Here is a 49066-nt window from a genome sequence, read left to right as displayed (position 1 = left end):
CCGCCCGCCGCCCGCCGCCCGCCGCCCGCCGCCCGCCGCCCGCCGCCCGCCGCCCGCCGCCCGCCGCCCGCCGCCCGCCGCCCGCCGCCCGCCGCCCGCTCTTCGTGTCCGATGCCGCCCGCATGTCCGATTCGATTGCTTCGCGGGGCCACCGCCGATTGGTGGGCGGCGTGGGAATGCGTTAGGTTGTGGGGGATCCACCACTTGGCGCGCGCCGTTTCACGGCGCTGGATCCGCGTCATGTGAACGGTCACTTTTTCCTTCGACCATCCCCCCCGAGGAGGCCGCAATGACTGGCAGCGACAACGATGCCGTTGCTATCGGGATCGACTTCGGCACCCTGTCGGGCCGCGTCGTCGTCGCGTCCGTAGCCGACGGGCGCGAGCTCGCCAGCGCCGAGCACGTCTACACCCACGGCGCGATCGAGGAGGCGCTCCCCGGCTCGGGGGTGCGCCTGCCGCGCAGCTGGGCGCTCCAGTCCCCCCAGGACTGGGTCGACGTGCTCCGCAACGCCGTGCCCGCCGCGCTGGCCGCGGCCGGTGTGAGCGCAGGCCAGGTGGTCGGCATCGCGACCGACTTCACCGCCTGCACGATCCTGCCGACGACCGCCGACGGCACGCCGCTGTGCGAGCTCGACGATCTCGCCGACCGCCCCCACGCCTGGCCGAAGCTGTGGAAGCACCACGCCGCGCAGAGCCAGGCCGACCGCATCAACGCCGTGGCCGCCGAGCGCGGCGAGTCGTGGCTGCCGCGCTACGGCGGCCGGATCTCCTCGGAGTGGGCCTACGCCAAGGGCCTCCAGCTCCTGGAGGAGGACCCGGAGGTCTACGCGCGGGCCGAGCGCTGGATCGAGGCCGCGGACTGGATCGTGTGGCAGCTGTGCGGCGAGGAGACCCGCAACGTCTGCACCGCCGGTTACAAGGGCATCGTGCAGGACGGCGAGCGGCCCTCCCGCGAGTACCTGGCCGCACTGAACCCCGATTTCGCGGACTTCAACGCGAAGATGGAGCACCCGCTGTCGGCGCTGGGCGACAAGGCGGGCGCGATCACCGCGCAGGCCGCGGCATGGACGGGCCTGAACGTGGGCACTGTGGTCGCGGTCGGGAACGTCGACGCGCACGTCACGGCCGCTTCGGCGAAGGCCGTCGGCCCCGGGCAGCTGGTGGCGATCATGGGCACGAGCACGTGCCATGTGGTCAACGGCGAGAACCTGACCGAGGCCCCGGGCATGTGCGGCGTGGTCCGCGACGGGATCACCCCGGGCCTGTGGGGCTACGAGGCCGGGCAGTCCGGGGTGGGCGACATCTTCGCGTGGTTCACCAAGAACGGCGTACCCGCCGCGTACACCGACGAGGCCGAGCGGCGCGGCGTCTCGATCCACGAGTACTTGACCGAACTGGCCGCGGCGCAGGCGGTCGGGCAGCACGGCCTGGTCGCTTTGGACTGGCATTCGGGGAACCGCTCGGTGCTGGTCGACCACGACCTGCACGGCGTGATCCTGGGCCTGGGGCTCCAGACCAAGCCTGAGGAGATCTACCGGGCGCTGGTGGAGGCCACCGCGTTCGGGACCCGCATGATCGTGGAGACCCTGTCGGGTTCGGGCGTCCCGATCGAGGAGTTCGTGGCCGCGGGCGGGCTGCTGAAGAACAAGTGGCTCATGCAGACCTACGCCGACGTGCTGCGCATGCCGATCACGGTGCTGACCTCCGAGCAGGGCCCGGCGCTCGGTTCGGCGATCCACGCGGCCGTCGCGGCCGGGGCCTACCCGGACATCTACGCGGCGTCGGAGGCGATGGGCTCGGTCGAGCGGCACGCGTACGTGCCCGACCAGGCCCGCGCGGACGCCTACGACGAGCTGTACGCCGTCTACGCCGAGCTGCACGACCACTTCGGGCGCGGCGGTTCGCGCGCCCTCCACACCCTGCACCGGATCGCGACGGAGGCGGCCAAGTGAGTTTCGAGATCACCCCCGAAGTCGCCCAGATGCGCGAGCGCGTGTGCGCGCTGCACGCCGAACTGTTGCGCTGGGGCCTGGTGACGTGGACGAGCGGGAACGTCTCGGGTCGCGTACCGGGCACCGACCTGATCGTCATCAAGCCCTCCGGCGTCTCCTACGACGACCTCACGCCCGAACTGATGGTCGTGACCGACCTCGAAGGCAAGGTCCTCGCGGGCGATCTGGCGCCGTCGTCGGACGCCGAGAGCCACAACGAGGTCTACCGGCGGATGCCCGAGGTCGGCGGGGTGGTGCACACGCATAGCCCGTACGCGACGGCGTGGGCCGCGCGCGGTGAGGCGATCCCGTGCGTGCTCACGGCGATGGCCGACGAGTTCGGCGGGGAGATCCCGCTGGGCCCGTTCGCGCTGATCGGCTCGGACGCGATCGGCAAGGGCATCGTGGACACCCTCGCGGGGCACCGCTCCCCGGCGGTGATCATGCGAAACCACGGAGTGTTCACGATCGGGAAGGACCCGAAGTCCGCGGTGAAGGCCGCGGTGATGGCCGAGGACGTGGCGCGCACGGTGCACCTCGCACGTCAGCTCGGCGAGCCGGTCCCGATCGCTCAGGAGCATGTGGACCAGCTCTACGACCGCTATCAGAACGTCTACGGCCAGCAGCCGTCCCCCAAGGAGCAGTAATGGAAACCAAAGAGCTGTGGTTCGTCACCGGCAGCCAGCACCTGTACGGGCCCGAGGCCATCGACCAGGTGGCGCGGAACTCGGCCGACATCGTGGCCGGGCTCGACGGCGCGAGTGCGATCCCGGTGAAGGTGGTCGCGAAGCCGGTCCTGACCACGCCCGAGGAGATCAAGCGAGTCCTGTTGGAGGCCAACGCTTCCGAGGCGTGCATCGGGGTGATCGCCTGGATGCACACGTTCTCGCCGTCGAAGATGTGGATCGCCGGGCTCGGGGTGCTCCAGAAGCCGTTGCTGCACTTGCACACCCAGCACAACCGCGACCTGCCGTGGGCCGACATCGACATGGACTTCATGAACCTGAACCAGGCCGCGCACGGCGACCGCGAGTTCGGGTACATGCTGACGCGGATGCGGCACCGCCGCAAGACCGTGGTGGGCCACTGGGGCGACCCGGCGGTGCAGGAGCGGGTCGGGAACTGGGCGCGGGCCGCGCTGGGCTGGAACGAGGTCCAGAACCTCAAGCTGGTGCGGTTCGGCGACAACATGCGCTATGTGGGCGTGACCGAGGGCGACAAGGTCGAGGCGCAGATCCGCCTGGGCGTCGAGGTGAACACGTACGGCGTGAACGAGCTGGCCGAGCGGGTCGCCGAGGTCGAGGACGGGGCGATCGAGGCGCTGGTGGCCGAGTACGAGGCCGCGTACGACGTGGTGCCGGAGCTTCGGGCGGGCGGCGCGCGGCACGAGTCGCTGCGCGACGCGGCCCGGATCGAGCTGGGGCTGCGGTCGATCCTGGAGGAGCACGGCGCGAAGGCGTTCACCGACACGTTCGAGGACCTGGGGGCGCTCAAACAGTTGCCGGGGATCGCGGTGCAGCGCTTGATGGCCGAGGGGTACGGGTTCGGCGGCGAGGGCGACTGGAAGACCGCGGTGCTGGTGCGGCTCATGAAGGTCATGGCGACGGGCCTGGACGGCGGGACGTCGTTCATGGAGGACTACACGTACAACCTGGGCGCGGAGTCGCCGCAGATCCTGGGCGCGCACATGTTGGAGGTGTGCCCGACGATCGCGGCCGAGAAGCCGACGGCGGAGATCCACCCGCTGGGGATCGGCGGCAAGGAGGACCCGGTGCGCCTGGTCTTCACCGCGCCGCCCGGCCCGGCGCTGATGGTCGGGATGCTCGACCTGGGGACCCGGCTTCGCCTGGTGGCCAACGAGGTCGACGCGGTCGAGCCTGAGGAGGACCTGCCGAACCTGCCGGTGGCGCGCGCGGTGTGGGAGCCCCGCCCCGACCTCCAGACCTCGGCCGAGGCCTGGCTGACCGCGGGCGGTCCGCACCACACGTCGTTCACGCAGGCGTTCGGCCGCGAGGTCATGGAGGACTTCGCCGAGATCGCGGGCATCGAACTCGCGGTCATCGGCGGGGCCACGACCGCCCGCGAGTTCAAGCAGGAACTGCGCTGGAACCAGGTCTACTTCCACCTGGAGGGCGGCCTGTAGGCGGCGGGTTTCGTTCGAGCCGGGCTTCCCCGGCGGGGGCGGCCTGTAGGCGGCGGGTTTCGTTCGAGCCGGGCCTCCCCGGCGGGCGGCCTGTGGGCGGCGGGTCTCGTTCGAGTCGGGCTTCCCCCGCGCCGGGGGCGGCTTGTAGGCGAGACGTGAAGGGCGGGCCGGGATCGGGCCCGCCCTTTTCACGTTCGTTCACTCGTTCGGGTGGACTGTCGGCGCTGGAGCCGATTTCGGCCCGATTCTTGTCGGACCCCTCGGCGAGGATCGGGAGCGTCCTTCCCCTCTAGTGGTGGGTGGGGGTTTGGGATGGTAATAGGGGGCGGGCGAATTCGCGCGGGGCCTACAAGCGCTCTCGCAGCCACGTCTCGGTCAGGATCGTGTCCCACCCCGCCTCTGCCGCTCCGGTCAGCGGGGCCTGTTCTCCCACCGTTCCCGCGATGATCTGCGGCGGAGTATTGCGGCGGAAGGCCATGAGGCCCTCGGCGCACGCCGCTTCGATCGCGTCCCTTCGCAATCGGAGCAGGTCGATTCCCAAGCCCGACAGGCTAATCGCCTCCGGGTCGAGCGCGTTCGCCAGCGCCCCCAGGCCGCGACCGAGTGCCGCTGCGTTCGCGTCGATCGCCGCACCGGCCTCCGCGTCACCGTCTTCGGCCCGGCGCAGGATCTGTTGGGCCAGTTCGCGTCCGGTCCCGTACCCGGGCTTCCCGCCCAAGTGGCGCACCAGCGCGTTCGACCCCACGTCGAGGCTCCAGCAGCCCCGCGCCCCGCACATGCACTCCAGACCGGACCCGGTCAGCGGCATGTGGCCGAACTCCCCGGCGATGCGGTGCGCGCCGCGCTGCGCGTCGCCGTCGAGGAGCAGCGTCCCGCCGATGTCGAAGTCGATGTGGAAGTGCAGCGCGCACCCCGCGCCGTGCAGGACCCCCCTGCGGGCCTCGGCGAGCCCCGCGAGGCGCGCGTCGTTGTCGACCACCGTCCGCGGCCAGTCGCGGCCGAGATGATCGTCCAGGTCGACCTCGTCCCACCCCAGGTGCGCGATGTGCAGCAGACGCCCGTCCCGGATCGGCCCGGCGATCGCCATCCCGACCGCCGCGAGCCGCCCGGTCCGGTGCCGCTCCACGGCCGCCCCGATCTCGGCGAATACCCCCGGTGTCCGGTCGTGCCCGCCCGACTCCAGGACCTCCCTCGCCCCGCCGAGCTCGGCCCGCGCGAGCGTCCACGAGTCCTCGCGCACATCGAGCGCGAACACGAGTGGCCCACTGGGGTGGGGGAGCAGTAGTGTGGTCGGGCGTCCGCGGCCCGCGGTCTCGGCCGGGACCTCGTGCACCAGGTGCGCCCGCTCCAGCTCCCCGACGAGCGCGGCGGCGGTGTTGCGCCCGATGCCGAGCAGCCGCGCCGCCCCGGCCCTGGTGAGCGGCGCTTCCGCGTCGTGGACGGCGCGCAGCAGGCGGACCTGGTTGTGGACGCGGAGGTCGGCGCTGGTCATCGACATGCACGGATTATGCCAGCCGCCCGCTTTTGTGTTAGCCACGAACAAAACCCTTGACGACCCGCCCCGCCCTTGTTATGTTCTCAACGAGAACATAAGCGGTTCCCCCGCACCCTGACCACACGAGGACACCCATGACCGACCCGCTCCCGTTGCGCCGCGCCCGCATCGGCCTCCACGGCGCGTTCGCGACCTCCGGCTTCGTCATGGGCGCCTGGGCCGCCGCCCTCCCGGCCGTCGACGCCCGACTCGACCTCGGCGAAGCCCGCCTCGGCTCGGTCCTGCTGCTCATCCAGCTCGTGGGCCTGGGCACGATGGTCCTGGCCGGACGCATCGCCGACCGCATCACCACCCGCCGCCTCCTGCTGTGGACCGCCCCGGCCTCCCAGCTCGCCCTCCTCGCGCCCGCGCTGGCCCCCAGCTACACGACCCTGCTCGCGGGCGCGGCCCTCTACGGGGTCGGCGTCGGGTTCGTCGAAGTCGGCATGAACGCCAACTCCGTGGAGCTCGAACGCCGTTTCGGGCGCCCGATCATCTCCGCGTTCCACGGCCTGTGGAGCCTCGGCGGCGCGATCGCCGGCATCGGGACCTCCCTGGCACTCGGCGTCGGCCTCGACAGCCAGGCCGTGCTCGTGGCCGCCGCTGTGATCAGCGCGTTCGTCATGGTCTGGTGCTGCCGCCCGCTCCTGCCCCCGCCCGCCTCCGTCAGCGCCGATGGCACACCCGTGAACGCCCCTGGGATCGGCGTGCTGCTGCTGTCCGCGCTGTTCCTCCTCGGCCTCGGCGCGACCTTGGTCGAGTCCGGCGCGATGGATTGGGCGAACCTCCACGCCGCCAACGTCCTCGACGCCGACAAGGCTCTCGCGCCCCTGTCCTTCACCGTGTTCGCCGTCGCCATGACCGTCTTCCGCCTCCTGGGCGACCCGATCCGCGCGGGCCTCGGCCCCGGCCGCACCATGCTCTGGGCCGGGACCGCGGCCGTGGCCGGGTACGCGCTCGTGCTGGTCTCGGCCGCCGCGGGTGGCCTGCCGCTCGCGTGGGCCGGGTGGATCCTCGCCGGGGCCGGCATCGCCGTGATGGTCCCGGTGGTCTTCAGCGCCATCGGCGAGGCGAACGGCTCGCCCTCGGACGTCGCGGTCGCCTCCATGTCCGGCTCGGTCGGTCTCCTGCTCGGGCCCGCCGCCATCGGCCTGGTCGCCGAAGGCACGAACCTGACGGTCGGCCTCCTCGTCCCCGCCGCGTTCTGCGCGCTCATCGCCTTCTCCAGCCCCGCGGTCATGCGGGCCCTGTTCAACCGCCCCACCGAGGCGAAGGCCCCCGCGCTGGTCGACTGACGCGGCCAGGCTCACCTCCCGCGCCTCTCGCGACAGCGCCCGGGCCTCGCGTAAGCTTGGGCCCGCAGAAGGGGAGTAGCTCCCAACGCTGCGGTCGACACACTGGCCCCCGGGCCCGGCCGCACGGCCTCGATACCGAGGCGAGCGAGACCTTCGACCAAGGCCGTACGGCCGGGTCGAGGTTCGCACTGCCCTCCTCCCGGTCACAGAACTGGGAGGAACACCCGCAATGGAAGTCTTCTTCGTCGCCGCCGCGATCGCCTTCGGGGCGATCTTCGTGGGCGAGCTCGGCGACAAGAGCCAGCTCATGGCGCTCACGTTCGCCACGAAGTACAAGCTGCGCACCGTCATCCTCGGCCTGGTGATCGCCATTGGCGCGCTCATCGGCCTCTCGGTGGGCGTCGGGGCCGCGATCGGCAACCTCCTGCCCACCGACTGGATCCGCCTCGCCGCCGCATGTCTGTTCATCGGCTTCGGCCTCTGGGGCCTGCGCCCCGCGAAGGACGAGGACGAGGACGACGGCCCGGTCAAGGAACGCCGCTCAGGGCTGCTCACCATCGTCGCCGCGATGTTCCTGGCCGAGTTCGGCGACAAGACCATGATCATCGCGATGGGCATGGGGTCGAGCTACAACCCGTGGGGCGTGTGGATCGGCGGCACCGCCGGGATGCTCGCCGCCGACCTGCTCGCCGTGTTCGCCGGCGCCTGGGTCGCCCGCAAGATCCCCGAGAAGGTCGTCCGCTACGTCTCCTCGGGCCTGTTCCTCGTCATCGGCGCGCTGCTGGGCGTCGAGGCCGTCACCGCCCTCGCCGGATAAACTGTCGTTCATGCCGAAACCGGACGACACCGCGGACACCGCCGTCATCTACACCGACGGGGCCTGCTCCGGCAACCCCGGCCCGGGCGGGTGGGGCGTGTACCTGCGCTGGGGCGACCACGAGAAGGACCTCTACGGCGCCGAGAAGGCGACCACGAACAACCGCATGGAGCTCATGGCCGCCATCCAGGCCCTCGAAGCGCTCAAGCGGCCCACGAAAGTGGTCCTGTACACCGATTCCTCCTACGTGCGCAACGGGATCATGACCTGGATGCACGGCTGGAAGCGCAACGGCTGGATCAACTCCAAGAAGGAACCGGTCAAGAACGCCGACTTGTGGCGGCGACTCGACGAGGCCGCCGCCGTCCACCAGGTCGACTGGCGCTGGGTCAAGGGCCACGCGGGCGACCCCGGCAACGAACGCGCCGACAAGCTCGCCGGGCAGGGCCGCGACGAGGCCGCCGGACGCCGCTGAACACTCCCGCACCGGGGGCCGGGCAGCCCACACCGCGCCCGGCCCCCGGCCCGCGCCGCCGACGAGAATGGAACAATCACCACCATGAGCGACCAGGTACCGTCACGATTCTCCGGAGGCGTCGACCTCAGCACCCTCGCCGCCGCCGCGCAGCAGCAGGCCGCCGGGGCCCACTCGCACGGCGCGCCGAGCGCAGGCGTCGGCTCGATCGACGTCACCGACGAGACCGTCCAGACCGAAGTCCTCGAACGCTCCCTCGACGCGCTCGTGGTCGTGGTGTTCTGGGCCGACCAGGTCCCCGAGAGCCTCCCGGTGCGCGACCTCCTCCAAGGCCTCGCCGCCGAGGCGGGCGGCGCGTGGGTCCTCGCCAAGGCCGACGTCCTCCAGAACCAGCAGCTCGCCGCCGCGCTCCAGCTCCAGGCGCTCCCGGCCGTCGTGGCCCTCTCCCAGGGCCGCCCGCTGGACCTGCTCCAGGGCCCGCAGAGCGACCAGGCCCTGCGCCAGTGGATCGCCCGTGTCACCCAGGCCGCCGGACTCGACGTCCCCCAGCCGGTCGACCCCGAGCTCGCCGCCGCCGAGAACCTCATGGTCGAAGGCGACCTCGACGCCGCCGAAGCCGCCTACGACAAGTACCTCAAGAACCACCCCGCCTCCGGCGAGGCCGAGGCCGGGATCGCGCAAGTGCGCATGCTCCGCCGCGTCGGCGCGCTGCCCGACAACGCCGTCGCCATCAGCGACGCGAACCCGGACGACATCGACGCCGCCCTGGCCGCGGCCGACCTCCAGCTCCTGTCGGGCCAGGCCGAGGCCGCCTATGAGCGCCTCATCGCCTTGGTGGCCAAGAACTTCGGCGACGAGCGCGAGCGGGTGCGCAAGCGCCTGGTCGAACTGTTCACCGTCGCCGGGGTCGACGACCCGGCCGTCGCGAAGGCCCGCCGCCGCCTCGGCGCCGTCCTCTTCTAGCAGAACCGAACGGCCACAACGCATCCGAACCTCCGCGCCACCCGGGTGGCGCGGAGGTTCGCCCGTTCGGGCGATGTGAGATCCACTCTCCTCGCCTGGTGCGGCGCGGTCCGCTGTGACAAGCTAACGAAACAGGTCCAGAGGTGGGGAGGTGCATGCGAGTGCCGGCGACTCGATCGAGACGCGTCGCGGTCCTCGACGCGCCCTCGAACCTGGGCCTGCGCCCCCCGACCCCCAGCACCGTCCCCGGCTGCGCCAAAGCCCCTGGGGCACTGCGCGACCACCGGCTCCTCTCGCGCCTCAACGCCGTCGACGCCGGGTGCCTCACGCCGCCCCGCTTCGACGCCTCCTCCTGGCGGCCCGGTGACGGCGTCGGCCAGGCCAAGGCCATCGCCGAGTACACCCGCCGCCTCGCCGACCGCGTCGAACGCCTCTGGGCCGAACGGCGCTTCCCCCTCGTCCTCGGCGGCGACTGCTCGATCCTCCTGGGCTCGGCGCTGGCGGCCCGCCGCCGCACCGAACGCGACCGCAAGAGCCGCGGCCTGGTCTTCATCGACGCGCACTCCGACTTCCGCCACCCGGGCAACTCCCAATACGTGGGGGCGGCCGCGGCCGAGGAGCTCGCGCTCATCACCGGGCGCGGCCAGCCCGACCTCACCGACATCGGAGGCCTGCGGCCCTATGTGGACACCGATCATCTGGTGATGCTGGGCCTGCGGGCCGACGACCCGCACCGCGTCGAGCTCGAGGCCACGGGCGTGGCGATCCGCACGGTCCCGGCCCTGCGCGCCGGCGGGGTCGGCCGCAGCGCCGAATGGGCCCTGGAGGCGCTGGGCGAGGTGACCACGTTCTGGCTCCACGTCGACGCCGACGTGCTCGACCCCTCGGTCATGCCCGCCGTCGACGGCCCCGCCCCCGGCGGCATCTCCTTGGGCGAGCTGAGCCAGATCATCACCACCTGCGCCGCCGACGACCGCTGCATCGGCATGGACCTCACCGTCTTCGACCCTGACTACGACCCCGACGGCGAATACGCGAAAGCCCTGGCCGACATGCTGGTCGAAGCCCTCCAGTAACCGCGCCGTGGCGTTCGACGCGCGGGAAATGGGATTTCGGATGCAGGGGCGGGCACGTAGGGTGCGGGCATGGAGTTGTTCTCGGAGTTCGCCGGATTGACGCATCGCGAGGTGGCCGGGCGGCTGCTCGGGGCAGGGTGGGACGTGTGCGGGGTCGGGGATTGGGCCGTGGTGTGGCGGTCCCCGGATGGGTCGCAGGTGGCTCGGGTGTGCGCGTTCGAGCCCGCGTACGGCGTGTTCGTGGGGTTGTGCCGGGCGCTTTCGGGGCATCCGATGCTGCCGCGGGTCGACTTCGACGCGGCACTGGCCGGAGGCGGGCGGGTCACGGTGATGGAGTTCCTGCTTCCCGCCGAACCCGAAGCGGCCGAAGCGGTTCGGGGGCGTTGGAACACCGCGGGCGAGGACGACCCGATCAGCGCGGTGCGACGCGAGGCCGAGCGGGCGAACGCCCGGGCCGAGGTCGACGTCCCGTTCTGGGGCGGGCTGGACACCAACCCGGCCAACGTGATGCGCCGCGCGGACGGGTCGCCGGTGCTGGTCGACCTGTTCTACGCCGACGGGCCCGTGATCTACCGCCACCTCGCGCAGGACCCCGCCCGGGTCGCGGCCGCTTTCGCGCCCGAGCAGCGGGCGTTCATCGACGAGATCGCGGCAGTGACCCGCTATTCGTCCACGGAGGAGATCGCCGCGATGCGCTCCGCGGCGGCGTCGATCGCGCCGTAAGGTTCGCCCGCGCTGCCCGACGCCGCGTCCATCGCCTCTTGAGGTTTCCCCGTGATGTTCGCCGCGGTCGCTTTGAGGCGCGCCCGAGGCCCGGATCGCGGCCGGGTCTGTTCGCCCCGCGCGCCGCGGCTTCCGCGTTCGCGCGTTACGACGCGGTGATCAGCGGCAGCACGATCTGGTCGAGGAACTCCTCGATCACCGCGTCGTCGGCCGGGGCGCCCCGGGTCAGGAAGTAGTGGGTCAGCAGGGTCGGCGCGAGGTTGACCACGCGAGGCCTGAGCGCCTCGGGCCTGACGGTGCCCCGCGCGATGCCGTCCTCGTAGATCTTCGCGAAGACCCTGATGCGCGGGGTCTCGATGCGGGCGCGCAGGTCCTCGACCTCGGCGTCGCGCTCGTCGGCGCGCAGTTCGCCGATCCAGCCGCGGATGGCCTCGCCGAACGGCGTGCCCTGGTATTCGGCGATGTACCGCATGACCTTGCGCAGGTCGCCGCGCAGGTCCCCGCTGGGCTCGAACTCGGTGTCGACCTCGGTGGCCTTGTAGCGCGCCGCGGCCTGGATCAGGCGCGCGCGGTCGGGCCAGCGCTTGTACAGCGAGGCCTTGCCCGCCTTGGCGCGGGCGGCGACGGCCTCCATGCGGAGGTTCGCGTAGCCGACCTCGGCGAGTTCGGCCAGGGCGGCCTCGAAGATGGCGCGTTCGAGGTCGTCGCCGCGTCGGCGTCCGGCTGTGGACTCGGTCACCAGGTTCCCTTCAATAGTGAACGATGCGTTCACTAAATGCTAGCTTGGTATACGAGACGCGCCGTTCACTATCTCCGCGTCCGTACACCACCACGATCCAGGCCGCCGGCCACGCGCCCCCGGCCCTCCTTCCGCAACACCCTAGGAGGCCGTCCCTTGACCGCCGTAACCGACGCCGCGCCCACACCGGCGATGAGCCACCGCGAAGTCCTGCGCGCCCTCTCAGGCCTGCTCATGGTCCTCTTCGCCGCCATGGTCTCCTCCACCGTGGTCTCCGTGGCCCTCCCGCAGATCGTCGGCGACCTCGGCGGCACCCAGTCCCAGTACACCTGGGTCGTCACCGCCACCCTCCTCGCCAGCACCGCCTCCACCCCCATCTGGGGCAAGCTCGCCGACCTCTACGACAAGAAGCGCCTGCTCCAGATCGCCATCACGATCTTCGCGCTCGCCTCACTCGCGTGCGGCCTGGTCGAGAGCACCGGCCAGCTCATCGCCCTGCGCGCCGTCCAAGGCCTCGGCATGGGCGCCCTCCAGGTCCTCGTCCAGGTCATCATCGGCGCGATGGTCAGCCCCAAGGAACGCGGACGCTACAACGGCTACCTCGGCGGCGTCATGGCCGTCTCCACCGTCGGCGGCCCCCTCCTCGGCGGCGCCATCACCGACACCAGCTGGCTCGGCTGGGAATGGTGCTTCTTCCTCGCCGTCCCCATCTGCGTCATCGCCTTCCTCATGCTCTCGCGCACCCTCCACCTCGCCGAGACCAAACGCACCGACGTCAAGGTCGACTACCTCGGCGCGACCCTCATCGCCGCCGGCGTCAGCCTCCTGCTGCTGTGGGTCACCTTCGTGGGCAACGAGTTCGACTGGATCTCCTGGCAGACCGCCCTCATGGTCGCCGGGTCGGTCGCCCTCCTCGGCGCCGCCACCGTCGTCGAGACCAAGGTCAAGGAACCGGTCGTCCCCCTCCACGTCATCAAGCGCCGCGACCCGGCGCTGGCGGTCGTGGCGAGCCTGGCGGTCGGCATGGCGATGTTCGGCGGCGCGGTGTTCCTGGGCCAGTACTTCCAGGTCTCGCGCGGGTTCTCGCCCACCGAGGCGGGCCTGTTGACGATCCCGATGATGTTCGGCGTCATGGTCTCCTCGGCCGTGGCCGGGCGCATGGTCTCGAAGTCGGGCACGGTCAAGCCGTACATCATCACCGGGACCGTGGTCTTGACCGCCGGGTTCTCGATGCTGGCGACCATCGACCACACGACCTCGCTGTGGTTCATGGGCGTCGGCATGTTCCTGGTGGGCACCGGGGTCGGCATGGCGATGCAGAACCTGGTGCTGGTGGTCCAGAACTCGGTGCCGCTGCGCGAACTGGGCGCGGCCTCGGGCGCGATCACGTTCTTCCGCTCGCTGGGCGGGACGATCGGCGTCTCGGTCCTGGGTGCGGTGCTGGCCAACCAGGTCTCGGAGAAGATCTTCTCGGGCCTGGCGGCCTTGGGCATCGACGTCTCCGGCGGCGCGGCCGACGCGTCGAGTCTGGACCTGGACGCGATGCCCGCACCGGTCGCCGAAGTCGTGCGCGCCTCCTACGGCGACGCCACCGGCCACCTGTTCATGATCTCGGCCTGCATCGCGGTCGCCGGTTTCATTGCGGCCCTGTTCCTGACCCCGATCCGCCTGCGCGACTCGGTCGACATCGTCGAGGAGATCGTGGTCGGCGAGGAGACCGTCCTCGGCGCCAAGTGATCACGACGTGAAAGGGCCCGGCCTCTGGCCGGGCCTTCTCACGTGCTCGCGCGCCGGTGCCGCCGAATCAGCACCACCTGAACGGTCGCGACCGCCACACCGACGAGCAGCACCGCGCTCCCCTTGAACACCGACGACCGCCAGTCGAAGCCGACCGTATAGGCCACCGGGCGACGGGATTCGGCGTCGAGGCGCACGTCCTCGATTTCGCCGGGCAGCGGCCCCGAACTCACGGCGCGCCGACCCTTCAGCTCCACGTCGCGTTCGATGACCGTGCCGTCGGCGCTGGTGAAATCCCCGATCAACGCGCAGGTCGTCTCGCACGATCCCCGCTCGGTCGGCGTGAACGTCCCGACCGGGCCTTCCTCCAGGGTGCGGCGGCCGTTGACGCCGTCACCGATCAGCGACAGGCCGACCCCGAGCGTCAGCAGAATCACGAACACGAGCAGCACCCACAAGACCACTCGCCCCGCGGGACTCACCGGCTTCGGATGCTGTCTGCTCGTCATGATGGGCGCAACGGTACTTCGCGATGTCCATCGACCACGCGGTGCCGCAGGCGTCAGGTTCGGCGTCGTTCGCGCTGTTTCCAGCGGTCTTCGGACGTACGGCGTACCACGGCGGTGAGCAGGCTGGCCGCATCAGCTCGGTTCGCGGTCAGGGTGCTCAGCGGCCGGATCTTGCCGTCGTAGCCGATCCGGGTGAGCCGTGACACCACACTGCTCGGGCCGAGCCGAGCCGAGCAGTGCTGGGCCGCTTAGTAGTGGCGCCACTCCGACTCGACGATGTCGAGGATCACCGGGTGCATGAGGGTGGAGGGCTGCATGTCCATCTTGGCGCGGTCGGGTGGGAAGACCTGGGCCGCTTCGAGGACCTCGGGGGTGAGGGACTTGAACGGCCCGGCCGTCTCGTCAAGCGAAAGGTCCGGCGCCTCGCCGTCCACGTGGACGAGGTGGAAGCCCCAGTCGCCGAAACTGGGCACCGAAACCCAGTACGGGGTCGACGCGTAACCGGCCGCGTCCAGTGTGGACCCTATGGTCCAGAACGACTTCGGCGCGAAATACGGCGACCCGGCCTGGACGGCCATCCGGCCCGTGTCATTCAAGTGGTCGGCGGTGAGTTCGTAGAACTCGACCGAGTAGAGCTTCGCGGTCTCGGTCGCGTCCGGGTCGGGCATGTCCACGATGATCGTGTCCCACACCCCCGTCTGCGCCCGCATCCACGTGAACGCGTCCTCGTTGACGACCTCCACGCGCGGATCGTTCATCGAACCCTCGTTGAGTTCCACGAGGTCGTCGAACGTCCGCGCCAGATCGGTGACCGCACCGTCCAAGTCCACCAACGTCACCGACTCGACGTCCTCGTACCGCAAGACCTCCCGCACCGCCAGCCCGTCACCGCCGCCGAGCACCAGCACGTTCTCGTGCGGTCCGGCCATCGCCGGATGCACCAGTGCCTCGTGATACCGGTACTCGTCCACCGCAGAGAACTGAAGATCCCCGTTCAAATACAGCCGTAGGTCCCGCTCCCCGAACGGCGACGCCGCCTCGGTCATCACGATCTGCTGGTACTGCGAGTCCTCGCTGTAGACGATCGGCGCCGCATACAGCGCCTGCCGCGCCGCCGTCTCGAACCGGTCGGTATACGCGAACGCCCCCACCAGCAACAGCGCCGTCCCCGCCGCGGCCACCGCCAGCCACCGTTTCGCCGCCCCCGACATGTCCTTGCGGAACAGCAGATACACCAGCAGCACCCCGGCCACCGCGTTCACCGCGCCCACCAGCAAAGCACCCTGAATCTGCCCGAAGAACGGCAACAGCACGAACGGGAACGCCAAGCCCCCGATGAGCCCGCCCATATAGTCCGCCGCGTTCAAATCCGCGACCGCCGCACCCGCCGCCTGCTCCCGGATCCGTTGCAGCAACTCCATCAGCAGCGGAATCTCCGCCCCGATGAGCAACCCGATCGCCGCCGCCACCAGCACCAGCGGGAAACTGTACAACTCAGTCCACGCGAACGCCGCGTACAGCAGCATCACACTGAAACCGCCCAGCAGCGCCAAAGCGATCTCCACGGCCGCGAACGCCAGCGCCGGCCACCGCCGAAGCGGCTTCGCCGCCAACGCGCCCAGACCCATCGCGAAGACCATCACCGCCAACACGATCGACGCCTGCTTCGCGGTGTTCCCCACCAGGTAAGCGCCCAACGTGATGAGCGCGAGCTCGTACACCAGCCCGCACGCCGACACCGCGAACGCGGTCGCGAGCAGCCCGAACCGCGCCAGGCGGACCCGACGCGGCGACAACTCCGTCTGAGGGGTGGACTCAGCGGTCAAGCGCGGACCGCAATCACGACAACGCGATCGCGATGACCCCGCCGAGCGCGAGATGCATCGCCGCGTGAACCCACACGGCAGGCTGCGGCGTGTCCGAAGCGAGGATGTCGCCCAGCTTGCCCGGCGTCAACCAGTCCAAGACCACGAACGCCACCGACATCGCGGCCAACCCGATCACCCCGAACACGGCCGTCGACACCAGGCCCTCGACCAGGCTCCCCGTCGACGCCCAGATCGCGCCGACCACGATCAGGCCCACACCGAGGATGTTGGCGGTCAACATGATCGTCACGTTGACATTGCGGTCCTTCCACACCTGCTCCCCGAGCTTGCCGGGAATCAGCCAGTCGGTGACGAGATAACCCAGCACCATCAGGGCGATCCCGACGGCGGTGTAGGCGGCGGCGCCGGCGACGGCGCCGAGAAGGTCTTCGAACATTGGGCGATGCCTTTCGAGTTGTGGGGAGGACTACTTGCCGGAACCGGGACCGCCGCCACGGAACGGCGACGGAGGCGAGGACGACCAACCCCAGAGGATGAACACCGACGAATAGTGGTTGTAACCGCTGCGGTAATCGTGGAGGAGGATCTTCGAACCCCCCTGATGGGGCATGACCGCGACGATGTGCTTGGAATACTGGAGGTAGTACACCCCGTCCGAGCTGCGCTTCTCACGCGCGCTGGCGGCGCGGTCGATCTCGGTGGACACGGTCGCGGGGGACGAGCTCGACGTGTACGCCGTCCCGCCGCCCTCGTCGAGATTCGCCGCCCGCGTGTAGTTGTCGCGGATCGTGTCGGTGGGGTTGTTGAAGTCGGTGTTCGACAGCCAGACGCCGCCGCAGCAGACCACGACGCCGAGGACGATCGCGATGATGACGGCCAGTGGCTTCTTCGCCGAGCGCTCCGGCTGGGGGCGCTCCGATGGCTCGTTGCCGTTGTACATGGGTGGATCCTCTGGTACTGGGGTGGTCTCACACTAGCGGTACGACGCTGCTGTCGGTGGTCACGACCTCGCCGTACTGCGGGTAGGTGTGCACCGTCCGCCACGACAGCGGCTCGGTCCCGGTGACCTCCAAGGCCGTCAAAGCGTCAGGATCGCCGCCGAACAGGCCCACGAGCAGGTCCGGTTCGCCCGTGCGCATCACCGCGCGGTCCCTCAAGGCCCGGACGCGTTCGCGCAGCTGGGGAACGGTCAAGCGTTCGACCTTGCACGAGTAGCGGTGCCGCCAGGCCCCGACCCGCTGCGTGAAGTCCTCGGGCAAGTCGGGGCCGAGCTCGGAGCGGTAGGCGAGGGTCTCGGCGAGCGTCCCGTCAGGGGTGGCGACGACGGCCTGGTGGCTCGCGCCCAGCAATCGCAGGGACAGCCGCAGCGGCCCGGCGTCGCGTTCGAGACGGTCGAGGACCGGCATCGACGGGGCGTCGGGCCGGAAGGTGAGCGAGGCGGCCGAGACGTCGGCGAACGGCACCTCGATATGCGCTATCAGCGTGGACTCCGGGGGATCGGCGGGGGAGCGGGCCTTAGGACTCGCTCTGGTGGTAGATCGTGATCTGGCCTCGGTCCAAGGTCAGGCCCTTGGCCATCTCCCACTTGGCGCCGTCGCCGAAGGACTCGAAGGAGAGCTTCTGGCCGTCGGGCCCGGCGTAGTCGTGGTAGCGGACCGAACCCGTCGCCGACAGGCCCGTGGTGGCCTCGCTCACGTACTTCGCCTTGCCCTTCTCGTTGAACCGATACGAGACGCCGTCGTGACTGAGCTCACGCGGACCCGGTTCGAGCTCGGACCCCGTGACCTCTTCCCACAGGACGACCTCCAGGTCCGGGTCGGCCTCGACCGACAGCCACCGCTTGACACCCGTACCGGTGTCCAAGAAGTGCTCGGCCCACGCGTAATCGCCCTCGGTCAACCGCAACGTGCCGCGCACGGCGAGCGTCTTGCCGTAGACCTCGACCAGGTCCGAGGCCCGCAGACGCCTGGGGTCACCGCGCAGCACGTCAGTGTCGGCGTCGGCGAACGGATCGACCGGACCGGGCCGCGCCGCCGTCTCCTCGCTCTTTCGGGCGTTCTTACGCCAGAGCCACCACACGACCAATGCCGCGGCGACGAGGATGAGGACGACCCAGATCATGGCACTGCCTTCGCATTCGGGGGACGGTGTCGTGGGGGAGGGGGTTCCCTGCCTCACTCTACGCGGTGTCGGCCGCTCCGAGGTCACCCGTAGGTCGCCGGGGAACCATAGGATCTAGCCTGTAGGCGGTTCACGATGAGGTGAACCGAAGCGATTCGGTTTGGAGATCGAGACGTGTTGGCGTTCATCGGCGACGAAGAGTTCCGCGAAACCCTCCCCGACCGGGAGGAACTGCTGACCGAGGCGGCCGACCTGGCCGGAACCGACGAATCCCTCGCCCGCCTGGTCGAGCTCTACTGGAGCCTGGTCTCCGACGACGACCTCGTCGGCCGCAGCGCCCAGCAGATCCTGGAGACCACCGCCCACCACCGCCGCATGGCCGAGGTGCGCCTACCCGGCGAAGTGCGACTGGAGATCGACTGCCCCGAGGACCGCGACGGCCCCGACGCGAGCGCCTCCACCCGCGTCGACCTCGTCTGCGACGACTCGCCGTTCCTAGTCGACACCCTCACCGGCCTGTTCAACAAGCACGGCATCGACATCTCCGTGTTCGTCCACCCCATCGTCCCGGTCCGCCGCGACGAAGACGGGCGCATCGTCGAAGCCCCCGCCGACGGCGGCCTGGTCGAATCCTGGATGCACATCGAGACCCAGCGCATCTCCGACACCGACTTCCTCACCCGCCTCGAATCCGAGATCCGCACCGTCCTCGCTGACGTCGCCGTGTGCGTCGCCGACTGGCAGGCCATGCGCGGCAAAGCCGTCCAGATCGCCGACGACCTCGACGGCTCACCACTCCCCGTCCCGCCCAAGGACATCGACGACACCGTCGAACTGCTGCGCTGGCTCGCCGACGACAAGTTCACGTTCCTGGGGTTCCGCCAGTACAAGCTCACCGGCGAAGGTGAGACCCAGGCGCTGACCCCGATGGCCGAGACCGGACTGGGGCTCCTCCGCGGCGCTCCGGCCGAGCCGCGGCCGATCGCCTCGTTCAACGCCGACGCCCGCTCCCAGATCGGGACCAAGCGACTCTTGGTGATCACCAAGTCGAACGCGCGCTCCACCGTCCACCGGACGTCCTTCATGGACTACATCGGGGTGAAGACGTTCGACGCGGGCGGAGAACCGGACGGGGAACTGCGCTTCCTGGGCCTGTTCACTTCGGCTGCTTACCTTTCCAGCGTCACCGAGCTGCCCGTGGTGCGCCGCAAGGTCGAAGACGTGCTCGCCCGCTCGGGCGTCACCCTCTCCTCCCACTCGGGCAAGGACCTCGTGACCGCCCTGGAGACCTACCCGCGCGACGAACTGTTCCAGGCCCGCACCGACGACCTGTACACGACCGCTATGGGCGTGCTGCGCCTGGCCGGACGGCGACGCCTGCGCCTGTTCGCGCGCCGAGACGTCTACGGCCGCTTCTACTCCTGCCTCGTCTACCTGCCGCGGGACCGGTACAACACCGAGAACCGCATGAAGATCGAGACGATCCTGCGCCGCCGCCTCCACGGCGCCGCGGTCGACTACGACGCCCGCGTCACCGAATCGGTGCTCGCCCGCCTCCACTTCGTGGTGCGCATCGACCCGTTCGCCGAGCACGACCCGGTCGACATCGAGTCCATCCAGTCCGAACTGGCCGACGCCACCCGCTCCTGGGACGCCGACCTCGCCCTCCAGCTCGATCACCATGTGGGCGAAGGACAGGCGCGCACCCTCTACAAGGCCTACGCCGACGCCTACCCGCCCGCGTACAAAGCCGAACACTCCCCAATGGACGCCGCCAAGGACATCGCGAAACTCGAGATGCTCCACGACGCCGGCGACATGGAACTCCAACTGTTCCGCCGCGGCGGCGACGACGCCAACGTCCACTTCAAGGTCTACGCCTACGGACAGCCCGTCGGCCTCTCCGAAGCACTCCCGGTCCTGCGCGACCTCGGCGTCCGCGTCGCCGAAGAACGCCCCTACCGGATCAAGCGGGCCGACGGCACGATCTTCCTCTCCGACTTCGCGATCGAACTGCCCGGCGACGCGGCCGAATCGGTGCCGCAGCTGCGGGTGCGGTTCGAGAACGCGTTCCGCGCCGTGTGGGGCGGCGAGGCCGAATCCGACCGCCTCAACGAACTCGTGATCGCCGCCGGGCTCACCTGGCGCCAGGTCGTGGTCCTCCGCGCGCTCGCGAAGTACCTGCGCCAGTGCGGGTTCGTGTTCTCCCAGGAGTTCATCGCCGCGACCCTCGGCGCCTACCCCGAGATCGCCGCGAACCTGGTGCGGCTCTTCGACGCCCGCTTCGACCCCCGCGTCGGGGCCGACCGCGACAACGCCGTCGCCCGCATCGACGAGGACCTCGCCGAAGGCCTCGCGGCCGTCCCCAACCTCGACGCCGACCGCATCCTCCGCGCCTTCCTCACCCTCATCCGCTCCACATTGCGCACCTCCTACTTCCAACGCGGGCAGGGCGGCCGCCCCAAGGAGCACATCGCGTTCAAGTTCGACGCGCGATCGATCGACTTCCTTCCCAAGCCCCGCCCCATGTTCGAAGTGTTCGTGTACTCACCGCACTTCGAAGGCGTCCACATGCGATACGGCAAGGTCGCCCGCGGCGGCCTGCGCTGGTCCGACCGCCGCGAGGACTTCCGCACCGAGATCCTCGGCCTCGTCAAGGCCCAAGAGGTCAAGAACACCGTCATCACGCCCGTCGGCGCGAAAGGCGGATTCGTCCTCAAGCAGGAGTCCTTCGCCGACCGGGCGGCCTTCCAGGCCGAAGGCGTGGCCCGCTACAGGGAGTTCATCTCCGCGCTGCTCGACATCACCGACAACCGCGACGCCGACAACACCGTCGTGCCCCCGCCGAACGTGGTCCGCCACGACGGCGACGACCCGTATCTCGTCGTCGCCGCCGACAAGGGCACCGCCACGTTCTCCGACATCGCCAACGCCGTCGCCGCCGAATACGGCTTCTGGCTCGGCGACGCGTTCGCCTCCGGCGGCTCGGTCGGCTACGACCACAAGAAGATGGGCATCACCGCAAGGGGCGCATGGGAATCGGTCAAACGCCACTTCCGCGCCGAAGGCCTCGACACCCAGACCCAGGACTTCACCGTCGTCGGCATCGGCGACATGGCCGGCGACGTGTTCGGCAACGGCATGCTCCTGTCCGAGCACATCCGCCTCGTGGCCGCGTTCAACCACATGCACATCTTCATCGACCCCAACCCCGAGGCGGCCACGTCCTTCGCCGAACGCCGCCGCCTGTTCGACCTGCCCCGCTCCACCTGGGCCGACTACGACCCCGCCCTGATCTCCAAGGGCGGCGGCGTGTGGGAACGCTCGGCCAAATCCATCCCCGTCTCCGACGAAGTGCGCACCGCACTCGGCATCGACGCCGACGTCAAGGACCTCACCCCGCCCGAACTCATCCGCGCGATCCTCACCGCCCCAGTCGATCTCCTCTGGAACGGCGGCATCGGCACCTACGTCAAGTCCACCACCGAGACCGACGCCGCGGCGGGCGACAAGGCCAACGACGCGGTGCGCGTCAACGGCGAGAACCTCCGCTGCCGCGTCGTCGGCGAAGGCGGCAACCTCGGCTTCACCCAGCTCGGACGCATCGAATACGCCCAGCTCGGCGGCCCCGAGGGCCTCGGCGGGCGCATCAACACCGACTTCATCGACAACTCCGCGGGCGTCGACACCTCCGACCACGAGGTCAACATCAAGATCCTGCTGCGCTCGGCAGCCCTGACCGGCCGCATCGACCCCGCCAGCCGCGACCGCCTCTTCATGGACATGTCCGATGCCGTCGCCGACGCGGTCCTGGCCGACAACTACGGCCAGAACATGGCGCTGGCCAACTCGCGGCGCCTCAAGACCCGACTGCTCCCCGTCCACATCAGACTCATGAAGTACCTGGAGAAGCACGTCGGCCTCGACCGCGAGATCGAAGGCCTCCCCAGCGACAAGCAACTCAAGGAACGCAGCGGTGCCGGGGGCGCGCTCACCGAACCCGAACTGGCCGTGCTGCTCTCCTACGTCAAGATCTGGGCCAAGCGCGCTGTTCTCGACTCCGAACTGCCCGACGAGGACTGGACCGCGCCGGTCCTGCGCGAGTACTTCCCCGCGCCGCTGCGCGAGCCGTACGCCGACCTCATGGCCGACCACCCGCTGCGCCGCGAGATCATCACCACCGCGGTCGTCGGCGAGGCTGTCAACCGCGGCGGCACCACCTTCCTGTTCCGCATCGCCGACGAGACCGGCGCCGACGTCGCCAACGTCCTGCGCGCCTACGTGATCATCCGCGAGGCCTTCGGCCTGCCCGACCTGTGGCGCCGCATCGAGGCCCTCGACAGCCAGGTGCCGCAGGACGCGCAGGTCGCGAGCCTGCTGGTGATCCGGCGGCTCCTCGACCGCGGTGTGCGGTGGCTGGTGCAGCACCGCCGCGGGAACCTCGACGTGGCCGCCGAGATCGGGAGGCTGCGCCCGGGCCTCCAGGTCCTCCAGCCGCGGCTGCCGGAGCTGCTCACCGATTCGGAGGCGGTCGGGTTCGAGGAGTTCTGCGACCAGCTCGAAGAGCGCGGGATGCCCGTGGAGATCGCGCGGGACGCTTCGGCGCCGATCTTCGGGTTCGGCCTGGTCGACGTGGTCGAATGCGCACGCGTGTACGACATGGATCTGGGCAACACGGCCGAGGTCTACTACGGCATCGCCGCGCATGTGCACCTCGACGAGATCCTCAACCAGATCTCGGCCCTGCCGCGCACGAACCGCTGGCAGACGCTGGCGCGATCGGCCCTGCGGTACGACCTCTATGGAGCGATGGCGGGCCTGACCGCCAGTGTGCTGCAAGCGAAACCGGGCACCGACCCGACCGAGGCGGTCGACTCGTGGGCCGAGCGCAACGCGGCCGAGCTCGAACGCATCCACGAGGCCACCGACGAGGCCGACCGCTCCGACGAGAAGCTCGCGGTCCTCTCGGTCTCCCTGCGCCAGATCCGCAGCCTGGTCGACACGGACGGCGAATAACGCGCGCTGGGGGTCCGTTGAGAAGCTGGGTACGACCCGTAACCGGCGAAATCACGGGCCCCCGATCAATACCCTGACATGCGGGTACGACAGTCCTCAGGCGGTGAAGTGCCCGGCCTGCGGGGTGGAACGGTTTTCGGGCAGGGGGTCTCGATTAAGGAGCCGTTCGCGTGGGCCCCCGGTATAAACCCTGCCCGAGGGGTACGACAGTTTCGGGGGGTTCGGGGCGAAGATGACGGGAAAATCACCATGCGTGGTTCGTTCGCGTGTGCGGGAATGGTGGCCGGTGGGGGTTGGAGCGTTCGCACCGCGTGGATAATGTGAGCTCGGAGGAGAAGGAAGTACGAATGCCGAAGAGCCACACCCCCGGGGTGCCCAAGCTGCTGCGCGTCCTCAACGACCAGGCGGCGCTGAAGCTCCTGCTCGAAGAGGGACCCCAGACGCGCGCGCAGCTCGCTGAGCGCACCTCCATGTCCAAGGTCACCGCCTCGCAGATGATGGAGCGGCTCCAGACCCGCGGGCTCGTGGAGGTCGTGGGCTCCAAGTCCGGTGGGAGGGGCCCGAACGCGTCGCTGTACGCGGCCGTGCCGACCTTCACCTACGTCGTCGGCGTCGAGGTCGGCCCCGTGACCACCAAGGGCGCGTGCGCCGACTTCACCGGCCGCATCGTCGGCCGCGCCGAGATCGACGTCGAAGGCTCGACCGACCCGGTCGCGGTCGTGCGCCGCGTCGTCACCGACTCGGTGGCCGACGCCGGGATCGAGATGAGCAAGGTCGAACGCATCGTCATCGGCACCCCCGGTGTGATCGACCCCGTGAGCGGCGAGATCGGCTTCTCCTGGAACCTCCCGGCCTGGCACCGCGGCCTGCGCACCGCCTTGAACGAGGAGTTCGCGCAGGTCGTGGAGATCGAGAACGACGTCAACCTCGCCACGATCGCCGAGCAGCGCTCCGGCGGCGCGGGCGGGGCCAGCGAGTTCGTGTACGCGTGGTTCGGCGGCGGCCTCGGTCTCGGGGTCATCCTCAACGGGCGCCTCTACCGCGGCGCGAGCGGCGCCGCGGGCGAGATCGGGTTCCTCCCGGTGCCCGGCGGCGAATTGCCCACCGGCGGGGTCGTCACGCGCCTCTCCAAAGGCTCCTACCAGCGCGTCATCGGCGGCGACGCCGTGCTCGACATCGGCGCGAAGTACGGCTTCGACGGCAACGACCCCGAGGACATCGTGGCCGCCGCGCTCGCGGCGGGGGAGGAGGGCGAAGCCTGCCTCGACGAGATCGCGCGCGGCATCGCCTTCGGCATCGTCGCGGTCTGCGTCCTCCTCGACCCGACCGTGGTCGTCCTCGGCGGCCCCGTGGGCTACACCGGCGGCCTCGTCCTCGCCGGCCGCGTCGCCGCCCAGACCGCCCAACTCGCCCCGGTCACCCCGAGCGTCGTCGCCGGCACGGTCATCGACGAACCGGTCATGCGAGGCGCGATCCTCCACAGCCTCGACGCAGTCCGAGAAAGCCTCTTCGATCAAGGCGCCTAAGCTCGGCCTGTGATCTTCCCGGCAGTCCCCTTCTGAGACCCCGAAACTGTCGTACCCCTCGGGCAGGGTTTATGCCGGGGGCCCACGCGAACGGCTCCTTAATCGAGACCCCCTGCCCGAAAACCGTTCCACCCCGCAGGCCGGGCACTTCGCGGCCGCGGGCTTGTCGTACCCGCGTGTCAGGGTCTATACCGGGGGCCCGTGGACTTCTTTGTTACGGGTCGAAACTGGATCGGAAACGCCGTAGGCGCGCCCCGAATCGGGGCGCACCTGTCACGACGAATCGTATGAATCGTTAAGCGGCGTCCCTGCGCCGGAAGGACCAGGTGGCCAGCAGGGCGAAGAACAGGACGACCCCGCCGAGCAGCAGGCCCGCGTCGGTCGAGGTGATAACCATGACGTCCGGCACGAACTCCTCGGCGTTCCAGTTGTACAGCTCGACCCTGCCTGAAATCCACGCGCTCACCCACGTGTACAGCGACAGCCGCTCCGGATAGTCCATCGGCAGTGCCATGCTCACGAGACTGACGATCAAGTCGCCGACGATCAGGTAACCGGCGATCACGCCGCTCGCGATCGCCGTGTGGCGGCCCAGCATCGCCAGCGACGCGCCCAGCGCGGTCATCCCCAGCGCCAGGAGACCGGTGCGCGACCAGCGCTCCGTCGAGTTCTCCCACCAGGCCGAGTTCATGTCCCCGACCTCGCCGCGCAGGACCGCCACCAGGTACAGCAACCCGAACGCCAGCAACGAGAACGCCACCACCGCGGCCGCGCAGATCGCCAGTGCCGCACCGAGTTTCACGCCCCACACCTTGAGCCGGTTCGGGTGCCACACCATCAGGTTCGACATGCCGCCGCTCGACCATTCCGCGCCGATCGCCGAAGAGGCCACCATCATCATGATCAGCCCGACCACGATCACGACGCCGACGAGCGTGTACTGGCCTTCGTTCGCGAAGTTGAACGTGTAGACGTAGAGGTAGTCCTCCGCGGTGAAGCCGCCCACGAAGTACTCGCAGCGCTCCTGGTGCGTCAGATCCTCGTAGGCCGGGTCCTCCCGGACCCACACGTAGTCCTCGGTCTCGAAGTGGTCCTCGTCGCGGACGCAGTCGTTGAATTCGGGGTTGGTCTCGTTCGCTTCGTCGGCCCAGATCTGCGCCTCGGCCAGATCGCCCTCCGAAGGGCCCTTGCTGGAGATCGCGCCCATGACGCCCACCAGCGTCAGCAGGCCCGCGGCGCTGAGGATGCCGAAGATCAGCGTCAGTCGCCGGCGCAGGATGCGCCGCAGTTCGGTCTTGAACAGGTTCACTGCTGCACACCTTCCACCTGGAGCTCGGCCTCGACCGGAGCGACCTCGACCGATTGTCCGATTTGGACGGTCTCGCCCGGGGTCGCCGCGGTTCCGGTCAGTTCCAGGAACACCGACTCCAGGTTCTTCGTCTCCGTCGTCAGTTCAGAGAGATAGAGCCCGGCCTCGGCGAGCGTCTGCGTGACCCATGCGGGCTCGGGCGCGCCCGAGACCACCAGCTTGTCCCTGGCGATCACGGCCTTCACCTCCGGCTCGGAGGCCGTGAGCACTTCGACGGCCTCCGGCAGCGACGCCGCGTCCGGGAGGCGCACGTTCAGGCTCGCGCCCGAGTGCCCGGCGATGATCTCGGCGACGTTCCCGTCCACGATCCGCCGGCCCCGCGACACGATCGTCATCGAATCGCACAGCACCTGCACCTCAGAGAGCAAGTGCGAACTGACCACGACCGTGACCCCCTGCGAATGCGCGAGCCACTGGAGCAGCTCCCGCATGTGGTGGATCCCGGCCGGGTCCAGCCCGTTCGCCGGCTCGTCCAGGATCAATAGCTGCGGCTGCTTCAGCAGCGCCTGCGCGACCGCGAGCCGCTGCCGCATGCCCAGCGAGTATCCCTTGACGGAGGCCTTCGCGGCGTCGCGCAGACCCACCTGCTCCAGAACCTCCTCCACCCGGTTCTTGTCGACCCCCGCGCTCTCGGCCAGCAACTGGAGCGTCAACCGCCCCGAGAAATGCTTGAAGAACTGCGGCGACTCGACCACCGCGCCGATCCGGGAGACCACCTGCGGCAGCCGCTGGGGGACCTCCTCGCCGAAGATCCGCATGGTGCCGCCGTCGACGCGGATCAGGCCCAGAAGGGCCCGCAGCGTCGTGGTCTTGCCCGAACCGTTGGGGCCCAGGAAACCGTGGACCTGGCCCTCGGCGACCTCCAGGTCGAGGCCGTCCAACGCATGATGCGGCTGCCGGAACGACCTTCGATAGGTCTTCCGCAGCCCCGATATCTCGATGATGGGGGGCATGTGCTCATTCCAGTTCGCAGTGACGGCCAGCTCGCGACCGCAGGGGTACTACTCAGACGCCGCGAGACGCCGCGCTGTTGCGTCGCGACGGCCGCCGCCCGGATCGTGTGTCACGGCACCGCCTCCCGGGCCGCCCGCGACCGCCCGGGCCGCGCCCGTGGTTACATTGACCCGTGGCTCAGTCTGAACGCGTCCTCGAACTGTCCGGCGTCACCGTCCGACGCGGCGGCAACCAGCTCCTCGACGGCATCGACTGGGGTGTCGGCGCCGACGAGCGATGGGTCGTCCTCGGCCCCAACGGCGCCGGGAAGACCACGCTGCTCAACCTAGCGGCCGCCCGCAACCACCCCACCTCCGGCGTGGTCGAGATCCTCGGCGAGCGCCTCGGCCGCGTCGACGTGTTCGAGCTGCGACCCCGCATCGGCCTGACCACCACCCAGGTCGCCGACGCGATCCCCAGCGACGAGAAGGCGTTCGACGTCGTGCGCACCGCCGCCTGGGGCATGATGGGCCGCTGGCGCGAGCAGTACGACCCGCTCGACGACGAACGCGCGACCTCGCTGCTGCGCTGGCTCGGCGTCGCCCAGCTCGCCGACCGTCTGTTCGGGACGCTCTCCGAAGGCGAACGCAAACGCGTCCTCATCGCCCGCGCGCTCATGACCGATCCCGAACTGCTCCTCCTCGACGAACCCGCCGCGGGCCTGGACCTCGGCGCCCGCGAAGCGCTCGTGGCCACCCTCGGCGGCCTCGCCCGCGACGAGGCCGCGCCCGCGCTGGTCCTGGTCACCCACCACGTCGAAGAGATCCCCCCGGGCTTCACGCACGCGCTGGTCCTCTCCAGCGGCGGCGTGATCGCCTCGGGCCCGATCGCCCAGGCGCTCACCTCCGAGACGCTCTCCAAGGCCTTCGGTCTGCCCCTGACGCTCACCGCCAACGGCAGCCGCTTCACCGCCACCGCTGCCTGAACGAAGCCGCAGGTCGTCTCGGCCGCTCACGTCGTCCGGGCGTCGCTCCGACGAAGGCGATCGCCCCGACCGGCGTCTCCGGGCTTGCCCGGTTTCTGGCGGGCGGTCCCGCATCGACCGGGATTCCGTGTTCGTGCGGAGGCCGCCAGGTGAAGCTGCCGCAGTAGGCCGCCGGGGAGCGGGATTCCGCCCCCGTGCGGAGGCCGCTCCGTCTGAACCGTCGTGGTCTCGCGCTGGTCGTCGGCCGCCGTCGCTCTTTGCGTGTTGCGGCTCACATTCGTTGGCGTGCTGGGGTTGTCGTACCCCCATGTCAGGGTTTATACCGGGGGCCCAGCGATACGGGTCTCTTGGTAGGACCGTGCCCTCCGGCCGGTCTCACACAAGCGGTGTTCGCCGCCGCCAAGGCGCCTCGGTTAGGCTGGCTCGGTGAGATTCCGGTGGTGGCGCGCGACGGTCCTGGCAGCCGTCGGCGTCTTGGCGCTCGTGTACCTCGCGGGTCTGACCCGGTTCGGGGAGGCCGAGGCCGACCAATTGCGCCCCGTGCCCGAGCTCGAAGCCGACCCCGCCGATGAGCTCGCCGCGCTCCGCGCGGCCGCGCCCGTGCCCGGCGCCGACCCCGAGGCCGCGCTCGAAGCGGCGCTCGCCGACCCCCTCACCGCCTCCCAGCTCGCCGCCGCCGCGCCCGACCCCGACTCCGGGGAGCTCGGTGCGGCCCTGGCCCAGCTCCAGGCCGCCGACGGCTCGCTCGACCCCGTCGAGGTCAACGCGTTCTTCACCGACCTCGGCGCCGAGCCCACCGCCTGGCTCTCGGTGCTCTACCCCACCCTCATCGGCGACCTGCCCGGCGCGCCCTTCGACGCCCGCGTCACCGCCAACCGGCTCGTCCTCGAAGCGGCCACCGAGGACTCCACCACCTACGACAGCCCCGAGCGCCCCTGGACCGTCGACGCCGAGCGCCCCGCCCGCGCCGAGCTGGCCGCGCTCATCGACACCGACCGCCAGTTCATATACCTCGACCCCTACAACAACGCCGGCGACGGCTCCTGGATCGAGATCGTCGGCGACCTCCACACCGCCGACGACGTGGCCGTGCTCGTCCCCGGCGGCTCCGCGGTCCTCTCCAGCGAGAACTTCGAGCTGTACTACCAGCGGGCCAAGTCCTTCGTCGACGCCGCCGACGGCGAACTCGCCGTGGTCGTGTGGGCCGCCGCGTCCTGGCCCTCGGGCTGGGTCGAGGAGTCCTGGGCCTCGTGGTCCCAGGTCGCCGCCGAGAGCCTCGCGTCCTTCACGTTCGACCTGCAAAACCAGATCGGCGCCGACACCCCCCTGACCCTCGCCGGACACTCCTACGGCGGCGCGGTCATCGGCTACGCCGAGACCCACGACCTCGCGGCCGACCAGATCCTCCACATCGCCTCGGCGGGCATGGGCAACGACGTCTACAGTCCCGAGGACTACACCGAGCCCTGCCGCACCCGCTACTCGATCACCGCCCCCGGCGACCCGATCTCCTACGTCCAGGGCATGCCGTACGTGCCGCTCCTGGGCCACGGCGCCGACCCCGACGACTTCCCCGGGGTGCAGAACCTCGCCACCGGGAACCTCTCGGACGCCCCCGGCGCGGTCGACGACTACGGGCTCAGCCTCGCCGAGCGGGGCATCTCCGGCAAGCCCGTCGAAGGCGTGCACTCGCACTCGGAGATCTTCTACCCCGAGTCCGACGCGTGGAACAACATCCTCAAGGTCCTCCTCCACGAGGCCCCCGACCTCGCCGAAGAGCAGCCGCAGGCCTACGAGCGGTGCGGATAGCGCGAACGGGCACGGCCGCGGCCGTGCCCGTCATCGCTTCTGGCGCTACTCGCCTTCGAGCAGCAGCCCCAGGTGCTTCTCCACCACCGGCAGGACCTCCTCGACGGTGACCGAGCGGCCCAACTCCCGCGACAGGCTGGTGACGTCGGCGTCGGTGATCGCGCACGGCGCGATCCGCTCCCAGTAGCTCATGTCCGGGTCGCAGTTGAGCGCGAAGCCGTGCATCGTGGTCGCCCACCGCACCCGCACCCCGATCGCGCAGATCTTGCGCTCGGGGCCCTGGTCGTCGGCCGGCAGCCACACGCCCGTGCGGTCCCGCAGGCGCCCGCGAGCCGAGGCCACCCCGAACTCGTGGCACACGGCCGCGATCATGTCCTCGACGCGGCGCACATAGCCGACCACGTCGACCTTGTTGCGCATCTTGATGATCGGGTAGCCGACGATCTGCCCCGGCCCGTGCCAGGTGATCTGCCCGCCCCGGTCGGTGGTCACCACCGGGGTCCCGTCCTGGGGCAGCGCCCACGTCTCGGTCCGCCTGCCCGCGGTGTACACGCTGGGGTGCTCCAGCAGCAGCACGGTGTCGCCGATCTCGTCGTCGATCCGCCGCTGCTGGAGCTCCTTCTGGTAGTCCCAGGCCTCCTGGTAGTCCATGAGGCCGCGCTTTTCGACCGTGATCGACCCGGCGCTCGCGGGGCCGGTCGGCGCGGTCGTTCCAGTTGGCGCAGTCATGGTTCGACAGTAAACCCGCACCGGCCGCCGCGGCCAGCCAACGCCGCGGACGTCACGCGTGTTCCGCGGAGGCTTCCAACCCGTAATGTCCTGGTCCTTCTTTATGGGGCTGTTACTTAATTGCCGACTAGTTGCGGCTGTCGGCCTCCCCACGGACTGCGCGTGAGCTGTCACACTACTATTCCTTGGGTACTTAAAGCCCAATCCGCTCGCCCCGCGCCAGTCGAGGGTTACACGACCACAGGGATACGAATGGAAGCAAAGCCGAAGGCTCCGATGGTCACCATCTCCGGGGTCAACAAGCACTTCGGGAACCTCCACGCGCTCAAGGACATCGAGCTGAACGTGGACGACGGCGAAGTGGTGGTCCTCATCGGACCCTCCGGTTCCGGCAAGTCGACGCTGTGCCGCACCATCAACCGGCTCGAGACGGTCGACACCGGCCAGATCACCGTGAACGGCAAGCCCCTCCCCGCCGAGGGCCGCGCCCTCGCCGGGTTGCGCGCCGACGTCGGCATGGTGTTCCAGCACTTCAACCTCTTCGCGCACCTCACGGTGCTCCAGAACATCACGCTCGGCCCGATCAAGGTCCGCCGCACCCCCAAGGCCAAGGCCGACGAGCGCGCCCGCCAGCTCCTGGAGCGCGTGGGGCTGGCCGACAAGGCCGACGCCTTCCCCTCGCAGCTCTCCGGCGGCCAGCAGCAGCGCGTCGCGATCGCCCGCGGGCTCGCCATGGACCCCAAGCTCATGATGTTCGACGAGCCGACCTCGGCGCTCGACCCCGAGATGATCAACGAGGTCCTCGACGTCATGCAGGACCTCGCCCGCGAGGGCATGACCATGGTCGTGGTGACCCACGAGATGGGCTTCGCCCGCCGCGCGGCCAACCGGGTCGTGTTCATGGCCGACGGCCAGATCGTCGAAGTCGCCACCCCCGACGAGTTCTTCGACAACCCGCAGACCGAGCGGGCCCAGGACTTCCTCTCGAAGGTCATGTCCCACTAAGCCAGTAGACCACCACACTGTTGCCCCATAAGGAAAGGAAACAGACATGCGCGCATTCAAGAAGATCGCGGCAGTCACCGCCGCCGCGGCCCTGATGTCGCTGGCCGCCTGTTCGGGCGAGGCCAGCAAGGAACAGGAGAAGCAGGACGAGCTCGAAGAGTCCGTCGGCTCCTACTCCCTGGAAGCGGCCCCGGAGCTTCCCGCCGGCTACATCCAGGACATCAAGGACCAGGGCTTCATCACCGTCGGCGTCAAGTACGACCAGCCGCTGATCGGCCAGAAGAACACCGCCACCGGCAAGATCGAGGGCATCGACGCCGAGATGGCGCGTCTGCTCACCCAGTACATCTTCGGTGAAGTGATCGAGGAGGGCGGCGACGCGAACCTGAAGTTCGTCGAGACGACCTCGCAGAACCGCGAGACCTACGTCAACGACGGCACCGTCGACGTGGTCATCGCGTCCTACTCGATGTACCCCGAGCGCCTGGACTCCTTCGACTTCGCCGGCCCGTACTTCGAGACCGGCCAGAACGTCATGGTCCGCGCCGACGACGACTCGATCAACTCGGTGGCCGACCTCGCCGGCAAGGACGTCTGCATCGCCGAGGGCTCGGGCTCGATCGGCAACATGGAGGCCGAGAACCCCGAAGCCAAGATCACGCCGCTGGCCGACTACGCCGCCTGCGCCGAGGCCCTGGAGAACGGCCAGACCGACGCCGTCAGCACCGACGAGACCATCCTCTACGGCTTCACCGTCGACAAGCCCGACGCGTTCCGCGTCCTCGACTCCTCGGTCAACTTCACCGACGAGCCGTACGGCATCGCCATGCCGCTGGGCGAGACCGACGCGCGCAACTTCGTCAACGACATGATCGAAGCGACCATCGCCAACGGCGACTGGGAGAAGGCCTTCAACCTGACCTTCGGCGCGGCCGGCATGGAGATGCCCGCGCCGCCGACCCCGGACCGCTACGCGGCCAAGTAACCGGCATCCCGCTCTAGGCAGGGCGGCGGCGGCCCCGGCCGCCGCCGCCCCCCTCTCGGAGGAGTCCGCTTGTTCGACAATTTCGATCTGATGGTCGCGGCCCTGGGTGCGGGCATGTGGACCACGGTGTGGGTCACCCTCACCAGCTACGCCATCGCCCTCGTGATCGGCATGATCCTCGTGGTCATGCACGTCAGCCCCGCCTTTCCCGCGCGCTGGGCCGCCAACGCCTACACGCAGCTGTTCCGCAACGTGCCGCTGCTCGCCGTCCTGTTCATCATGTACTTCGGCCTTCCCAAGGTCGGGATCGTGGCGGACAACTGGGTCTGGGCCCTGCTGGGCCTGGGCATGTACACCGGCGCGTTCGTCGGCGAGACCATGCGATCGGGCATCAACTCGATCCCGCTGGGCCAGGCCGAGGCCGCCCGTTCTCTGGGACTCACTTTCGGCCAGTCCCTGAGCTCGGTCATCCTGCCGCAGTCCATTCGCGCGGTCATCCCGCCCCTCGGCTCGCTGTTGATCGCGCTGGTCAAGAACAGCGCGCTCGTGCTCGCCATCGGCGTCCCCGAACTGACCGCCCGCTCGCGGCGGCTCATCGAGGACACCGAGAGTCGCTTCGACCTCTGGGGCGTCATCATCTGCGTGACGGTCGGCTACCTGTCGATCGCTCTCGTCCTCAGCTACCTGGTGCGAGTCGCTGAAAAGCGCACCGCGTTCGTCCGATGAGAGGGGCCGACTCATGAGCAGAAAGAACGAGACCACCGTCCTGTTCGACGTGCTCGGCCCCAAAGGCCGACGCAACGCCAACATCGCCGCGGTCGTCTCCGCGGTCGTCATCCTCGCGATCCTCGGCTACGCCGCCTTCGTCCTCAACGGCGAGGGCTTCTTCGAGGCCTCCCGCTGGGTGAACCCGCTCGACGCGCTGGTCGTGGAGACCACCTGGATCCCCGCGATCGTCAGCACGCTGACCGCGTTCGCGCTCGGCTCGGTGCTCGCGCTGATCCTCGGCGTGATCTTCGGGTTCGGGCGCATCTCGCAGTTCGCGCTGACCCGCTGGGCCTCGACCGGGTACGTGCAGTTCTTCCGGTCGCTGCCGCTGGTGCTCCTCATCTGGGTCTCCTTCACCATCGACGGGCACTTCGGCTTCACCACCGAGACGCTCGGCTGGAGCAACGACGCGCGTCGCTTGACGTTCCTGGTGCTCGGCCTGGGCATCTACAACGGCGCGATCTTCGCCGAGATCCTTCGCGCCGGCGTCAACGCCCTCCCCCCGGGGCAGGCGATGGCAGGCAGGGCGATCGGCCTGCGCCACGGCCAGGTGCAGCGCCTCATCGTGCTGCCCCAGGTGCTGCGGAACATGCTCCCGGCAGTGCTGGCGCAGTTGGTGATCCTCCTCAAGGACACCTCGCTGGGCTATGTGATCACCTACCCCGAGCTGCTGCACTCGGCCAGCCTCGTCGGGCGCGACTACAGCAACTCCTTCCTCCAGGCGTTGCTCATCGCCGCGTTCATCTACTTCGTGCTCGCATACGCGCTCTCGAAGCTGGTGGTCCTGGCCGAGCGCAGGCTGCGGAAGAAGACCGCGGCCCCCAAGGCCGCCGCGCAGATCGAATCGCAGGTCACCGCCGGTCAGGCGCCACCCGCTCCCTGATCCGCACCTCGCGCGAAGGGCCCCGTCAGCATCCGCTGACGGGGCCCTCTTCGTATGCGGCGCATGTGAGATCCGATCGGATACGACCACTGCTACCCTCCTATTGAAATCAGCAATCATTTTCAATAACTGGGGGAACCGCAACCATGAAACTCGCCTTCGTCGGCAAGGGCGGCTCGGGCAAGACCACGATGGCCTCGCTGTTCGCGCGCCGCGCCGCCGCGCTCGGCCACCCGGTCATGGCGATCGACGCCGACATCAACCAGCATCTGGCCGCCGCGCTCGGCCTCGACGCCGAGGCCCTCTACCCCGTCCTCGGCGAGCACCTCGCCGACATCAAGGACTACCTGAGGGGCGCCAACCCGCTCATCCCCTCCGCCGAGCTCATGCTCAAGACCACCCCGCCCGGACCCGGCTCGCGCCTGGTCGGCGTCGCCGAATCCAACCCGCTGCTCGACGCCCTCTTCACCGAGCACGACGGCATCCGCTTCGCCGCCACCGGCGGCTTCGTCGAGGACGATCTCGGCGTCGCCTGCTACCACTCCAAGGTCGGCGCGGTCGAACTGCTCCTCAACCACCTCGTCGACGCATCGGACGAGTTCGTGGTGGTCGACATGGTCGCCGGGGCCGAGGCCTTCGCCTCGGGGATGTTCACCCGCTTCGACCACACGTTCCTGGTGTGCGAGCCGACCCTGCGCTCGGTCGGGGTCTACAAGCAGTACACCGGCTACGCCGAGGACTACGACGTCCCGATCTCGGTGATCGGCAACAAGATCGACGACGCCGACGACGTCGAGTTCCTGCGCTCCCACGTCGGCGACGCCCTCCTGGGCTGGTGCGAGCGCTCCAAGTACGTCAAGGCCGCCGAACGCGGCTCGGTCGGCCCCGTCGCGGCCCTGGAACCGGCCAATCTCGCCGTCATCGACGCCGCCCGCGAGAAGGCCGTCGCTGGCGGCAAGGACTGGGCCAAGTTCACCCGCCAGGCCCACGACTTCCACCGCAAGGCCGCGCTGGCCTGGGGCAACGACCGCGCCGGAGCCGACCTCGCCGACCAGATCGTGCCCGATTTCGTCCTCGGGGAGCACCTGCTCCGCGCACCGGCCGCATAGGGCGGGCCCGCACAGCGTGGTGCGGCTCCGTTCTGGACGGTGCGGCACCGGGACCCGTCTGCGTCGACTACCCGACAGCGGACGGTGATCGGGCCGAGCACAATGAACCGATTCGAACCGAGAGGAGAACGCATGTCCCTTGACGTCTCTGAAGACCTGCTGGCCAAGGCGGAAGCAGGGGAGGTCGGCGACGCCGACTTCGTCGACTGCGTGAAGCAGTCCCTGCCCTTCGCCTGGGAGCTCATCGCGAAGGTCGTGAACGACCTGAAGAACGGGGTGGTCTCGTCGAGCGGCTCGACCCAGTTCGCCGACAACACCACCCCGCCGCCGGACGAGCAGTCGCGGGGGCAGCTGCTGCGCGTCCTGGCCTCGGATTCGATGCGCGGGGCGCTGGAGCGCCACTACGGCGTGAAGCTCGCCTTCCAGAACTGCCACCGGATCGCGGCGTTCCCGACCTCGGAGGTCGACTCGGACACGTACCGCAAGTTCATCTCCCCGCGGGGGCAGCTGCTCAACCAGTCGCCTGAACTGCGCGACTGCTGAGACGCGCGAAGGCCGGTCGGACCCCTCGGTCCGGCCGGCCTTCGCCCGTTCAGGCCGGGCGGCGGGTGATCAGGAAGTCCCGCACCAGTTCCTCGCCCTGCTTCACCAAGGGCCGCAGGATCTTCAGCCTGGAGAGGGCCACGACCCGCGCGGCCAGCGGCGCGGTGCGCCGGGCCAGCTCGCGGGACTGCTCCTGGCCGGGGGAGTTGTCGTAGACCCAGTACAGGACCACCACCATCTGGTGGAGCCACAGCATCTCGGGCAGGATGTCGGCCATGTCGGCCGGGACCTTGGTCTTGGAGCCCTCCAGGACCTCGCGGTAGAGCGCGATGTCGCGGTCGCGGCTCTCGGTCGACTCCTCCGAGAACGGGCTCAGCGGGCTGGCCGGGTCGGCGGCGTTGCGGAAGAACTGGCCCGCGAACGCGTGGTAGGGCCCGGCGATGTCGAGCCAGGCCAGCAGCGCGGCCTCGATGCGCTCGGCGAGGGTCTGCTTGCCTTCGAGGAGCTGGGGGGTCAACTCGGCGTGGCGGGTCGTGGCCTGCTCGTAGAAGCCCTGGATGAGGTGTTCCTTGGACTTGAAGTAGTAGTACGCGTTGCCCACGGACACACCGGCTTCGGCCGCGATCGCCCGCATCGTGGTCTTGTCGTAGCCGCGTTCGGCGAACATGTCGAGCGCGGTCTCGATGATCCGCTGCCGCGTCCGCTCGCCCTTCGAGGAGGGGCGGGCGGACGCGTCGGAAGACTCGGCTTCGAAGCTCACGAAGGCGATCCTACTTGGTTCATCCCTGATACGGCCTCGGCTGCGGCGGCTCCAAAGTGGCGAGCGCGCGGGCGTCGACGTGGCCCCGCTTGCGGAAGGCGTTGAGCACGACCACGTTGAGGACGTGGAGGATGCCGAGGACCAGGAGCACGGCCCCGATCTTGACCGCGACGGTCTCGAACACGCCCCGGGCGTCGGCGATGGGCGCGGTGGTGCGCAGCCACAGCGTCACGAATCCGAAGTTGAGGAGGTAGAAGCCGACTTGGAGCAGTTTGTTGACCGCTTGGGCGAGCTGTTCGTCTCCGGCGAAGACGTCCTTGATGAAGTGGTAGCCGTTCGCGCCGAGGGTGCGCGCGACCCAGACGGTGAGGGGGACGGCGATGAGCAGGTAGGTGATGTAGGCGACGACCGTCATGTCCATGACAGGCTCCGTTCTCAGAGGGGAACTCGTGAGTTGAACAGGTTCAACTTCTGATCTGAACCTACGCTTGATTTTGAACGTGTTCAAGTGAGGTCGCGGAAATATGGCGGACGACACCGAAAGGCCTGCGCTGTAGGCTGGCCGCGTGACTGTTGCGGTGCGTGTGATTCCCTGCCTTGATGTGGACGCCGGGCGGGTCGTCAAGGGTGTGAACTTCGAGAACCTGCGCGATGCGGGGGATCCCGTCGAGCTCGCGGCGGCGTATGACGCGGCCGGGGCCGATGAGTTGACGTTCTTGGACGTGACCGCTTCGAGCGACGACCGCGGGACCATGATGGACGTCGTGGCGCGCACGGCCGAGCAGGTGTTCATTCCGCTGACCGTCGGCGGCGGGGTGCGGACGCCCGATGACGTGGACCGGCTGCTGCGGGCGGGCGCCGACAAGGTCGGGGTGAACACGGCCGCGATCGCGCGGCCTGAGGTCATCGCCGAGATCGCCGACCGGTTCGGGAACCAGGTCCTCGTGCTCTCGGCCGACGTGGCCTCGGGCGCCGACACCGACTCGGGCTGGGAGGTCACGACCCACGGGGGCCGTCGCCGCACCGGCCTGGACGCGATCGAGTGGTGCGCGCGGGCCGCCGAGCTCGGTTCGGGGGAGATCCTGCTCAACTCGATCGCCGCCGACGGCACGAAGCGCGGCTTCGACCTGCCCTTGATCGCCGCGGTGCGCGCCGCGGTCGACGTGCCTCTCATCGCCTCCGGCGGCGCGGGCCGGGCCGCCGACTTCCCGCCCGCGGTCGACGCGGGCGCCGACGCCCTCCTGGCCGCCTCGATCTTCCACTTCGGCGACGTCGCCATCGGCGAGGTCAAGCAGGAACTCAAGAACGCGGGCCACCCGATCCGCTAACCCGGCGACGCGACTCCGGCTCGCCTACGTGACTCCTTCGGGTGACACGTGGGGCTCGCGGGGCGTTTTCTGTCGTACCCCTCGGCGATGATCGGCGCATAGTCCCCTGGGTGGGTGGGGGTTTGGGATGGCAGGTGTGTCTCCGGCGTCGCAGCGGGCCTCGTTACGGAATGAAACCCGGGCGCAATGCTGTTGTCGTCTGTCGGTGGGGCGAGGCATGATTGCAAGCGATCGCTTGCCGGACGGCTAGCAAGCGGCTCGCACCACGTTCAGTGACACCCACCTGACCGGAGACCCAATGACGCTGCCCACCGGCGACGCCGCGCCGACCGCGTTCGACCAGCCCGCCGACACCCGCATCCTCAGGCGGGGGCTGCGGAACATCGTCGACATGGTCCGCATCGAACCGAAGCCCTTCGCCGTGGGCGCGCTCGGCGCGATGGTCAACACCGCGATGACCCTGTTCCTCTCGTTCATCATCGGCTGGGTCGTGGCGGGCGTGGCCGTCCCCGCCTACGAGAACGGCGAAGTCGCCCTCGGCACCGTCCTCCTCGGCGTCGCCGCGCTGCTGGGGACCTCGATCATCCGCTTCTCGTCCATGTGCGCGCGCCGCATCGGCGCGGGCGTCATGATGTTCAAGGTCCAGGCCCACTGGCGCCGCCGCATCACCCGCCGCTACCTCGCGCTCCCGGTCTCCTGGCACCAGAAGCACCCCACCGGGACCCTCCTGTCCAACGCGAACGCCGACGTCGAGGCCGCCACCCGCCCCCTCGCCCCGCTGCCGTTCGCGTGCGGCACCCTCTTCATGGTCGTCATCGCCATGATCGCGTTCGCCCTCATCGACTGGGCCGTCGCGCTGGTCGCCCTCGGCATGTTCCCGGCCCTGTTCGCCCTCAACGCCTACTTCGCCACCAAGATGGCCCCCCGCGCCAAACGCGCCCAGGAACTGCGCGCCGAAGTCTCCGCCGTGGGCCACGAGTCCTTCGACGGCGCCCTCGTGGTCAAGGCCATGGGCCGCGAAGCCGCCGAGACCGAGCGCTTCAGCGCCTCGGCCACCGAGCTCCGCGACGCCATGATCGGCGTCGGGCGCCTGCGCGCCGCGTTCGAACCGGCCATCGCCGGACTCCCCGAGATCGGCGTCCTCGTCGCCCTCCTGGTCGGCCTCGTCCGCTTCGAAGCCGGAGCGATCACCCTCGAACAGCTCGTCACCGTCTCCTTCATGTTCTCGGTGCTGGCCTTCCCCATCCGCGCCATCGGCTGGGTCCTCGGCGACCTCCCCGGCGCGGTCGTCGGCCGGGGCCGCGTCGACCACGTCCTCGCCGCCACCGGCGACATGTCATACGGCGACAAGGAACTCCCCGACTCCGGCGCCCCCGCCGAACTCGCCTTCGACCACATCGCCTACGCCTACCCCGACGGCCACGAAGCCCTCCACGACGTCGACTTCACCGTCGCCCCCGGCACCACCGTCGCCCTCGTCGGCGCCACCGGCTCCGGAAAGTCCACCCTCGCCCACCTCGCCGCCCGCCTCGTCGACCCCTCCCGCGGCACCGTCCGCCTCGACGGCGAAGACGTCCGCGACCTCACCCACGCCTCCCTCGCCCGCACCACCGCCCTCGTCCAGCAGATCCCGTTCGTGTTCGACGACACCGTGCGCGCCAACCTCGACCTCGGCCGCGAAGGCGTCGACGACGACCGCCTCTGGGACGCCCTCGCCGCCGCCGGAGCCGAGAAGTTCACCGCCTCCCTCGACGCCGGACTCGACACCGAAGTCGGCGAGCGGGGCACCACCCTCTCCGGCGGCCAGCGCCAGCGCCTCACCCTCGCCCGCGCCCTGGCCGGGCGCCCCCGCCTGCTCGTCCTCGACGACGCGACCAGCGCCGTCGACCCCAAAGTGGAGTCGCAGATCCTCTCGGGCCTCAAGCACTCCCAGGCCGCGTCGAGCGTCCTGGTGGTGGCCTACCGGAGGGCCACGATCGCCCTCGCCGACGAGGTCGTGTTCCTCGAAGGCGGCCGCATCACCGCCCGCGGCCCGCACACCGAGCTCTTGCGGACCCACCCGCCGTACGCCGACCTGGTGACCGCCTACGAACGGGCCGAAGCCGAACGGGAGTTCGACGACCCCGACGAGGACGACCTGTCCGGCACCGCCCTGAACGACTCCGAACTCGACGAGGAGAGCGCCGCGTGAGCACCCGCACCGACAAGCGCGCCCAGAAGCGCGCCGCCGAGGCCGAGGATCCCCAGCTCGGCCCGCTCCAGACCGTCCGGCGCGGCCTCCAGCTCTCCCCGGAGTTGCGCCGCGGCCTCGGCTTCACCGTGTTCCTGGCCGCCGTCACCGCTCTCGGGCGGCTCGTGGTGCCCATCGGGGCGCAGCAGATCCTCGACCACGGCATCCTCGGGGACGGGGGCCCGGACCTGTCCTACGTCATCGCGGTCGCCGCGATCGGCATCGCGGTCCTGCTGGTCACGACCGGCGCGAACTATCTGATGAACCGCCGCTTGTTCGTCGTCTCCGAGCACGCGCTGGCCAACTTGCGGCGCAGGACGTTCCGCCACATCCACGACCTGTCGATGCTGCACCAGCAGTCCGAGCGCCGCGGGGCGCTGACCGCGCGAGTGACGACCGATATCGACCAGGTCAGCCAGTTCCTCCAGCAGGGCGGCATGATCCTGGTGACCTCGACGGCGCAGATCATCGTCGCGACCGTGGTCATGGCGGTCTACTCGTGGCAGTTGGCGATCGCGGTGTGGATCGTGTTCATCCCGGTCACGTGGTTGATCAAATGGCTCCAGGGGCATCTGGCGGCCGCGTACACGAGTGTGCGCCGGAGCGTCTCGACGATGCTCTCGGCGGTCTCGGAGTCGGTGGTCGGCGCGGGCACGGTGCGCGCGTACGGGGTCGGCGCGCGCACGAGCGAGCGCCTGGACGCCTCGATCGAGGAGCACCGCCGCGACCAGACCCGCGCGATCAGCCGCTCGGCGTTCTCGTTCGGCGCGGGCGAACTGGTCTACCTGGGTGTCAACGCGATCGTGGTGGTCTTGGGGGCGTTCCTGGTCGCGGGCGGTTCGATGAGCGTGGGCGAGTTGACCGCGTTCTTGTTCCTGGTGGTGCTGTTCACGCAGCCGGTGGTCATCGGCACCGAGACGCTGAATGAGGCCCAGAACGCGGTCTCGGGTTGGCGGCGGGTGCTCGACATCATCGACACCGAGCCGGATGTGGCCGACCCGGCCGACGGCGTGGACCTGCCCGAGGGCCCGCTGGGCGTGCGCTTCGAAGGGGTCCGCTTCGCCTATCCGGGCGGGGAGGAGGTCCTGCACGGCATCGACGTGGAGATCCCCGCGCATGCGAAGGTCGCGGTCGTGGGCGAGACCGGTTCGGGCAAGACCACGTTCGCGAAGCTCTTGACCCGCCTCATGGACCCGACCTCGGGCCGGGTGCTGTTGGGCGGCGAACCGCTGACGGGCGTGCGGTTCTCGTCGCTGCGGTCGCGGGTGACGATGGTCCCGCAGGAGGGCTTCTTGTTCAACGGCACGCTGGCGCGGAACGTGCGCTTCGCCCGCCCGGATCTGACCGAGGCCGAGATCTACGTGGCCTTCGCCGAGCTCGGGCTCACCGAGTGGGTCGAGACGCTTCCGGCGGGCCTGGACACCGAGTTGGGCGAGGGCGGCGCGAACCTTTCGGTGGGGGAGCGCCAGCTCGTCTCGCTGGTGCGCGCCTATGTGGCCGACCCGGACCTGCTGGTCCTGGACGAGGCGACGAGCGCGGTCGACCCGGCCACGGAGTTGCGCCTCTCGGCGGCTTTGGACGCGGTCACGCGCGGGCGCACCACGGTGATCATCGCGCACCGCCTCTCGACTGCCGAGACCTCTGACGAGGTCTTGGTCTTCGACGCCGGGAACCTGGTCCAGCAGGGTCCGCACGCGCTCCTGGCCACTGAGGAGGGCTCGGTCTACGCGGGACTGCACGGCTCCTGGGTCGAGCAGACCCGCTCGAACTGAGGCAGCGGCAACGGGTCGGGCCCGCGACGTTCCGTCGCGGGCCCGACCCGTTCGCGATGCAGTCCGGCCGATCACCGGGCGATGCGCCAGCGCGACAGGTCAGCCGACGCTGCGCACGATCTTCCCGGCGATGCGCCTAGCCTCCCATGCCCGGTGCCGTGGTCTCCTGCGTGACGGATCAGTCGACGGTGAGCACGATCTTCCCCGCGGTGCGGCCCGTCTCCAGCGCCCGATGCGCCTCGGCGGCCGCTTCCAGCGTGAACGTCTGCGCGATGACCGGCGTCAACTCGCCTTTCTCGACCAGCGCCGAGAGTGTCAGCAGCCCTTCGCGATCGGGGGCCACGAGCATCGCCGACGCCTCGATTCGCGCCCGTTCGGTCTCGGGAAGTTCGGCCCGCCGCAGCGACACCAGCGTGCCGCCGTCGCGCAGCACCGCCGCCGACCGCGCCTCGTACTCCGGGCCCACGGTGTTGAAGACGACATCCAGATCGCTGAGCGCTTCGGTGAAGTCGATGCTGCGGTAGTCGAGCACCTCGTCGGCGCCCAGCGACCGCACGAGTTCGTGGCGGGCTTCGCTGGCGGTGCCGATCACGTATGCGCCCTTGGCTTTCGCGATCTGCACGGCCAGGTGTCCGACGCCGCCCGCGGCGGCGTGGACCAGGACGCGCTGGCCCGGGCCGACCTCTGCGACGCCGTCGAGCGCCTGGAGCGCGGTGAGTCCGGCGAGCGGCAGGGCCGCGGCCTCGACGTGGCCGAGCCGGGCCGGTTTGGCCGCGATCTCGCCCGCGGGAGCGGTGAGGTATTCGGCGTACGCGCCCGCGAAGTGCGGGAACCGGGGCATCCCGTACACGTCGTCGCCGACCGCGAATCCTTCCACGCCCGCACCGAGCGCTTCGACGGTCCCTGAGACGTCCCAGCCGAGTGTGAACGGCGGCAGTGTCTCGTCCATCGAGCCGAGTTCGCGGGTCTTCCAGTCCACCGGGTTGGTTCCGGCCGCCTTCACGCGCACCAGGACCTCGCCGGGGCCCGGCTCGGGCCGCTCGACCGTCACGGCCTCCAGGACCTCCGGTCCGCCGAGCCGGTGCTGGATCACTGCGCGCATCGTCGCCATCGGGTTCCTCTCGCCGGGGCGGGTGCCTCCCGCCCCGGCTCGAATGTAACGCGTCACCGAACCGATTGGCGCGCAATGGATCAGTATCATTGGGCGGCAAGATGCTGGTGGGGCATCCGCCAGTTCGCGGCCAGGCGTGAGGGCCGCAGATGGCGGCCTTCGCCGTAGTACTCGCAGAACTTCATGATGAGCGGGTCCCACGCGTCGGGGTCGACGTAGGCGGTGCCGGGGACCAGCATCCGTTCATCCACATGGGACCTGAGGACTTCGACCTCGAACGCGGTGCAGGTCGCGTTGAACGGGTGCGAGTCGACCACGCGGCACTCCAACTGGACCGGGCATTCGAGCACCCGGGGCGGGGCGACGAGCTCTGCGGCCTGCTCGGTCAGGCCCGCGGCCCCGAACTTGTCGGCCTCGTGCCGGTAGCCCTTCGCGGCCTTGGTGGGCGGGACCGGGTCGACGGCGGTGAGGTCGGCGAGGCGGTCGACCGATTCGGCCAGGTCGCTCGGCGCCAGATTGAGCACGCACTCGCCCTGCTCGCGCAGGTTCTTCGCGGTCTGCGACTTGTTCCCGATCCCGAGCATCGCCGAACCCCCGAGCCACCACGCCGAGGACATCGGCGACAGGTTCGCCCTGCCCTCGACGTCGCGGGTGCTGACCAGGACCACCGGGGTCCCGTAGTAGTGGACCTTCAACGGCGTGTTCACATGCATGACGGCTCCATTCGCTTCAGCAGCCAATGAAACCCGTTCGCGCCACGCTCGGCTGGCCATCAGGCGACGTGGCGCTGCCGAGCCGCGTCGCGCCTGTCGGCCGGGCTCGTGCTGCCTGACTGAGGGCGCATCGACGACGATCACAGGGGTTCGGTGTTGCGACGGTGCCGTTCGACGCGAAGGTCGTCGACCTGAGCGCTCATCTCGGCCCCGTGGAAGGAGCCGCTTCGGTCGAGTCGGTCGATCACGCGGAGCAGCTCGACATTGATCGACCGCTGCGCCTCCTCCTCCAGGACCGAGAGCAGGTACGACTGCATCGGCTGGCCCCGTGACCTGGCCGTGGCAGAGAGCCTGTCCCGGAGCGATTCCGGGACGTCCCGAATTTGAATGGTCACCATTCAGGCTTTATACATGCAGTCGTGTCGAATGCGCCCGACCGGCCATCGGGCAACATCGTGTTGGTCAGTGTTCGGTGCTGCGTCGGCGGGTGAGGACTAGCACGCCCGCGGTGAGTGCCGCCAGGCCCGCCAGCAGGGTGGCGAACAGGGAGACTCCCGTGATCGGCAGGTCTGAGCCGGTGCCCGCGTCGTTGTTCGCGGCCGGTTTTGCTGAGCCGTCGGCGGGTGGGGTGTTTGAGCCCGGGGCGCCCGCGGACGGGTCTTCGGTGTTCGGGTCGTCGCTGGTGGGTTCGTCCGTGGTCGGTTCGTCGTCGGTGGGGCCGTCGCTGGTCGGGTCGTCCGTGGGGTCCGGGTCGGGTTCGGGGACTTCCAGTGTGGCGAACCAGGTCTGGTACACCGGGAAGCCGCTCAACGCGCTGAAGGAGAACGTGAGCGTGGCGATCGGGACGGTGGGTTGGAACCAGCCGGTGCCGCCGGTCTCGTCGTTGCCGTCGCCGGCGAGCGTGGCCGTGGCCTCGGTCCAGGTCGGCTGGTGGAAGGTCGTGATGCCTGAGCACGTCCCCGGCCTGGGGGAGGTGTCGCAGAAGTTGAACGAACCCTGGTAGCCCAGCGCCGAGGCCGGGACCGGGTCGCCGTTCGCGTCGGTCGCCGAGATGGTGACAGTGTCGGCGTCGATGTCGCCCAAAGCGAAACCCCACTGGCTCGCCGGGGTCGGCTCGGCGAACGTGTACGTCGTGGTCGAGGGGTTCCCCGGCGTGTCGGCGAAGGGCCGGATCAGCGCGTACTCGCGGTCCCGGCTGGAGCCGTAGACCTCCCCGAACGGCGTGTTCGGGCCCAGCCAGGTGTTCGCGCCCGACCGGATGCCCGACTGCGCGCGGGCGTCGGAGGTGAACGTGGCCTCCGGGAAGCCCCCGGGCAGGGCCATCGTGCCCGTATAGGCCCGGCTCCCGCCCTCCATGCTCCAGTCGGCGTATCCGATGTCCTGGGCCTGAACGGGAACGGCGACGGCCAGCAGCACGGCGCTCGCAGCGCCGATGAGTCCGATGCGTCCGGTGGCGGTCTTCACTGCGGAGATCCTTCGATAGCGGTGCGGCGAACGCCCGAAGCCTAAGCTCAGAATCGCCGCGAACCGCGTATTTCGGACCCGCAATCCTTCGGAAGGTTTACGGAATCAGCAGCAGCTTCCCGGTGGTCTTGCGCGATTCGAGCAACTGGTGGGCCTCGGCGGCCTCGTCGAGGCGGAACGTCTCGCCCACGCGCACCAGCAGGTCGTCGTCCTCGATCATGCGGAACACGTCGGCGGCCCGGGCGAGGTACTCCTCGCGGGTGGCGGTGAAGTCGACCAGCGTGGGCCGGGTGAGGATCAGCGACCCTCCCCGGTGGAGCGCCTGCGGGTCGACCGGCGGCACCGCGCCGCTGGACTGCCCGAACAGGGCCATGACGCCGCGGCGTCGTAGCGCCCCCAGGCCTTCGTCGAACGTGGTCTTGCCGACCCCGTCGAAGACCGCGGCCACGCCCTCGCCGCCGGTGAGCTCGCGGGCCTTGGCCCCGAAGCCCTCGTAGCGCATGACGTGGTCGGCGCCGTTCTGGCGCGCGAGTTCGGCTTTCGCGTCGGTGGAGACGGTGGCGATGACCTTGCCGCCCTTGTACTTCACCATCTGGGTCAGCAGCAGGCCCATGCCCCCGGCGGCGGCGTGCACGACGACCGTGTCGCCCTCCTGCACGTCGTAGACGCTGTTGCACAGGTAATGCGCGGTCAGGCCCTGGAGCATCACGGCCGCGGCGGTCTCGACGGCGACCTTCTCGGGGACGGGCACGAACGCGTCGGCGTCGCCCACCACCAGGTCCGCATAGGACCCGGGCACGCCCTTCCACGCGACCTCGTCGCCGACCTTGAACTCCTCGACCCCTTCGCCGACGGCCGCGACGTAGCCGCCGCCCTCCAGGCCCGGCGTGAACGGCAGCGGCAGCCCGTAGGCGCCGGTGCGGTGGTACACGTCGATGAAGTTGACGCCCGCCGCGGCCACCCGCACCGAGATCTGGCCCGGGCGCGGCCCGGGGTCCTCGCCCTCCAGCAGCCGCATCACGCCCGGCCCGCCGGTCTGCTCGACCACGATCGCCTTCATGAGGATTCCTTCCGCCACAAGTTCACCCCAAATTTAGCGCCCCTCGTCCTCTGTCCCGTTTCGGCGTCCCGTGCCGACCCCCGGACGCATCCTGCCGCGGCCCCAAGGGTTCTTGAGGCCCGAGCGGGTGGCGAACTCCTCGCCCACGAGTTTGCGGACCGCGTCGCGGAAGCCCTTCTGGCGCATGTGCATCCGCAGCGGGTTCGCGGCCGGGTCCTGCGAGAGCTCCTTCATCAGCGCCACGCACAGCGCGAGCATGACGATCACGAACGGCAACGCCACGATGATCGTGGCGTTCTTCAGACCCTGGAGCCCGCCCGACAGCAGCAGCACCGCCGCCACCGCGCCGATCGTGGCCCCCCAGAACACGACCAGCGGACGCTTGGGCGCGAGCGAACCGCGGCTCGACAGCGACCCCAGCACCAGCGAGGCCGAGTCCGCGCCGGTCACGAAGTAGATCGCCACCAAGATCATCGACAGGCCCGACACCAGGCTGTACAACGGCAGCGACTCCAGCATCGCGAACAGCGCGTACTCCTCGCCCTTGGCCAGCGAGTCACCGAAGTCGACCCCGTTGGACTGCTTCCAGATCGCGGTGCCGCCCAGGATCGCGAACCACAGCGTCGAAGCGGCCGAGGGGACCAGGAGCACCCCGACGATGAACTGGCGGATCGACCTCCCGCGCGAGATGCGGGCGATGAACGTGCCCACGAACGGCGCCCACGACAGCCACCACGCCCAGTAGAAGATCGTCCAAGTCGCCATCCACTGCTCGCCGCCGAACGCGCCGGTCGCGCTGGCCATGTCCACCAGGTCCGACATGTACCCGCCCAGCGCGCTGGGCCACGCGTCGAGGATGAACAGGGTCGGCCCCGCGATGAACACGAACACGACCAGGAACAGCGCGAGCACCACGTTCGTGGTCGACAGCCACTTGACGCCCCGGTGGACGCCCGAGAACGCCGAGGCCACGAACGCGGCCGTCAACGCCACGATCACCACCAGCTCCAGCTGCTTCGAGTCGGGGACGCCCGCCACGATCTCCAAGCCGACGGCGACCTGGAGCGCGCCCAATCCCAGGCTCGCGGCCGTGCCGAACACGGTCGCGAAGATCGCCATCAGGTCGATGACCTTGCCCACGCCAGGGCCCCAGCGCCGCCGCGCCGTCAACGGCGCGAACGCGTCGCTCAGGTTGTTGCCGCGCCGCTTGCGGAACGTCGAATACCCCAGCGCCAGCCCGGCCACCGCGTAGATCGCCCACGGGTGCAGTCCCCAGTGGAAGTACGTGTACACCAGCGAACCCAGTTCCAACTGGTCCTCGTAGTTGGGGTCGGCCGGGTTGAGCTGGAGCGGCGGCGGGGCCTCGAAGTAGTGCGAGAGCGGCTCGGCCACACCGTAGAACATGAGGCCGATGCCCATCCCCGCGGCGAACATCATCGAGATCCACGGGAGCGTGGAGAACTCCGGCTCCTCGTCCGACGAGGCCGCCAGCTTGATCGACCCGTACCGGCTCGCCGCGATGTAGATCGCCAGCACCACGAAGATGTTCCCCGCGATGATGAACAGCCACCCGAAGTTCGCGATCACCCAGTTCAGGGCCGAGGTGGACCCGCTCTCGAACTGGTCGGGGAAGACCGCCCCGAACCCGATCACCACCAGGATCACCACGGCGCTGATCCAGAACACGGGCCGGTCGACCGGGAGCGTGGCCTGGCGCTCCTCGTCCTCGATCGGCGGCGCGGGGGCCGTCTCCTCCTCCGGGCCTTCCGAAGGAGGCGTCTCGGTGACTGCCATGGGGCACTCCGATCGTCGGGGACAAGGCAATGGCTCCGATCACTTTAAGTGACCAAACGGGCGATTCCCGTCGAATCGGATGCCCCGGACCCGAAGGAGTCTCAGCGCAGGTACGTCAGCAGCGCGATCTCACCGATCGCCCGCGCCTCCACGAGCCGCAATGGTCGCCCCGGCGACTGCGGGAACGCCGCCTCGTACACGAACCGGGCCCCGCCCCGCTCCCCGAGCAGGAACGGCGCGAGGGCCACATGCGCCTCGTCCACCAGATCCGCCGACAAGAACGCGGTGTGCACCACCCCGCCGCCCTCGACCAGCAGCCGCCCCACGCCCCGCGAGGCCAGATCCGCCAGCGCCGCCTCCAGGTCCACCTCGCCCTCGCCCGCGGCCACCACCTCGACGCCCGCCGCACCGACCGCGCACGCTTCGCGCCCCTCCTCGCTCGTGTACACCACGACCGGGCCCGCTTCCCTCGTGTTGAACAGCCGCGCCCCCGGATCGAGCTCGCCCGAGGGGGAGAACACCGCCCGCAGCGGCTGCGGCGAACGCCCCTCGGCGACCCGCCGCTCACGGCGCTCAGCCGACCGCACCAGCAGCCGCGGGTCGTCGGCGCGGACCGTGCCCGCGCCCACCGCGATCGCGTCGACTCCGGCCCTGACCTCGTCGACCCGGTCGAAATCGGCGGCATTGGACAGGACCAGCCGCTCGGGCGCGGTGTCGTCGAGGAACCCGTCCAGGCTCATCGCGGCCGAAACGATCACATAAGGGCGCTCCATGCCCCCGAGAATCCCACGATTCACTCCAGACCGGGCCCGGGTGGAGGCCCCCGCCGGGGAGCGATCACAATCGGTAGACGTGGAAGGCCGACAGAGCAGCGACGACGTCATCGCGAACCTCAAGTTCAACGCCGACGGACTGATCCCCGCGGTCGTGCAGCAGCACGACACCGGCGAGGTCCTCATGCTCGCGTGGATGGACGCGGAGGCGCTGCGGCGCACCCTCGCCACCCGCGCCGCCACGTACTGGTCGCGCAGCCGCGGCGAGTACTGGGTCAAGGGCGCGACCTCCGGGCACCGCCAGGAGGTCAAAGCGGTGTCGGTCGACTGCGACGGCGACACGGTCCTGCTCCAGGTCGAGCAGACCGGCCCGGCGTGCCACACCGGCACCCGCACCTGCTTCACCGGAAGGCAGATCGCATGACCGAGGACGACACCGCCCCCAGC

47 protein-coding genes (1 of these 47 only partly in view) are annotated in these 49066 nt (G+C 69.8%); 26 read left to right on the top strand and 21 right to left on the bottom strand.

Annotated elements, in window-relative coordinates:
• The 4 genes from AB0B28_RS13965 to araA form a co-directional block, all read left to right on the top strand.
• Nucleotides 1-185: hypothetical protein (locus AB0B28_RS13965; RefSeq protein WP_360120663.1), on the top strand; the 185-nt coding region annotated here is incomplete at its 5' end.
• A 104-nt stretch (nt 186-289) separates the two neighbouring features.
• Nucleotides 290-1954: a ribulokinase gene (araB, locus tag AB0B28_RS13960; protein WP_360120661.1), complete on the top strand. Its 1665-nt coding sequence runs from the start codon at nt 290-292 to the stop codon at nt 1952-1954.
• On the top strand, nt 1951-2640 hold the full coding sequence (locus tag AB0B28_RS13955) for an L-ribulose-5-phosphate 4-epimerase (protein WP_360120659.1): 690 nt from the start codon (nt 1951-1953) through the stop codon (nt 2638-2640). The genes araB and AB0B28_RS13955 overlap by 4 nt, the downstream gene beginning before the upstream one ends.
• Complete coding sequence (gene araA / locus AB0B28_RS13950) at nt 2640-4136, top strand: L-arabinose isomerase (RefSeq protein WP_360120657.1); 1497 nt, start codon at nt 2640-2642, stop codon at nt 4134-4136. The genes AB0B28_RS13955 and araA overlap by 1 nt, the downstream gene beginning before the upstream one ends.
• Before the next feature lie 346 nt (nt 4137-4482).
• Here the strand turns inward: araA and AB0B28_RS13945 are convergent, their stop codons facing one another.
• Nucleotides 4483-5634 carry an ROK family protein gene (locus AB0B28_RS13945; RefSeq protein ID WP_360120655.1) on the bottom strand — a complete coding sequence of 384 codons (1152 nt, stop codon included), beginning with the start codon at nt 5632-5634 and terminating at the stop codon, nt 4483-4485.
• A 131-nt stretch (nt 5635-5765) separates the two neighbouring features.
• Between AB0B28_RS13945 and AB0B28_RS13940 the strand changes: the two genes are divergently transcribed.
• From AB0B28_RS13940 to AB0B28_RS13915, 6 genes are all read left to right on the top strand, one after another.
• Entirely contained in the window at nt 5766-6965 is a 1200-nt protein-coding gene (locus AB0B28_RS13940; protein WP_360120653.1) for an MFS transporter, read from the top strand.
• 229 nt (nt 6966-7194) lie between these two features.
• A complete protein-coding gene (locus tag AB0B28_RS13935) occupies nt 7195-7782 on the top strand; it encodes a TMEM165/GDT1 family protein (RefSeq protein WP_360120651.1) in 588 nt (195 codons plus the stop codon).
• A 10-nt stretch (nt 7783-7792) separates the two neighbouring features.
• Nucleotides 7793-8257 (top strand): ribonuclease HI, encoded by a 465-nt coding sequence (gene rnhA / locus AB0B28_RS13930; protein WP_360120649.1) that lies wholly within the window; start codon nt 7793-7795, stop codon nt 8255-8257.
• Between the two features lie 84 nt (nt 8258-8341).
• Complete coding sequence (locus AB0B28_RS13925; RefSeq protein ID WP_360120647.1) at nt 8342-9220, top strand: tetratricopeptide repeat protein; 879 nt, start codon at nt 8342-8344, stop codon at nt 9218-9220.
• Between the two features lie 155 nt (nt 9221-9375).
• Nucleotides 9376-10296 carry an arginase family protein gene (locus AB0B28_RS13920; RefSeq protein WP_360120645.1) on the top strand — a complete coding sequence of 307 codons (921 nt, stop codon included), beginning with the start codon at nt 9376-9378 and terminating at the stop codon, nt 10294-10296.
• Nucleotides 10297-10365: 69 nt separating this feature from the next.
• Nucleotides 10366-11019 (top strand): hypothetical protein, encoded by a 654-nt coding sequence (locus AB0B28_RS13915; RefSeq protein ID WP_360120643.1) that lies wholly within the window; start codon nt 10366-10368, stop codon nt 11017-11019.
• Nucleotides 11020-11164: 145 nt separating this feature from the next.
• Here AB0B28_RS13915 and AB0B28_RS13910 read toward each other — a convergent pair whose 3' ends face one another.
• Nucleotides 11165-11791, bottom strand: a complete 627-nt coding sequence (locus AB0B28_RS13910) for a TetR/AcrR family transcriptional regulator (protein WP_360120640.1) — start codon at nt 11789-11791, stop codon at nt 11165-11167.
• Between the two features lie 159 nt (nt 11792-11950).
• On the opposite strand from AB0B28_RS13910, the gene AB0B28_RS13905 reads away from it, so the two are divergent.
• Nucleotides 11951-13495 (top strand): MDR family MFS transporter, encoded by a 1545-nt coding sequence (locus tag AB0B28_RS13905; RefSeq protein WP_360120673.1) that lies wholly within the window; start codon nt 11951-11953, stop codon nt 13493-13495.
• A gap of 38 nt (nt 13496-13533) precedes the next feature.
• Here the strand turns inward: AB0B28_RS13905 and AB0B28_RS13900 are convergent, their stop codons facing one another.
• Genes AB0B28_RS13900 through AB0B28_RS13870 form a run of 7 tightly spaced genes read right to left on the bottom strand, consistent with a single transcriptional unit; the run spans nt 13534 to nt 17954 of the window.
• Complete coding sequence (locus AB0B28_RS13900) at nt 13534-14004, bottom strand: hypothetical protein (RefSeq protein WP_360120638.1); 471 nt, start codon at nt 14002-14004, stop codon at nt 13534-13536.
• 53 nt (nt 14005-14057) lie between these two features.
• Complete coding sequence (locus AB0B28_RS13895) at nt 14058-14210, bottom strand: hypothetical protein (RefSeq protein ID WP_360120636.1); 153 nt, start codon at nt 14208-14210, stop codon at nt 14058-14060.
• 42 nt (nt 14211-14252) lie between these two features.
• Nucleotides 14253-15830 carry a polyamine aminopropyltransferase gene (locus AB0B28_RS13890; RefSeq protein ID WP_360120634.1) on the bottom strand — a complete coding sequence of 526 codons (1578 nt, stop codon included), beginning with the start codon at nt 15828-15830 and terminating at the stop codon, nt 14253-14255.
• Between the two features lie 13 nt (nt 15831-15843).
• The gene (locus AB0B28_RS13885; RefSeq protein ID WP_360120632.1) at nt 15844-16269 is read right to left on the bottom strand and encodes a DUF350 domain-containing protein; all 426 of its coding nucleotides are present in this window, start codon (nt 16267-16269) and stop codon (nt 15844-15846) included.
• A gap of 30 nt (nt 16270-16299) precedes the next feature.
• The gene (locus AB0B28_RS13880) at nt 16300-16773 is read right to left on the bottom strand and encodes a DUF4247 domain-containing protein (protein ID WP_360120630.1); all 474 of its coding nucleotides are present in this window, start codon (nt 16771-16773) and stop codon (nt 16300-16302) included.
• Between the two features lie 28 nt (nt 16774-16801).
• Nucleotides 16802-17296 (bottom strand): DUF2617 family protein, encoded by a 495-nt coding sequence (locus AB0B28_RS13875; RefSeq protein ID WP_360120629.1) that lies wholly within the window; start codon nt 17294-17296, stop codon nt 16802-16804.
• A 52-nt stretch (nt 17297-17348) separates the two neighbouring features.
• Nucleotides 17349-17954: a DUF4178 domain-containing protein gene (locus AB0B28_RS13870; RefSeq protein ID WP_360120627.1), complete on the bottom strand. Its 606-nt coding sequence runs from the start codon at nt 17952-17954 to the stop codon at nt 17349-17351.
• Between the two features lie 174 nt (nt 17955-18128).
• Here AB0B28_RS13870 and AB0B28_RS13865 point away from each other — a divergent pair, with 174 nt between their 5' ends.
• A complete protein-coding gene (locus AB0B28_RS13865; protein WP_360120625.1) occupies nt 18129-22970 on the top strand; it encodes an NAD-glutamate dehydrogenase in 4842 nt (1613 codons plus the stop codon).
• Between the two features lie 347 nt (nt 22971-23317).
• On the top strand, nt 23318-24496 hold the full coding sequence (locus tag AB0B28_RS13860; protein ID WP_360120623.1) for an ROK family transcriptional regulator: 1179 nt from the start codon (nt 23318-23320) through the stop codon (nt 24494-24496).
• Between the two features lie 295 nt (nt 24497-24791).
• Here AB0B28_RS13860 and AB0B28_RS13855 read toward each other — a convergent pair whose 3' ends face one another.
• Nucleotides 24792-25805, bottom strand: coding sequence for an ABC transporter permease subunit (locus tag AB0B28_RS13855; protein ID WP_360120621.1), 1014 nt, complete (start codon nt 25803-25805; stop codon nt 24792-24794).
• Nucleotides 25802-26818, bottom strand: a complete 1017-nt coding sequence (locus AB0B28_RS13850) for an ABC transporter ATP-binding protein (RefSeq protein ID WP_360120619.1) — start codon at nt 26816-26818, stop codon at nt 25802-25804. Before AB0B28_RS13850 ends, AB0B28_RS13855 begins: the two co-directional genes overlap by 4 nt.
• 173 nt (nt 26819-26991) lie before the next feature.
• On the opposite strand from AB0B28_RS13850, the gene AB0B28_RS13845 reads away from it, so the two are divergent.
• On the top strand, nt 26992-27783 hold the full coding sequence (locus AB0B28_RS13845; protein ID WP_360120617.1) for an ABC transporter ATP-binding protein: 792 nt from the start codon (nt 26992-26994) through the stop codon (nt 27781-27783).
• Nucleotides 27784-28209: 426 nt separating this feature from the next.
• The gene (locus tag AB0B28_RS13840; RefSeq protein ID WP_360120615.1) at nt 28210-29592 is read left to right on the top strand and encodes an alpha/beta hydrolase; all 1383 of its coding nucleotides are present in this window, start codon (nt 28210-28212) and stop codon (nt 29590-29592) included.
• Between the two features lie 45 nt (nt 29593-29637).
• On the opposite strand, the gene lipB is transcribed toward AB0B28_RS13840, so the two are convergent.
• On the bottom strand, nt 29638-30321 hold the full coding sequence (gene lipB, locus AB0B28_RS13835; RefSeq protein WP_360120613.1) for a lipoyl(octanoyl) transferase LipB: 684 nt from the start codon (nt 30319-30321) through the stop codon (nt 29638-29640).
• A gap of 252 nt (nt 30322-30573) precedes the next feature.
• On the opposite strand from lipB, the gene AB0B28_RS13830 reads away from it, so the two are divergent.
• The 6 genes from AB0B28_RS13830 to AB0B28_RS13805 all read left to right on the top strand — a co-directional run bounded on the left by AB0B28_RS13830 (nt 30574) and on the right by AB0B28_RS13805 (nt 35614).
• The gene (locus AB0B28_RS13830; RefSeq protein WP_360120611.1) at nt 30574-31326 is read left to right on the top strand and encodes an amino acid ABC transporter ATP-binding protein; all 753 of its coding nucleotides are present in this window, start codon (nt 30574-30576) and stop codon (nt 31324-31326) included.
• A gap of 46 nt (nt 31327-31372) precedes the next feature.
• Nucleotides 31373-32311, top strand: coding sequence for a glutamate ABC transporter substrate-binding protein (locus AB0B28_RS13825; RefSeq protein ID WP_360120609.1), 939 nt, complete (start codon nt 31373-31375; stop codon nt 32309-32311).
• Between the two features lie 69 nt (nt 32312-32380).
• Nucleotides 32381-33037: an amino acid ABC transporter permease gene (locus AB0B28_RS13820; RefSeq protein WP_360120607.1), complete on the top strand. Its 657-nt coding sequence runs from the start codon at nt 32381-32383 to the stop codon at nt 33035-33037.
• Nucleotides 33038-33050: 13 nt separating this feature from the next.
• Nucleotides 33051-33962: an amino acid ABC transporter permease gene (locus tag AB0B28_RS13815; RefSeq protein ID WP_360120605.1), complete on the top strand. Its 912-nt coding sequence runs from the start codon at nt 33051-33053 to the stop codon at nt 33960-33962.
• A gap of 146 nt (nt 33963-34108) precedes the next feature.
• Nucleotides 34109-35071, top strand: a complete 963-nt coding sequence (locus AB0B28_RS13810; RefSeq protein ID WP_360120603.1) for an ATP-binding protein — start codon at nt 34109-34111, stop codon at nt 35069-35071.
• A 132-nt stretch (nt 35072-35203) separates the two neighbouring features.
• Nucleotides 35204-35614 carry an SCO5389 family protein gene (locus AB0B28_RS13805; RefSeq protein ID WP_360120601.1) on the top strand — a complete coding sequence of 137 codons (411 nt, stop codon included), beginning with the start codon at nt 35204-35206 and terminating at the stop codon, nt 35612-35614.
• 49 nt (nt 35615-35663) lie between these two features.
• Here AB0B28_RS13805 and AB0B28_RS13800 read toward each other — a convergent pair whose 3' ends face one another.
• Nucleotides 35664-36374, bottom strand: coding sequence for a TetR family transcriptional regulator (locus AB0B28_RS13800; protein ID WP_360120599.1), 711 nt, complete (start codon nt 36372-36374; stop codon nt 35664-35666).
• 19 nt (nt 36375-36393) lie between these two features.
• The gene (locus tag AB0B28_RS13795; RefSeq protein ID WP_360120597.1) at nt 36394-36795 is read right to left on the bottom strand and encodes a hypothetical protein; all 402 of its coding nucleotides are present in this window, start codon (nt 36793-36795) and stop codon (nt 36394-36396) included.
• 145 nt (nt 36796-36940) lie between these two features.
• On the opposite strand from AB0B28_RS13795, the gene hisF reads away from it, so the two are divergent.
• The 3 genes from hisF to AB0B28_RS13780 all read left to right on the top strand — a co-directional run bounded on the left by hisF (nt 36941) and on the right by AB0B28_RS13780 (nt 41704).
• Nucleotides 36941-37702 (top strand): imidazole glycerol phosphate synthase subunit HisF, encoded by a 762-nt coding sequence (hisF, locus tag AB0B28_RS13790; RefSeq protein WP_360120595.1) that lies wholly within the window; start codon nt 36941-36943, stop codon nt 37700-37702.
• 298 nt (nt 37703-38000) lie between these two features.
• Complete coding sequence (locus tag AB0B28_RS13785) at nt 38001-39893, top strand: ABC transporter ATP-binding protein (protein ID WP_360120593.1); 1893 nt, start codon at nt 38001-38003, stop codon at nt 39891-39893.
• On the top strand, nt 39890-41704 hold the full coding sequence (locus AB0B28_RS13780; protein ID WP_360120591.1) for an ABC transporter ATP-binding protein: 1815 nt from the start codon (nt 39890-39892) through the stop codon (nt 41702-41704). Before AB0B28_RS13785 ends, AB0B28_RS13780 begins: the two co-directional genes overlap by 4 nt.
• Nucleotides 41705-41882: 178 nt before the next feature.
• On the opposite strand, the gene AB0B28_RS13775 is transcribed toward AB0B28_RS13780, so the two are convergent.
• From AB0B28_RS13775 to AB0B28_RS13745, 7 genes are all read right to left on the bottom strand, one after another.
• Nucleotides 41883-42806 (bottom strand): NADP-dependent oxidoreductase, encoded by a 924-nt coding sequence (locus AB0B28_RS13775; RefSeq protein ID WP_360120672.1) that lies wholly within the window; start codon nt 42804-42806, stop codon nt 41883-41885.
• 95 nt (nt 42807-42901) lie between these two features.
• Nucleotides 42902-43528 (bottom strand): flavin reductase family protein, encoded by a 627-nt coding sequence (locus AB0B28_RS13770; RefSeq protein WP_360120589.1) that lies wholly within the window; start codon nt 43526-43528, stop codon nt 42902-42904.
• Nucleotides 43529-43668: 140 nt separating this feature from the next.
• Complete coding sequence (locus tag AB0B28_RS13765) at nt 43669-43845, bottom strand: hypothetical protein (protein ID WP_360120588.1); 177 nt, start codon at nt 43843-43845, stop codon at nt 43669-43671.
• 145 nt (nt 43846-43990) lie between these two features.
• Nucleotides 43991-44992 carry a hypothetical protein gene (locus AB0B28_RS13760; RefSeq protein ID WP_360120586.1) on the bottom strand — a complete coding sequence of 334 codons (1002 nt, stop codon included), beginning with the start codon at nt 44990-44992 and terminating at the stop codon, nt 43991-43993.
• A gap of 97 nt (nt 44993-45089) precedes the next feature.
• Nucleotides 45090-46052 (bottom strand): quinone oxidoreductase, encoded by a 963-nt coding sequence (locus AB0B28_RS13755; protein WP_360120584.1) that lies wholly within the window; start codon nt 46050-46052, stop codon nt 45090-45092.
• A gap of 33 nt (nt 46053-46085) precedes the next feature.
• Nucleotides 46086-47846 carry a BCCT family transporter gene (locus AB0B28_RS13750; protein WP_360120582.1) on the bottom strand — a complete coding sequence of 587 codons (1761 nt, stop codon included), beginning with the start codon at nt 47844-47846 and terminating at the stop codon, nt 46086-46088.
• A gap of 101 nt (nt 47847-47947) precedes the next feature.
• On the bottom strand, nt 47948-48619 hold the full coding sequence (locus AB0B28_RS13745; protein ID WP_360120580.1) for a dihydrofolate reductase family protein: 672 nt from the start codon (nt 48617-48619) through the stop codon (nt 47948-47950).
• A gap of 79 nt (nt 48620-48698) precedes the next feature.
• Between AB0B28_RS13745 and hisI the strand changes: the two genes are divergently transcribed.
• Together hisI and AB0B28_RS13735 are read left to right on the top strand one after the other, a co-directional pair.
• On the top strand, nt 48699-49043 hold the full coding sequence (gene hisI / locus AB0B28_RS13740) for a phosphoribosyl-AMP cyclohydrolase (RefSeq protein WP_360120578.1): 345 nt from the start codon (nt 48699-48701) through the stop codon (nt 49041-49043).
• Nucleotides 49040-49066 carry the beginning of a Trp biosynthesis-associated membrane protein gene (locus AB0B28_RS13735; protein WP_360120576.1) on the top strand. The gene runs 528 nt beyond the window's last position, so 27 of the gene's 555 nt are visible here — the first part of the coding sequence; it begins with the start codon at nt 49040-49042; its stop codon lies beyond the right edge, outside the window. The genes hisI and AB0B28_RS13735 overlap by 4 nt, the downstream gene beginning before the upstream one ends.

It is taken from the genome of Glycomyces sp. NPDC046736, from assembly GCF_040645615.1.
GTDB lineage: Bacteria > Actinomycetota > Actinomycetes > Mycobacteriales > Micromonosporaceae > Glycomyces.
This window is presented reverse-complemented; position numbering and strand designations above follow the sequence as displayed.

Bases quoted from the DNA above. Each gene is read 5' to 3' on its own strand.
- araB (WP_360120661.1), top strand. From the start codon at position 290: ATGACTGGCAGCGACAACGATGCCGTTGCTATCGGGATCGACTTCGGC.
- araA (WP_360120657.1), top strand. From the start codon at position 2,640: ATGGAAACCAAAGAGCTGTGGTTCGTCACCGGCAGCCAGCACCTGTAC.
- AB0B28_RS13945 (WP_360120655.1), bottom strand. From the start codon at position 5,634: ATGTCGATGACCAGCGCCGACCTCCGCGTCCACAACCAGGTCCGCCTG.
- AB0B28_RS13940 (WP_360120653.1), top strand. From the start codon at position 5,766: ATGACCGACCCGCTCCCGTTGCGCCGCGCCCGCATCGGCCTCCACGGC.
- AB0B28_RS13935 (WP_360120651.1), top strand. From the start codon at position 7,195: ATGGAAGTCTTCTTCGTCGCCGCCGCGATCGCCTTCGGGGCGATCTTC.
- rnhA (WP_360120649.1), top strand. From the start codon at position 7,793: ATGCCGAAACCGGACGACACCGCGGACACCGCCGTCATCTACACCGAC.
- AB0B28_RS13925 (WP_360120647.1), top strand. From the start codon at position 8,342: ATGAGCGACCAGGTACCGTCACGATTCTCCGGAGGCGTCGACCTCAGC.
- AB0B28_RS13920 (WP_360120645.1), top strand. From the start codon at position 9,376: ATGCGAGTGCCGGCGACTCGATCGAGACGCGTCGCGGTCCTCGACGCG.
- AB0B28_RS13915 (WP_360120643.1), top strand. From the start codon at position 10,366: ATGGAGTTGTTCTCGGAGTTCGCCGGATTGACGCATCGCGAGGTGGCC.
- AB0B28_RS13905 (WP_360120673.1), top strand. From the start codon at position 11,951: ATGAGCCACCGCGAAGTCCTGCGCGCCCTCTCAGGCCTGCTCATGGTC.
- AB0B28_RS13900 (WP_360120638.1), bottom strand. From the start codon at position 14,004: ATGACGAGCAGACAGCATCCGAAGCCGGTGAGTCCCGCGGGGCGAGTG.
- AB0B28_RS13885 (WP_360120632.1), bottom strand. From the start codon at position 16,269: ATGTTCGAAGACCTTCTCGGCGCCGTCGCCGGCGCCGCCGCCTACACC.
- AB0B28_RS13880 (WP_360120630.1), bottom strand. From the start codon at position 16,773: ATGTACAACGGCAACGAGCCATCGGAGCGCCCCCAGCCGGAGCGCTCG.
- AB0B28_RS13870 (WP_360120627.1), bottom strand. From the start codon at position 17,954: ATGATCTGGGTCGTCCTCATCCTCGTCGCCGCGGCATTGGTCGTGTGG.
- AB0B28_RS13860 (WP_360120623.1), top strand. From the start codon at position 23,318: ATGCCGAAGAGCCACACCCCCGGGGTGCCCAAGCTGCTGCGCGTCCTC.
- AB0B28_RS13850 (WP_360120619.1), bottom strand. From the start codon at position 26,818: ATGCCCCCCATCATCGAGATATCGGGGCTGCGGAAGACCTATCGAAGG.
- lipB (WP_360120613.1), bottom strand. From the start codon at position 30,321: ATGACTGCGCCAACTGGAACGACCGCGCCGACCGGCCCCGCGAGCGCC.
- AB0B28_RS13830 (WP_360120611.1), top strand. From the start codon at position 30,574: ATGGAAGCAAAGCCGAAGGCTCCGATGGTCACCATCTCCGGGGTCAAC.
- AB0B28_RS13825 (WP_360120609.1), top strand. From the start codon at position 31,373: ATGCGCGCATTCAAGAAGATCGCGGCAGTCACCGCCGCCGCGGCCCTG.
- AB0B28_RS13815 (WP_360120605.1), top strand. From the start codon at position 33,051: ATGAGCAGAAAGAACGAGACCACCGTCCTGTTCGACGTGCTCGGCCCC.
- AB0B28_RS13810 (WP_360120603.1), top strand. From the start codon at position 34,109: ATGAAACTCGCCTTCGTCGGCAAGGGCGGCTCGGGCAAGACCACGATG.
- AB0B28_RS13805 (WP_360120601.1), top strand. From the start codon at position 35,204: ATGTCCCTTGACGTCTCTGAAGACCTGCTGGCCAAGGCGGAAGCAGGG.
- AB0B28_RS13795 (WP_360120597.1), bottom strand. From the start codon at position 36,795: ATGGACATGACGGTCGTCGCCTACATCACCTACCTGCTCATCGCCGTC.
- AB0B28_RS13785 (WP_360120593.1), top strand. From the start codon at position 38,001: ATGACGCTGCCCACCGGCGACGCCGCGCCGACCGCGTTCGACCAGCCC.
- AB0B28_RS13775 (WP_360120672.1), bottom strand. From the start codon at position 42,806: ATGCGCGCAGTGATCCAGCACCGGCTCGGCGGACCGGAGGTCCTGGAG.
- AB0B28_RS13770 (WP_360120589.1), bottom strand. From the start codon at position 43,528: ATGCATGTGAACACGCCGTTGAAGGTCCACTACTACGGGACCCCGGTG.
- AB0B28_RS13765 (WP_360120588.1), bottom strand. From the start codon at position 43,845: ATGCAGTCGTACCTGCTCTCGGTCCTGGAGGAGGAGGCGCAGCGGTCG.
- AB0B28_RS13755 (WP_360120584.1), bottom strand. From the start codon at position 46,052: ATGAAGGCGATCGTGGTCGAGCAGACCGGCGGGCCGGGCGTGATGCGG.
- AB0B28_RS13750 (WP_360120582.1), bottom strand. From the start codon at position 47,846: ATGGCAGTCACCGAGACGCCTCCTTCGGAAGGCCCGGAGGAGGAGACG.
- AB0B28_RS13745 (WP_360120580.1), bottom strand. From the start codon at position 48,619: ATGGAGCGCCCTTATGTGATCGTTTCGGCCGCGATGAGCCTGGACGGG.